This is a genomic window from Trueperella sp. LYQ141, assembly GCF_046599555.1.
Taxonomy (GTDB): Bacteria; Actinomycetota; Actinomycetes; order Actinomycetales; family Actinomycetaceae; genus Trueperella.
Genome location: NZ_JBKIWQ010000002.1, coordinates 57,672 through 115,342 on the forward strand (window position 1 = coordinate 57,672; position 57,671 = coordinate 115,342).

The following is a 57,671-nucleotide window of genomic DNA, read 5'->3' on the forward strand; positions in this document are numbered from 1 at the left end:
CCTGCCTCGTTGACAGCCAGCGCAACCGAGCATGCGATCAGCGCTTGAGCCGAACCGACAGATAGATCGATTCCTCGCATAGCAATGATAATCGTCATCCCAAAACCAACAAGAGCAAGAATTCCGGAATTCACAACTAAGTTGGTGAGATTAGCTTTAGAGGAGAAGTTGGGGACGGCAATAAAACACAAAGCGAATATCAACACAAACGGGATACCGATTCCGGCGTTTTGAAGAATACTGCGAGCACGCTCAGCCCGACGAAAACGACGGATGGAATCTCGCCTTTGAGATTGAGCCGCGTCGAGTATTACCTGTTCTTTAGTCTCATTCATCGTCAGTACTGCTTTCTAAACTCTGCCCCACGCATGCGGCGATAATTGCTTCTTCGTTCACTGATGTACCGCTCAATTCCGCCACGCAACGCCCCGCGAAAAAGACCAGACAGCGCTGTGCCACTGCCGCAAGCTCACTTGCATCCGAGCTTGAGATAAGAACGCAAACGCCACTGCGGGCAAGCGCCCAAATCAATTCATAAATCTCTGCTTTGGCTCCGACATCTACACCTCTAGTGGGCTCGTTCAAAATGAGAATCTGACACCCAGATAGCATCGCCCGACCTAGCAAGACTTTTTGTTGGTTACCTCCTGATAGCTGACCAATGAGCTGTTTTCCTGAACTGACGCGGATATTCATCCGCTCACGCAACTCGTTAAATCGAGTATTTTCTTCAGTTTTCGATGGCAGTATTCGGGATCCTCGTGGGAGATTTCGGCGCTTTCGAGATAACATCATGTTTTCTCGGACATCAAGATGCGTAATAATGCCCTGCGTTTTGCGCTCCTCGGGGAGCATAAAAATTCCGCTTGCAAGCGCATCATAATTTGACGATATGTTTTGCGTCTGCCCATCAATGCTGAGTTTTCCACTGAGAATGGGGCGTTCACCAAAGAGTGCGCGAACAAGCTCGCCTCGCCCTGATCCAACTAATCCGGCAATACCCAGTACCTCTCCGCGACGCACCTGCATATTTAATGCTTCGTATAGCCCCGGAACTTTTACCTGATCTAACTGCAATAAAACCGGATCATCCCCCGTTTTATCGGTGCTGCGAACATAATGCATCGGTTTCTTGCCAAGCATATGCTCCACTAATTTTTCTTCAGTTATTTGCGCAATCTCTTGTGTGACGATATGCCGCCCATCACGCAATACCGTCACGTTATCGCATAGGGAAAAGATTTCATCTAACCGATGCGATACATATACGATCGCTTTTCCACTATCGCGAAGCTTTCGTACCATCGCATGTAAGCGTTCTACTTCTGCATCATGTAACGCTGCCGTCGGCTCATCCATAATGAGTACGTCAAAGTCCATTGATAGCGCTCGAGCAATTTCAACAAGCTGTCTATCTGCCATCGTTAACGACGAAACTGACGCATACGGCGAAATATCCACGCCTAATTCCGCAAGAACTCTTTCAACAACGGCTTTCGTCCGTGTTTTCGACACAAAACCACAGCGACTTAGCTCGTGTCCGAGCAAGATATTGTCTGCCACAGTTAACTCTGGAACCAGACGGAATTCCTGACTGACGACAGCAACACCTGCATTTTGCGATTCCAAGGAGTTACGAAATCTCTTTTCCACACCACGAATTCGCACTCGTCCGGAGACTGGACGCTCAATCCCGGCGATGATTCGGATCAAGGTACTTTTACCGGCACCATTTTCTCCCACGAGAGCTCTAATTTCACCAGGTCGGATGGCAAGCGACACACCTTTGAGGGCTTTAACGCCAGGATATTCTTGAACGAGATCTTCAGTTTCGAGTAGATACTCCATTTTCAGCTCTTTCTTGGTGGGTAGAGGATATTAAAACCTCTACCCACCGCTCGTTTTAGAAGCTATTTTTGCTCTGCTCTAGAGACCTGGAACTGTGCAATATTCTTCGAATCAACAAGCTCAACGGGGAAATAAATTGTCCGTTGCGCTTCGTCGTCATAAGCCGGAGATTTACCAGCGAGGAAATCCAGGGCAATCTCAACAGCTTTACGACCTTGCCCATAGGGATCTTGTGCGATTGTGGCCGTCATGAGGCCTTTTTGGATGAGATCCAATGCCCCTTTCGAACCATCGAACCCAATTAACACAAATCCATTAGCCGTCGATTTCTTCGCAGTTTCTAACGCCCGTTGCGCACCTATCGCGGAATCGTCATTAGCCGCATAGATAGCCGCCAAATCCGGATTAGCTGACAACATATCTTGGGCTGCGCTAAAACCGCCATCAACCGTATCATTGCCATCTAAGGAAGCGACGACTTCAAAGGCGTCATTGCCCGCTAATGTTTCTTTAAAACCGGCGACGCGCTGCTCACCAACAACAGAGCCGGGGTGTAGTTCAATGACTCCAACTTTATGTTTGCCTTCTACCGAGGCAAGCTGCTCCATAAGGTACTTCGCAGCAACAACTCCGCCTTCGTAATTATTGGACAGTAAGTAAGCATCGTAGTCTCCAACTGCGCCAATATCGGCAACGATAACTGGAATTTTTGCCGCATGGGCCGCGTCAATAGAGGCCGGAAGCGCATCTGGTTGAACCGGCGTGATGACCAGGGCAGATACCCCCTGATTGACCAGATCTAGACTGCCAGAAACCTGGGCTGATTGATCTGACTTCTGATCGACGATAACCGCTTCAACGCCTTTTTCTTTCGCCGCGGCTTGAACGCCTGCAGAATATGACTGCCAATATGGATTTTGCAGGTCATAAACAGAGTATCCAATCCGCAGCGGTTCCTTTTTATCAAATTGGATCCGCTCATAGCTTGAGCTCGTTCCACCGTTAGAAGCGCCCTTAGCTCCAGGGCTATCATCAGCGCCACTTGCACACCCGACAAGCGCAAGGCAAGCTGCCCCGATCACAGCGCATAACCGAACAATTTTAAGATTTTTCATCGCTACCATCCATAAAATTAATGACGAATATTTGTTACTAAACGTCCTGAATGTGCCTCAGGATCGAGAAAATAGTTGTCATGAAGTTGACGCCATCCATCAAATGGCACTGGCTTATCTTTTGCCGCTTCAGTAGGCTCATGGCTGTATGTCGAGATCTCTCGAACAACAAGGGGCACCGAAGCATCCTGAGGGCAACGGAACGCATGCAGATGCTGGCGATGTAGCACGAACTTCGGATCTGCCGCCTCCAGGCGAACAAAATTCGTCAATCGTTCGTAGCTCGCTTCGCGCCCCTGCGGTAGCGCAACATCTGTTGGCCAGCGATCCCCTGGGGGCATGTGTTCAAAGGAAAGGGTCTGTTCTCCTGTATCTACCGGAGTATCACAGTAAAAGACGTCCATCTGCCCCATGACCACCTCATAACATTCGGTTTTATACAGGTGATAGTGCGGCGGGCAGAACTTTCCTGGATGTAGGATCATGAGTTTGTCGCACAGCCCAGAGTACGGCGCATACGCCTCGGCCGATGCAGGCAGTCCATCAACTGCTGCCTCATTGAGCGCTTCAAAAATAATCATTATTTCGTATGGGACACCAGACCATAATCCAGACTCGAAAGCAGCATATTGGCTGGGGCCATAGACGATTCCCGCGCTGTCATTCACCATCGAAGGATGTATCGGATACCGCAGTGCGCGGGCCAAGGCAGCAGCATCTCGAATCCAATCCTCATATTCACGACGCGTCACATAATCTCGCATTATTCCTCCACGAATCTTGCATGTGCACCTCTTATACGAATTCCCCCGCTCTTCATTGAACCGGTTCATTCTTGTGATGAATATTACCACGCCATATTTTTCGTGCAAGCGTTTTAACGCAATTAATGCAAAGCTATGGCAATAAAGTTTCTTAGCCCACCGCAGAAGTAGAAAGTCGATCAATCAATTCTGGTTCAAAAACCACGCTGGGAATATCTCCCTGTTCGCGCTCCTGCAGGAGAAGCTGCGCCGCTTCTACCCCCAGTTGAAACGAAGGCTGACGAATCGTTGTCAATGGCGGATCGACGAGAGCAGAAAATTCCGAATCATCGTAGCCAACAACCGATACTGACTCCGGTATCGCAATCCCCTTCTCTTTAGCGGCTTTAATAACACCTAAAGCCAACATGTCATTGGCACACATAATGGCCGTCGCTATGCCCTCGTCAAAAACCCTAGATGCCGCCTGTGCTCCCTCATCCATCGTGAGATCCTCGACAAGGACTTCAGAAAAACTAATCTCGTTTTCATAGCCACTATCAACAATCGCTTTATAGGCTCCCTGGTAACGTTCCAAACACCAGGGCACAAAATGCGGACCATTAATAAAAGCGATATGCCGATGCCCCATATCAAGCAGATGTTGAATACCGATCTGCGCACCTCGCAAATCATTCGTTCGCACAGAAGCGATGTCCTTATCTGCCATCGCCGAAACCAAAATCAGACCAAACTTTGTTTTACGTTGAAAGTAGCTCCACTCATCTTTCTGCTCTGCAATCGGAGCAACAATAAGACCGTCAACCCCCTGAGATTGCATGGAACGCAACTGCTCTCTTTGCCGAAATTTACTTTGACGCGTTGAGGCAACGATCATAGTAAGCCCCTGGGCGTCGATTGTGGCCTCAATTCCTCGTAAAACCGAAGCCCAATACATATTGCCTACGTCAGGAACGATAACCCCAATCAGCCCCGAGCTGCCTCCGCGTAACTGACCCGCAGCCCGCAACGGCACAAAACCCAACTCATTCATCGCGTTTTGCACTATGCGCCGCGTCATCTTCCCAACTTTTTCAGGGCGATTCAGCACATTCGATACCGTTCCAATGGAAACACCCGCATGGCGTGCAACTTCGCGAACACCAACTGCATCTCGTCGTTGCACCACAAGATTCTCCCTATCTCTATCGTCACACTCGAACTAGAACAGTACTTTACCGCCCATACTTCGTTAGTTGGCCAAGCGTCTGGTAAATCTGCGCGTAGCATTCCAGCTCTTCTCGCACCGGAACCGAGATGTGGCGGTAGACCTGTTCTCCAATTGCCGCCTCTAGCCGTCGGCGCACCCGATCAATGGTCCGTTTTCGCCCCCGAGCCGCAAGCACTCGACCTACCAGCGCCAGGCCCCACCCCAGAAGCAATCCCCCGATCAGCAGCACAGTGGGCAGCGGGAATATTCCCCATCCTGGCACCTGCCCCAAACGTAACTGCAACGTATCGGCAAACATGCGCAATATCAGCCATCCAGCTCCGATAAGTACACACAGCAAAGCCACGCATTGCATGAGATTAACTAGCGTCCACCAAACAGGCCGACGCCGATATTCCACATCGCTATGCACAATCACCGAATCCGTATCTGCAATAAAAGATTCTCTCCCCCGATCTGCTTTAGTATGCACCCACGCTCGCCACGTTTTCGGCAAACCTGCCACTGACTGAGCGATATACTCATGGAGTTGATTATCTGCATGCACCTGCTGAGCTGGAGAAACCCAGTGCCGCACCCCAGTCACCGGCGCGACCGCTTGCGAATCGTTCCCCACTATCCGCAAGCGACGTAACGGATTTATTTTGCGTCGTGCCAGCCAGCGCGTCACTGGCCAGCCAGTATTGCGGCATGCTCGCTGATAATAGGAATCGCCAGCCGCTTGGGCAACCACCTCAGCCCCACAGGCCTGCGCCCACGAGCGGGCAACTGGAGCAAGATCCACCGCGACATCGCGTGGATTAACTCCACCACTAGCTCGTATCTCCCCCAGGGCTGCCCGCGCCGCAGCTCTAATATCCGCATTTCGCCGTTCTCGAGCCGCCCATTGCCCAGCCGCTAGCTCATATATCTGGGCTCGCAGTTCACTAACGCCTTCTCCACTAATCGCCGAGGTCCCCAGGATATTAATATCCATTCCGTCAGCTTTCAATAGCCGACGTGCATCACCGAGCACTTGCTCGCGAGTCGACGCTGACAAACGATCAATATGGTTAAGCACAGCCAGGGTCACTTCTGCATGCTCACTGAGCTGAGAGAGATACTCCTCGTGGATCACCGCATCGGCATATTTTTGCGGATCAAGAACCCATACCACCACATCCACACATGCCGCCAAACGGGCCGCGATCTCGCGATTTGCTAACTCATGGGAATCTACATCTGGCAAATCAATAAGAACGAGCGGCGGCGCAGCCCGAAAGTCAGCGTTGAGTGCTGCGGAACGAAAATCCTCATGCGAAGCTGACGCCTCGGTTGCCGAATCTGTCTCGCCAATATGACGTGAATGGCGAGCAATTAGATGGCGCTCCGAAATGCCCAACCATTGCAGCAGCGGCCCTGCATCGACGTTACTGACCGCCAAAGCCCGAGATGTGGTGGGACGAAGTGGGCTCGTTCGAGCAATATCAGCTCCAAGGAGAGCATTAAAGAGCGAGGATTTCCCAGCGCCAGTTCCGCCGGCTAACGCGACGACGGTGACGTCATCACCAAACTGTTTACGCTTTTGCCCCTTGTGTAGCGTTGCGTGAAGCTGGCGTGAAACATCCGGTAACCGATCATCCACAAGCTCGATAAGCTGATCCAGCTTCTGTGGCTCAGTAAGCATTATCTCCTGCGCACTCATTGTTTTGCCTCTGTTTATACCCGTTGCTCCGCCCGTGCGCACGCCAAATCGCGCACTGCTTGTTCAAATTCCGCACTGATCTGCGTATTTACTGCCAGCTTTGCAATAGCCCGCAGGTAGGGTTCGGATTCCTGATCGAGGAACTGGGCAACACGCTCATCGAGATTCGCGCGAGCTGCCCGAGCCATCCGACGAACAGCGTCATCGCCAAAAACGGCTTCAAGTACCCGTTGCGCCACCACGGCCGTTCCGCCAGCAACTGCGATTTCTCCGCCCACAAGCCCGCCTGTGGAAGCAAAGACGACAATAATAAGTGCCACGCCGATTGCATTGACTGAAAAGGCAAGCGCTCTTGCCGTAAATTTCTTCCCTTGACCTTCCGCGCGGATCATCTGGATCAAGCTCTCTTGCCACTGACGAACTAACTGCTCGCTCCGCTCACGCCGTTGAGCTTCATCCGGCAAATCACGTGCTACATCTCGGGCAATCTCAGCCGGAACGCCATGATTCCAGCTCTGTGTAAGGCGGGTATGCGCTGCATGAGTATGACCCAGGATAAGGCTATGAAGATTATCCTCAATTGCCACTTCCAGCGGCGCAGTATCCACTTTGGCACGGAAAAATCCGGTCATCTTATCCCGTAGGCGCGATACCCCCTTTTCGAGTTTACGCGCCCATTCTCCCGTCCCGACGACATCCTGCCATCGCGAGAGCACCTCCCCACGCAACATTGACCCGTCAGATACTTCCGCGGATATCTGCTCCCGAGCTGCCCGAAAAGCCGAATCCACTTCGCCACGCATCGCCTCCATCCCAGCAATTTGTTCACGATATGCCGCGCTAAGGTGATGTGCAGAGGTGATAAGCGAATCCACCGTCCCATATAAGGTTTGCCGTGCGACCGTAGCCCGCTTTTGGGCATCTGCCGCCAATCCACCAAGCCATGAGCGAATCGGCTCCACCGCAGAGTCTGGCAACATCTGCTGCCCATCAAGGGGCTGCTCATAGACCATGAACAATGGCACCTCCCGCAATCCGCGCTCCGCTAACATTCGCTGCAGATCACTATGCACCTGTTCGGCAGATTCCGTCGGTACCCGATTAAGCACCACTGCGATAACAACATGACGATTAACCGCGTCATCAAGAACCGCCCACGGGATCGCGTCGGCATACCGCGCTGCCGTGGTAACGAATACCCACAGGTCAGCCGCTGCCAGCAACTGCCCAGCGAGTTGCCGATTCTCCACAACTACAGAATCAATATCCGGAGAATCAACTACTGCTAAGCCCTGCGGCATCGCAGGTGAGGGGCATACTTCCAGCTCCTCGTGTTCACTGGGATCGCGCTTAGCAGCATCATCAGGCTTGTGCCCGTAGCTCCCGTGCGCCGAGACCCGAGCCAGAGTCGGGAAAATTCGTTGTGAGGTGAACCAGGAGGCGTCCTGTGGATGGTGGACCAGGATGGGCCGACGAGTCGTTGGGCGAATCGCTGAAGCCTGCGCAACCGTCTGCCCAAGAATTGAATTCACTAACGTTGATTTTCCTGAGCCGGTGGACCCGCCAAATACTGCTAATAATGGCGCTTCCAAAGAGGCATATCTCGGAATGACGTAATCGTCGAGCTGATGAATCATCTCAGCTTGCCGCTGCTGCGAATCATCACTATTACCAAAGGGGAAACGCAGCATCTCTAATTTTTGCCGAAAGACGGGAAGCCTCGGCCCAATATCACTTTGCGCAATGCGAGGGCTATTCTCCATATTTGCCTCCATGTATCCCAAGCGTGGCGATGCGTATTCTTGCCGCACCACCCTCCTCAGATGATCGCCTTAGTTCCGAAAACTATTTGGCCACATCGGGTTGAACTGGGAGAATAGTGACTCTCAGATCGTCGCTCTGCGGCATCCAGGTGTGCGCATCGGCTGCCATTTGCTCACCAGAACGAATATCTTTGACGTGATCTCCCTCGTCAGTGCTGAACCATACGTATGGGATTCCGCGCCGGTCGGCGTAACGGATCTGTTTACCGAACTTTTGGCTATTCGGAGATACCTCTGTGGGGATTCCGCGAGCACGCAAGGCCTGGGCGGTGCGCTGTGCGTCGTGGCGTTGTTCTTCGCTGTTGACGGCGACCAGTACCGCAGTGGGAACGCACCGAGTTGGTGCCACCATTCCAGCCCCGATCACTCGAGCGAGCAACCGTGAAACCCCGATCGACAAGCCCACTCCGGGATAGGTCTTCTTGCCGTCGCTGACGAGCGAATCATATCGCCCACCCGAACATACCGATCCGAGATCCTCATGCCCAGAAAAGACGGATTCATACACGGAGCCGGTGTAGTAATCCAAGCCTCGCGCAATGCGCAGATTCGCCACCAGGCTGCCAGGGATTAAATCATTTGCCCCTTCCACCAGTGCCACCAGCTCATTTAGGCCGGTATCGAGTAGTTCGCTGCGATAGCCCAAGGCTAATACCTCATCGGCAAAAGAGGCATCCGAGGCGCAAATATTCGCCAGGCTCAGCGCCGCCTGGGCTTGCTCTTCCGTCGCCCCCACGCTTTCATTCAGCATCTCAACTACAGCTTTGGGCCCAACTTTGTCGAGCTTATCCATCACCCGCAGGGTTTGTTCAATATCGTTAATGCCCACAGCTTCGTAGAAGCCTTGTGCAACTTTCCGGTTCGACGCATGAATCTGAATACGCGGAATCGGCAATTTTGACATCGCATCTACCATGACAAGTGGCAGCTCAATTTCGTGATGGAACGCCAATTCCTCACTACCAACGACGTCAACATCTGCTTGGATAAATTCGCGGAAGCGACCATCTTGTGGGCGTTCGCCGCGCCACACCTTTTGAATTTGGTACCGACGAAAAGGGAACGAGAGTTTTCCAGCGTTTTCTAATACGTAACGCGCCAGTGGCACCGTCAAATCGAAGTGCAAGCCTAACTGTGAGTCAGCGCCAGAGACATCTTGCAAACGACGCAACAGATAGATCTCTTTGGACGTCTCGCCTTTGGAAAGTAGCTGCTCAACTGGTTCAACAGCACGGGTTTCAATGCTGCTAAAGCCGTGACATTCAAAGGTACGTCGCAAAACGTCGAGAAAGTGTTGCTCGATTATCCGATCGGCTGGAAGCCATTCCGGGAATCCAGAAAGAGGTGCGATTTTTGCCATGGTGTTATTGTTTCATGCCTTTGCTCGTGGTACTTAATCCTCAGCTCATCGCTTCATGCAGATATGGCGAGTATCGCACTTCATGGAACATCGTTGTTGACGGGCCATGCCCCGGCAAAATATAGGTTTCCGGCTTAATGACCTGCACCAAAAGTCGCAACGAGGCCATCATTTGTAACGGATCCGAGCCAGGCAAATCAGTACGGCCGATCCCATTGCGGAAGATGACGTCACCGCTGAGCATAATCGGCTCTGTGCGGCCCGTAATGTCAAGGGGGCATTCCGGATCCTCTGTGAGCTGACCATTAAACAGAAAGACGCTGGAGCCTTCCGTATGACCCGGCGCAGGGAGCGCTCGCATAGGAATACCCGGCACGAGTTCGTAAGATGATGTGAACATCTGAGCAGGGATTTCGTGCAAGTTGATCGGTTTGCGCCACGGCCCAGCCCCTATGCGCTGCAGCACTAAATCGCTGCTGGGATCCGGTGGCATACTGGCTGTAGGATCGTCCATCCGGTACATATCTGGTGCCGGTATATACACTGGCGCCTCACCTGCTACGGTTGCCACGTCATACACATGATCGGCATGCCCATGTGTTAGGAGGACCGCGCCGAGGTGTAGATCGTGCTCTGCCAGTGACTGGGCAACCCACAGGTGCGAGCCAGCACCTGGATCGACAACGAGTGCTTCGCGGCTTTTCTCGTCGGCGATGATATAGCAATTCGCTTGGTAGAACGTCCGGTCATAGCTAATAAGAATCATAAGTGTGACAATACCGCAGCTATGCGCTGCACGCAGTCCAGCAAGCTTACAGCGCATAGCTACATGGAGAGCGAAGGATAAATAGGAGACGTACTGGTTGTTCTGTAACGCGGCTGCGTGCGCTTCGCTTTGCTGCGCTTAACACTCTTATCGACGCGGCATGGTTGTGGCCTGCACACTGCCGGTACGCGCGGATCTTCTGGCTGTGTTACGAAAATTCTGGCTCTATCGCGAGGCGCTGGATAAAAGCCACAGTTCCGATGACAATGCGCACTAATTCGCGTGTAGCTCATCTATTCTGGCGATCCCTTTACCAGATCACGGTTAGGTTAGTAGCCGTCTATTTTCTCTGTGCTAGCAGTTTTCATCGCATTTTCATCGCGCCTCGGCTCGCATAAATATCAAATAACATACATTTAACATAAAAAGACGGATAGACGATGTGGAAAATAAGACACACGCGCAACAAGCAAGTAGACTACCCATTGGACGCACGCGAACGGTGTGGCATCCGCCAACCCCGTCTATCGAGGAGAATCTCATGACCGAATCACATAACGACATTACGACACCACCGATCCCGGAAGAACGGCCGGAATCCCAAACAACTGCCCCTGAATCGGTCGAGTCTCCGCAGGTAACCGCACAAGAAACACAATCCGCTCCTGTTCCAGCGGCACAACCACAGGCAACGACGCCATCTGATTCAGCCCCATCTGACACTGAATCAGCACCACATTCACCGGCAACTGTGCCAGGCAGTGACGAAACAACCGATTCCGCTCCGGAAACTGATTCCACGGCAGCGGCCGCAAAACCGGAAACCGCTGCTGCAACTCCACCAAAATCAAGCCGAGTTGCGGCACCAGTTCCAGAAGTTGATGACGCAGCTGCCGCAGCCGCCGCAAAATGGGGGCGCGTTGACGACGAAGGCAACGTCTGGTTGCGTTCCTCAGGATCGGACGGCGAACGTATCGTCGGGCAATACGCAGTCGATGGCACAGAAAAGGACGCCCTCGGTCTATACGTCCGTCGCTACCTTGATCTAGAAAACCATGTGACGCTTTTGGAATCTCGGGTCAATAACGTCTCCCCCGACGAGATCGCCTCCTCCATCAAGTCACTCAATAAGCAGCTCGTTGAACCCGCAGTGGTCGGCGATGTCGAAGCATTACGGTTACGTGTTAAGGCCCTAGAAGGTCGGCTCGCACAACGCCGTGAAGAAGTCAAAGCTGAACGCGCCGCCGCGAAGGCAGCAGCTATCGAAGAGCGAACGACGATTGTGGAAAACGCAGAGAAGATTGCGGCTCAAGATCCAGCGCGCACGCACTGGAAGAACTCACGGGCAGCGCTAAATGATCTCCTTGACGAATGGAAGTACGCTCAGCGTCACTCCGCCCGCATTGATCGCCCCACCGAAGAGGCCCTATGGAAGCGCTTCTCTAGCGCCCGCACGACCTTCGACCGCCACCGCCGTCAGTTCTTCTCACAGAAAGACGCCGAACGCAAAGATATTGTCGCTCGCAAAGAAGCAATCATTGCCCGCGCTGAAGCTATTCAGGATTCCACGGATTGGGGAGCAACCTCTGCCCAGTTCCGCGAGCTCATGGCTGAGTGGAAAGCTGCTGGTCGCACCCATAAGCGCGATGATGACGCATTGTGGAGCCGCTTCTCGGCAGCGCAGAACCATTTTTACGATACACGTAACGCCTACAACACTCAGCTTGATGAGGAATTCGAGGCGAACCGTAGCAAGAAACTTGAGTTGCTAGAAGAAGCCGAAAAGCTGCTTCCCGTTACCGATATTGCCTACGCTAAGGAACAAATCCGCGCTATTGGTGAGAAATGGGATGCAATCGGTCGCGTCCCCCGCGCCGACGTGGCACGCACCGAGGGGCGGTTGCGCGAGATCGAGACTATTATTCGTAACGCCGAAAACGAGCGATGGAATCAGTCTGATCCGCAAAAGGATGAGCGCTCTGCCGGTATGGCCGCCCAGTTGCAAAAGCTGATCGACGAGCTAGAGACGCAGATCAGCGAGGCAAAAGCCGCTGGCGACGACAAGAAGGTCAAGGAGTACGAAGAAGCGCTACAAGCTCGCAAGACCTGGCTGTCGGCTGTTCAGGAAGGCTAAGCGCCGTTTTGCCACCCGGCGTGGCGTAACAATACACCATAAGCCCTGCACTCGATCGAGTGCAGGGCTTATCCACAGTTGTGTATGCTCCATTCGACTATATTGCAAGCCATGCTGATATAGAGGCATGACATTACATGTACTTCGCCCGCAGGATATCTCCACACAGCACCTCGCCGGCACCCTGGTTAGTGAAGGGCTCATGATCGAAGTCGGTGACATCGGGTACGTCGGCGTCGATCTTTGCCGCACCCCAGCCGGCCGAGCACGACTCCTCGCATTACGATTACCCGGCGCCATCTTTATTCGCGATAGTGCGCTATGGATACATACCGGATGGCACACCTCGTCATTTGCCACCGGGCAACACGTTGCCCACACGGCAAGCACGTTGCGTGCTGATGAGATCATTACTGTTGGCGGTCAGCAAGTTACCTGTCTAGAACGAACCGCAATAGATCTGCTCATTCACGACGAAGAAAGCGGTCTGGGATACTTATGCCTGCTTATCCGCGCTGGCGCACGCCTCAGTGACGTTACCCAACACGCAGAACAGATCCATATTCACGGTATTCGTCGAGTCCGACGCCTCCTTAATCAGCTTCCACCCGATCTCGGCTTGTTGGGTGATTCGTCGAACCCGTGATCCGGTAAGCGTCATAGACTCCCTCGATCTTGCGCAGTTCGCGCAAAACCTGCTGAAGATGATGGGTATCTGCCATCTCGAATGTGAAATTAAGTCGAGCAACCCGCTCATTCGAGGTCTTCATCGAACCAGTCAGCATATTGATATCGTGCTCGGATAGGGCCCGAGTAACATCAGCCAACAGCCCCTTGCGATCCAAGGCATCAATTTGCACCTGAACGAGGAACACCCCGCCTTCAGCAGAATCAGCCCAGCCAATATCAATAAAACGATCTGGCTCCCGCTCTAAGGATTTAATATTCGTACAGTCTGAGCGATGTACCGATATGCCCTTGCCGCGGGTGATAAACCCACGAATATCGTCCGGCGGCAGCGGAGTACAACATTTAGCGAGTTTAACTAATACATCAGCGTCTTCTGCATTAGAAACAACCACTGCCGAAGAACTTGAACCAATCTGGCGATGCTGGATGCGCGTCGGCGTCACCGCCTCTGCCAGCGTCTCTTCTACCCCACGGCGCCCACCTTGTGTGGAGATAAGCCGACGAACGATCGTCTCCGCAGACAGCGCTCCCTCTCCGATTGCCGCATACAGATCGGTAATATCCGTTCGCGAGAAATCCTGAGCGACCGCTTTGAGCGTCTCGTGCGACATCAAACGGTGTACTGGCTCATTGCGCCGCCGGATAGCTTTCGCTAGCTTATCCTTGCCGTGTTCAACAGCTTCCTCTCGCCGCGATCGGGTGAACCACGACTTGATCTTCGCACGCGCACGCGGGGTGGCGACGAAATCCTGCCATCCCTGAGACGGGCCAGCATCTTCAGCCTTCGTCGTAATAATCTCAACCGTATCGCCCGATTGCAGGCGATGATCGAGCGTAACCAAGACGTCATTTACTTTTGCGCCCACCGTGCGATGCCCGACTTCGGTGTGCACCGCATAAGCAAAATCAACTGGAGTGGAGCCAGATGGTAGCTCCATCACCTCACCCTTGGGGGTAAAGACGTAGACCTGATTACCCGAGATCTCATAGCGCAAGGAATCCAAAAACTCTTTCGGATCTGCCGTCTCGCGTTGCCAATCTACCAATTGGCGCAACCACTGCAACTGCGTATCCGCTTGGGAGGTCTCGCTTGCTTTGACCGCATTGGGATTTTCCTTGTAACGCCAGTGCGCAGCCACCCCGAACTCAGCTCGACGGTGCATTTCATAGGTGCGGATCTGGATTTCTACCGTCTTTCCGCCTGGGCCCAACACCGTGGTATGAATGGACTGGTAGAGATTAAACTTTGGTGAGGCAATGTAATCCTTGATGCGCCCTTGAACCGGAACGTACAAGGAGTTCGCAATACCCAGCGCAGTGTAACAATCCTGGATCTCTTCAACGAGAACGCGCACGCCGATGAGATCATAGATATCCTCAAAATCGCGCCCTCGTAAAATCATTTTCTGATAAATCGAGTAATAATGCTTAGGGCGCCCAGAGATCGTGCACTTGAGCTTGGCATTTGCCAGCTCTCGCTCCAGCTCGGCTTTCATCTGCGCAATATACCGCTCCCGTTGCGGGGAACGCTCTTGCACCATGCGTTCAATCTCGGAATACACCGCAGGGTATAGCTGTTTGAAAGAGCGATCCTCCAGCTCCCATTTAATCGAGTTCATTCCCAGGCGATGAGCGAGTGGGGCATAGATTTCTAGCGTCTCGCGCGCCTTACGCTGGGCCGAACCAGATTCGACGTATTTCCACGTGCGTGCGTTATGCAGCCGATCCCCCAGCTTAATGAGAAGAACCCGAATATCTTTGGCCATCGCGATGACCATCTTGCGTACCGTCTCCGCTTGGGCGGCGTCGCCATACTCAACCTTATCGAGCTTCGTCACTCCATCGACAAGTAGCGCCACTGTCGGCCCAAAATCCTTAGTGAGCTGTTTCAGGGAATAGCTGGTATCTTCCACAGTATCGTGCAACAGGGCGGCCACAAGGGTATCTTCATCCATTCCCAACTCAGCCAAAATAGTTGCCACAGCAACCGGATGGGTAATGTAGGGCTCGCCTGACTTACGCTTTTGATGGGCGTGAGCGTGTTCGGCAACATCATACGCACGCAAAATCCGCTGAATATCGAGCTTTCGATTTCCTATGGCTGCCATAAGAGGCTCGACTAGCGTCGGATACTCATTCTTCCGACCAAGCCAAGAAAACCGCGAACGGATGCGCGGCTCTGAATCATGTACCGAACTGTTTTCCATGACGGGGATTATACGCCACTGTGGCCAGCACGGAACGTGCTGGCCACAGTGCGATAACTAATAGCGTCAGTATGCGATGACAGATTCAATCGGAACATCGCAGTGCTGTGCAAGATAATCGCGCCCACCGAGTTCCGTCAGCTCCAGTAACACACACAAGCCTGCCGGAATTCCGCCAGCTTGAGTGATGAGATCAAAAGCTGCTCCTGCCGTCCCGCCCGTGGCCAAGACGTCATCAATAACGAGCACCCGCATACCGTCTTCGAGGGTAAAGGGCTGAAGCTCCATACGGGCTGATCCGTACTCCAGTTCGTAGTTAATTCCCACGACTGGACCAGGCAGACGACCTGCCTTACGCACGGTAATCATGCCGATTCCCAAAGCATGTGCCAGCGGCGCGCCCAGAATAAATCCGCGCGATTCCAAACCAGCAATCGCGTCGCACTTACCGCGATAACGTTCCGCCAGGATCTCGACCAACGCGGCGAATGCCTTGCCGTCAGCAATCAGCGGCGTGATATCCCGAAACAGCACCCCACGAGCCGGAAAATCCTCTACTTCCCGCACATGAGACTTAACAAGTTCAACCGTATCTTGGGGAAAGATGGCTTCAGTGCTCATCGCTTATTCCTCTTCTTCTTTCGACGTTTCGGCTGTGCCGCCTGACCTTGATGCCCGCCGGAGACACGCACAGTGGCGATTTTACCGGAAGTCTCCTCCGCTTTCGTGCTTGTCTCGGAGCTCGACAGCTGTTGGCGAATCTCCAGCACTTCGGCGCGGTGCTGCTTGATCTTCGGATTGCGTTCGGCTAGTGCAACTGCCAGCGGAGCCGCCACGAAAATGGAGGAAATAGCCGAGAGCAACATACCCACAAACATGACCAGACCCAGGTCGCGCAGCGTCTGCGCACCCAACAGCCACACTCCGATAATCAGCACCGCCATAACCGGCAATAGACCAGTAATGGAGGTATTCAGAGAACGAATCAAGGTCTGGTTAATAGCCAGATTTGCCTTTTCGCCATACGTCATCTCGCGCTGCTGGGTCAAGCTCGCCGTATTCTCACGCACTTTATCGAAAACAACGACCGTATCGTACAGCGAATAGCCCATGATCGTCAGCAGACCAATCACCGTTGCCGGAGCGATCTCCATTCCGAGAATCCAATACACTCCCAAAGTGACGATAAAATCGTGCAGCAAAGCGCCAATCGCACCAATTGCAATCGTCCATGAGCGGAAGTAGATCATCAGGACCACTGAGATGAGGACCATGAAGATAATCATGGCTCGCACAGCCTGGGACATGATGTCCTGACCCCAGGACGGACCGATATACGTCGAAGTGACTTCCGTATCCGGCACCTGATAGGCCTGCGCTAATCCGGCTTTCACCTCTTGGGTCTTTTGATCATCAAGCTGTTCCGTTTGCACCCGAACACCCGTCGTTCCGACGGTGGAGACGCGCGGCACTGCATCGGTTGACTTCGCAACCACATCGTATGCCGGCTTATGATCGGTGATCTGCGTTCCAGAAACCGTAAACTGCGATCCTCCTCGGAACTCGATACCGAGATTCGGCTCGCGAACGACGAACGAAAGCAAGGAGATTGCTACCAGCAAGAAAGCAACCGCAAACCAGATCTTCCGCTTGCCAATAATGTCATAGGACTTGCGCCCGGAATATAGGTCATTACCAATGGAGTACACCGACATTAGTTATCAGCTCCTTCCGTGCGCGCATTCTTTGCTGCTCGGCGCAGACGTGCCCGACGCTGAGCTAAACTCTCCCCCGGACGAATGTCCTCGTCCGTTTCATTATCCGATTGTGAATCTATATGCTCAGTTTCCTCAGCACTGATTCTCTCTGCTAATTCATCGGAATCCGACGCAGTACGTACCGCAGTATCGACCTTCTCTGCTGAGGCATTTGCTGCGTTTTCGCTATCCGCACCAGTAGCAACCCGTGCTTTGGCACGCCGAGAGCGACGAGACGAGGATTCCTCACGCGATTCACCAGAAGAACTTAATCGGTAGCCACGACCACGGTAGATCGGAGTCGATTCAAGCGCCTTAGCGTCCATACCGGATCCGCGCTTGCCCTGACCAAAGTATTGAGTCTTAGCCAAGAACGTCATAACCGGATAGGTGAACATCATGACGACAACCAGATCCAAGACCGTTGTAATACCCAGCGTGAAAGCGAAACCGCGCACCGAGCCAACCGTCAGCAAATACAGGACCGCTGAGGCTACAAGATTGACGAAATCCGAAATGATAATCGTGCGCTTGGCCCGATCCCAGCCATGTTGAATAGCCGACGGAATGGAGCGGCGATCACGAATCTCATCACGGATACGCTCAAAGTAGACGATAAAGGAATCTGCTGTGACGCCGATCGAGATAATAATGCCCAGGACGCCTGCCATCGACAAACGGTATCCCATCTGCCAGGAAAGCAAACACAGCACCAGATACGACAGACCTGTGGAAAGCAAAATAGATCCGATAGCGACCACACCGAGAGCATGGTACTGCCAAATCATGTAAACAATAATGAGTGCCAGACCGACCAAACCAGCAATCAAACCAGAGTTCAATTGTTCTGAACCAAGGGTTGCCGAAATCTGTTCTTCTGACTGAACCTCAAAGTTCAACGGCAAGGAACCAAACTTGAGCTGGTTAGCCAGATTTGCGGCCTGTTCAGCAGTGAAAGATCCGGTGATCTGCGCGTTGCCGCCAGCAATCGTTGAGGAAACCCGAGCATAAGAGATCACTCGTCCATCAAGCACCATTGCGAAGGAGTTCTGCGGCTGCGTCAGCTTCGACAGGCGGGTCGTCACGTCGGAGAAAATCTTAGCGCCCTCATCATCGAAGGATAGATGCACTGCCCAGCCTCCGGTAGCCACACCTTGCTGGTTAACATCCGGCGCTGAGGTCGCCTGCGTCAAATTCGATCCCTGCAATTCTGCGGGACCCAAAATGAACTTCATATTGTTGTCGATGTTGCACCCGACGAAAGGCTGATCGGCAACGTCAAGTTCCGCGGTAGAACGCGCAGTGGGAACCGTACAATCCAGCTTATACGCCTGATAGAGGCTCTCCTCGGTCACCCAGTTCATATCGGAGGCATTTGCCGGAGTCTGAGCAGGCTTCTTATCAATCTGCCCATTACCGTTGGTATCCGCAAGCTGGCGAATGAGCTGATCTAGTTGCTCTGGGGTTACCGTCGCCGGATTAACTCCTGCGGCTTTCTCCCCGAGCTGTTTGACCGCTGCTTCCGCAGATAACGGGTGCGGATCCATGAGAGTCAGCACAGCGCGCATCCGCAATACGGCAGATGTGCGCACCAGGTCAAGAGTTTCTTGGGAAGGATGCCCCGGCAAGGAGACGATAATGTTCGAGCCGCCCTGCGCGGTAATCTCGGCTTCCGCGACACCCGTTGCATCGACTCGCTGCCGAATGACGTTGATCGCTTCGCGAATATCCTGATTCGTCACCTCTGATCCGTCAGTTGTTATCGGAGTCAAGATGATCTGTGTTCCGCCTTCCAGGTCCAATGCCAGATCCGGGGCGAAACGCGAAGTGTGCGTGGTTACTGTGCCGACAACCAAGGATGCGCCAAGCGCAATCATCAGCACAATAAGAACCACGAGCCGGCGCATAGGCTTAGGCTCACTCTGTGTTTCGTGTGAATGGGACAATACTTATTCCTTATGCCATGTCGATCGATTGCCGATTAGCGCGTGTTATTTCCAAGAGGACGTGCCATTATCATCGGAAAACGGCGAGACATTTGTTATACGACCAGAACCATGTTCCTGGGTGCTATCAGATCCGCTGTGCGTCGACGGGGCAGCAAGATCGCCTGGTTGATCCGTGCCTGCAGTATCAGATCCATTGCGAATATCGTCACGATCGGCCGCTTCTCCCTCATTGTCAGAGAAATCCGCATCCGCGACAACATCAGTATCTTCGTCGGCTACCAGCAGTTCATCCATCGTTGTTTGCGCAAGCGGGATATCCATTTGGGCCATGATAGCTGTCTTTAACCAGACAGTCTCATCACCTGATGGCGATTCCAACGTCACCGCATCACCGTCAATATCAACAATGCGCCCAAAAAATCCGGACTGGGTTACCACGTTATTGCCAATTACGAGAGCCTCACTCCGACGTTCCATCTGCTGCCGTTGTGCTTTGCGCACATTGCGCGACATGATGAAGAAAAGCACAATCATCATCGCAAGAATAATGAACATCTCAGGCACGATTAACACTCCTTGAGTTGAGGTTCGTAAATTCAGGTGTGAGCGCCGGCGCGTTCAACCCGTTAGATTCTACTCACTTTTTCGCGTATCGGAAAGAAAAGCACCGTGGAGCCAGTCACCTGCACTCTGGAGCACATCCCCTTGTATTTCGCATAACCCATGCCCGTCGGCACAAAAGCCGCAAAATCCACTCAGCAGACCACATATTTTCTCGCCGACAACCGCGATAGAAAAGCGCGCAACCTCGCAGCTGCTGATAGATTCCCCAGCAAATCTCAGTTATATTATTCGCGGCTAGCTGCCTGCCATATCAGCATCGCGATCTAGAACAGCGCATGACCTTCCGGAGGCGTCAATCCTAAATGGCGCCACGCAAGATTCGTCGCCACTCGGCCACGCGGAGATCGCACAATGAAACCCTCTCTGACCAGATAGGGTTCAGCAACGGTTTCTACCGTCTCAGCCTCTTCCCCTACCGAAACCGCCAGCGTTGTTAACCCCACCGGACCACCGTGAAAACGCCGACACAACGCTTCTAATACGGCCCGATCCAGCCGATCCAGACCCCGACTATCAACCTCAAAGACGTCAAGTGCCGCGCGGGCTGCAGCGAGATCCAACACCCCAGTTCCACGCACCTGCGCCCAATCTTGGACGCGGCGAAGCAAACGATTAGCGATTCGCGGGGTCCCGCGAGAACGGGAAGCAATTTCTATTGCCGCATCTGGATCAAGCTCCGCACTGAGTTTAATGGCATTGCGAGAGATGATGGTCGCTAAATCCGTCACGGAATAGAAATCCAAATGCGCGGTAAAGCCAAAGCGATCGCGCAGTGGAGCTGGGAGTAAACCAGCTCGGGTCGTCGCCCCAACCACGGTAAACGGAGGCAAAGGCAAGGGAATAGAGGTAGCCCCCGGGCCTTTACCAACCATCACATCAACTCGAAAATCCTCCATCGCCAGATAGAGCATCTCCTCGGCAGTGCGAGCAAGACGGTGAATTTCGTCGATAAAAAGGACATCGCCTTGCTGCAAAGACGATAGTACTGCCGCCAAATCACCCGCATGTTGAATTGCTGGACCCGAGGTTAACCGCAATGCTCCATTAACCTCGGCCGCGATAATCATGGCTAAGGTTGTCTTTCCTAACCCTGGCGGACCAGCAAGGAGCACATGATCAGCCGTTTTATCACGTTGAACTGCCGCAGCAAGAACTAACGAGAGCTGATCGCGAACTACCTCTTGACCAACAAATTCACTGAGCTGTTTTGGCCGTAACGCCGCCTCTTGGATGCGTTCGATATCGCCTGCATCGGCATCGGTAAATTCGCTCACCTATTCCTCCGCGTTCCAAGAACCTGTAATGCCGCGCGTAACATTTGCGGGGCGCTGGCGTTCGGTTGCTCCCCACGCGCCACCTCTACTGCTGCTACTGCGTCACGCTCATTCCATCCCATGCCAACTAATGCCTGCACAATATCGTCTGCCCCCGGCGCGATAGAAGCCGCGCTATCAGAACGTGGAGCGCCCAGTTTTCCACGTAATTCCAGGACCATTCGTTGTGCTGATTTCTTCCCTACGCCAGGGATACGAGTGAGAGTTGCCTCATCACCGCGCTCAATTGCACCGCGCAGCTCCTCTAACTCCAACGCGGCAAGAATTTGCAGAGCAGAACGCGGCCCAATACCAGATACCGAACGTAAAATATCGAAAGCCGTTCGCGATTCCATATCCGCAAAGCCAAAGAGCGTGATGTCATTCTCTCGGGAAATCACCATCGAGGTGTACACCAAAGATTCCTCACCGACGCGCAAAGCTGCCAGCGTGGCCGGAGCAGCAAGAAACATCATGCCCACCCCACCGGCTTCAATAACGGCGTGGGTCGTCGTCACCAAGAGGACCGGGCCGCGTAGTGAAGCAATCATAGGACTCCCTTTCGAACATCTGTTTGAATTCTAGCTAGTGATGTTCGCAAAGCACAATACGACAAGCCATCACTAACAATTGAGATATTCCTCAAGACCATGATCGCCCGCCTGCGCACTACCTTATCTGCCAGTTTTCCGATGCCCCTCAGCAGGTTTCTTCGGCTCGACAGCCCCATGACGACGCGACATGCGTTCAGCTCGCGCCCACATCTTCTGAGCCGGAGTTAAATCGCTGCCTTCAGAACGCGGCAACATCCCTGCTCCGCCATGTTGGGAACGATCCGTACTTTCCAAATGGTCAGCTCCCCCACGCCACGCATGGCAAATAGCGATTGCCAAAGCATCTGCTGCATCCTTTGGACGCGGCGGCTTATCTAGACCAAGGACTCGCTGAACCATGTGCTGCACTTGTGCTTTTTCCGCTCGCCCGCTCCCCGTCACAGCGGCTTTTACTTCCGAAGGGGTATGCATCCCTAATGGCAAACCAGCTCGCGCGGCAGCTAACATGACGATGCCTGCTACTTGGGCGGTACCCGTCACCGAGCGCACATTTTCCTGGGCAAAGACCCGCTCTACCGCAATAACATCCGGCTTGTGAGACGCAATGGCTGCCTCAATAGCCTCCGAAATCATCAATAGACGCTGATGTGGCGCGAGTTCTGGTTGACTGCGCGCCACATCGACACTCACCATGGTGACTCGACGCCCGCCGCTAGCATCCACGACACCGATACCGCAGCGGGTCAGCCCTGGGTCAACCCCCATGATGCGCATTTAGTTATCCTCTAACTAGTTATCCTCTGACTCCAATGCCTCCATCACATCGGCAGGAATATCGACATTAGAGTACACATTTTGGATGTCATCAATATCTTCTAATGCGTCAAGCAGCTTGAGAACTTTGCGTGCCGTTTCCAGATCCGCCGTCACTTTAACAGAGGGAACGAATTGGACTTCTGCGGAATTGTAATCAACTCCAGCATCTTGGAGCGCCGTCCGTACGCCAACAACGTCATTCGGCTCAGAAATAATCTCGAAGACCTCGCCTTCGTTGCTGATCTCTTCTGCTCCCGCATCCAAAACCGCCATCAGGAGATCGTCTTCATCGTTACCTTCGGCGCTAACTTCAACTACTCCCTTACGGGTAAACATGTAGGACACGGAACCAGGATCAGCCAGCGTCCCCCCATTGCGGGTCAATCCAACGCGCACATCCGACGCGGCGCGGTTGCGATTATCTGTCAGACATTCGAGCAGAATGGCAACACCGCCAGGGCCATACCCTTCATACATAATCGACTCGTAGTTGACGACCTCGCCACCTTCACCCGAACCACGCTTAACTGCGCGCTGGATATTTTCATTGGGCACAGAATTCTTCTTAGCCTTCTGAATAGCGTCAAACAACGTCGGATTACCAGCCGGATCACCGCCACCTGTACGCGCTGCGACTTCAATATTCTTAATCAAACGAGCGAACAGCTTGCCGCGTTTGGCATCGATTGCTGCCTTCTTGTGCTTCGTCGTTGCCCATTTAGAATGTCCTGACACGAAAACTCCCTTCGTTTCTACTGGAGTATTGTACAAGTTTTATGTCGTTGCCCTGGTACTACTTCCTTCTGTGGCGTAGCGCAAAATTCCATCCCAACCGGCAGACCAGTGACGAGCCATATCCGCTAATCCCACTGGATATACTAGCGTTCCTTGCCGTGCGATGACCGCCAGTTCTGCCACATCCCACCAGCGAAAATCATCGAGAACCTCTTGCTCTAGTGCAGTCCAATTCACATTTGCTTGCTCATCAATGATGCGTTGCTCGGCGGCGGTGATATGGCAGATGAAAAATAATTCATCTTGTTTACGGGTTATTCGTGCAAATTCGAATGTGGAACGTCGATCCAGCACCGGGCCGACAAGCCGCTGAGGATCAAGGACTAATCCGGTTTCTTCCGCCAGTTCACGGCACGCTGCACTGCGATGATCTTCCTGATCGAGTAATCCGCCTCCGGGGGTGAACCACCAGCGGTGCTCCACGTCGTCACCGTCATGCCCCCATATGAGGAAGATCTGCCCTTCGGGGTTAAAAAGCACACATCGTGCCGCCTGGCGATGCGGAAAACCGTCTGTATCCAACGGCCATTCTTCCTCGTAATCATCAGCAGGTGCAGCAACTGCGGGAGGATTGTGCGGCAATGAGCCTGAGGGCGCATGATTGAGCTGGATGCCGGAATCCGGGCTCTCATTCGTCATCGAGATTCACCGTCCGAGGTTCTGGCGCATTGCCGGCAAGGCGCAATACCCGAACCAATTTTGATTTGCGCACCCGTCGGGCTTGCGCCACGTGATTATTGTGGAATCGGCGCGTCATTTGGACTGCCACCCGACGTTGATTCAGCTCAGTAATCGCTGGATCATCTCGCTCGTTATCGGCCAATTCGTCAACGGTATAACGCAGTGCCCGACTCAGCTCAGATTCTAAAACTAAACGATCTGGCATATCTGCCGATTGCGTGGGCGGTGCATAGGTGTTACTCGATATGCCGTTCATCGACGGGGATTCGCAATACCGTCCATCTGATACCGAAACCGACGAATCCGACGCTGGGTTTCGTCGGCCACGCCGCTTCCCATAGCCATCCCCATTCGGAGCCAGTGACGACACAGCATCTACCGGGCGTACCGCCAGCGCTTCCAACCCATCGTCAACTATCGGATAGCCAGCCGCCAACAAGGCATTATTCGCCACGTCAGCTAACAACACAGAGCTAGCCATATCCAGTTGCCCCGAGGTCGCCACCCGCACCGCCGCCTGCGCACGGTCCACTAATGCCCGCTCCAAAGACACCCGCGATTTCGTCACATTCTTGTGAATAATATCGAGCGATCGGGCCCGCAAGGTTGCAACCAGCACAATGATGATGAGCGCTATCCCCAGGAGAATTACCGGCACATACCACCAGCTCATTCGTCAATCACCTGCACTTTATCCATCCGAATCGCGGTTTCATAGACGGAGAAGATGTGGGAGGCAACCGTCCCCCAATCGTAGCGCCAGGCAGCTTGCGCGGCTCGACGCGCGACCTCGTTACGCCGTTGCACATCCGCTAGCGACTCGCATACCACCCGAGCCAGATCATCGGGATTGTCATTGGCAAAATGTGCCCCGAATTCACCGTCATTTAACACGGCTCGGAACGCCGGAATATCCGAAGCAATCACAAATGCTCCGGCACTCATCGCCTCAACGAGGATAATGCCGAAAGATTCCCCGCCGGTATTCGGCGCTAAATAGGCATCGACAGAACCGAGCAGCAATGCCTTATCCGCATCCGATACCGGCCCCAGGAAAGTCACCGCCTGTGCATGTGGACCAAACATCTCCCGCGCGGCTTCTTCATCCCCTTTACCGGCAACAAAAAGCCGCACCCCAGGAAAACGCTGACGAATCTGAGCGAAAGCGCCAGCCACAACCGGCAAGCCTTTCCGCGGTTCATCTAAGCGCCCTAAAAAGGCCAAAGTAGGATGTTCTGCGCTGCCGGTAAAGCGGTCGTCACGATGGCCAATCGCAAGATCTGCGACAAAAACCCCGTTAGGGATCACCCATGCGTCCCCACCTAAATGCTGTACGGCGGTGCGTCGGGCTTCTTCAGATACTGCAATACGGGCCTGGATCTTATCGAGAATAGGAACGACGAACGGTGAGGCGATGGAGAGCATCCGAGAACGGTCCATTGCCGTGTGAAAGGTAGAAACAACCGGGCAATCAGCGCTCATCAACGCCAGCATCGATACTGACGGGGAGAACGGTTCGTGCACATGCAAGACGTCGAAGTCGTATTCGCGCAGCCATCGCCGCACTGAACGATTGACTTTCGGACCGAAAGCCAGCCGGGCCACCGAGCCATTATATCGGATTGGTAGTGCCGCCCCGACAGGATAAACAAAGGGCTCCTCTGGCTGGTTTTCGGCTGGCGCGATAACTGATACGTCATGACCGCGGGCTATGAGTTCTTTCGCAAGATCGCGACAGTGATACTGCACGCCACCGGCAACATCCCAGGAATATCCGCAGGCGATTCCGATTTTCATGCTAGCTCCTTGCGAGATGTCATCCGAGCTCGTGCTAAGCGCTGCGGATCGAGGTCATCAACAAATACCTTTTGAAGCATATGCCAATCTGTTACATGCGCAATAAGTAGCGGGGTGATCTGATCCATCCATTCTTGATTCATCCGAATCAGATCCGCTTCACGTTCCTGCTCACTGGCCTGCGGGCCAACACCCGGATAAATTGGTTCACCGATGATGGCACAGCCACCATAGTGCCCGCCGGCCTGAGCCACCCGCGAACGATCAGCACGGAAGTCTTCATTCACAATAGTAACTGGGAACATTGGCTGACCGCTGCGTTGCGCCAGCAGTGCGGCTCCCACGGCAATGCGCGCCTGATGCCCGCATATATTCACCTCTACACCGCTGGCTGATAAATCGCGATCACATAGTAAAGGTACGAAGGCTGTTCCGGCTGCCATATCCGATAGCAAGCCTCGCATAGCCCCACCCCCAGTAGGGTAAATCGTCATTCCTAAGGAGCGACGAAAATCCAAAAACATCCGCGCTAACTCTGCCACTGGAAGTTTTTCCGCAATGGAATGTACTGGTGCAAGATTGCGGTTCGCCCACGCTCCCGCTAAATCCCAATTTCCCAGGTGAAGTAGGGCTGCCGAGCAGGAACGTCCGGTTTCCAAATGAGCAATAAGTTTCGTGGCGTCTACCGCACGGAACCGCGCATCAATTTGCTCCGGGCGCAAATATGGCAAGGCAAAGACCTCGTAGTAATAGTCCAGGTATGAGCGCATGGCACGTGCCGAACGGACGTGCTCTGCCCACACTGATCCTAGCGGGACAATTCGTTGCAAATTAGCCCGCAGTTGACGCGCCCCTCGGATATGTGAAAATCCGAGCACTCGCCCGATCCCACGAAACACACCTCGGGCTATCGGCTCAGGAGTGACTTTAACGAACCGATCCGCGACTCGAAAGAGACGCACAATCACGCGTCGCCAGCTTCCTTCATCTGCCGATAGACGTATGCCATCCGCTGAATCACTGTAATGAGGGCGAATACTCCCAACAGCCACAATCCGACAGCCATCACAATATGTGGCAGCCCTACCCCAACGAGAACGACGATAACTAAGGCAGCAATGAGCCTATCTGCTCGTTCCGCTAAACCGACCGACGCGGAGTATCCCACTCCTTCTGCTCGCGCCCGAGCATAAGGCACTACCGATCCGGCAACCAGCGAAAGCAATGCGCCCGAAATAACCGCTGCTCGGACAGTATGATCGGCGTGGAAATATCCCCACATAGCTAAGGCCGCAAAGATTGCGCCATCTGAGATACGATCCATCGTCGAATCCAGGAAAGCGCCCCACTTCGACGACGTATTCGTCATCCGTGCCATTTGCCCGTCAAGGTTATCGAAGATGACGAGAATCGTCGTGATGATCGCTCCTGGAATCAGCCATCCCAGAGGAAAACACACCAAGGCCGCAATGGCCGAGGCCAGCCCGCCAACAACCGTCATCACGTTGGCGCTGACCCCCATCCGCACGAAAAACCGAGCGAATGGCCCGAATAGGATCTGAGCGAGCGGGCGTCCACTTCGCGATAGCATATCCCCTCCGTCTTGTGATTGGCGTGCGTTAGCTAGGATCTAATGTCGATCTACTGGTTGGCATGCGTTTCGATAGCCGTGACGATCCGCTCAATAGCTTCGTCAACTGGTACGCCGTTATCTTGCGAACCATCACGCATTCGGAAGCTCACTGCCCCGGCTGCTTCATCTTCCCCGCCAGCAATCAGCGTGAAAGGAATCTTTTCTTTCGACGCATTGCGAATCTTCTTCGGGAAGCGATCGTCGCTATCATCGACTTCAACGCGAACACCGCGTTCTCGTAGCCGCTGGGCGATCTGTTCAAGGTAGTCAACAAAAACGTCTGCCACCGGAATACAACGGACCTGCACAGGCGCCAGCCAGGCTGGGAAAGCACCTGCATAATGCTCGGTCATCACACCAAAGAACCGCTCAATCGAGCCAAACAGTGCCCGATGAATCATCACTGGGCGCTGCCGCGTTCCATCTGCTGCGGTATATTCCAGTTCGAAGCGCTCAGGCAAGTTGAAATCGAGTTGGATGGTGGACATCTGCCAGGTGCGCCCGAGGGCGTCGCGTGCCTGAACTGAAACTTTCGGACCATAGAAAGCCGCTCCCTCTGGATCGGGAACGAGCTCTAAGCCGGATTCGCGGCATACTTCATCGAGGATCCGCGTTGCTTCTTCCCAGGTGGCGTCATCCCCGACGTATTTCTTCGGATCTTTCGTTGACAGCTCGAGGTAAAAGTCATCTAACCCATAATCCGACAACAGGGATAGCACGAAGCCCAGCAAGCTGCGCAGTTCGTCTTTCATTTGCTCTCGGGTGCAATAAATATGGGCATCATCTTGGGTGAACCCACGGGTGCGCGTCAGACCGTGCACCACACCTGATTTTTCGTTGCGGTAACAGGTACCAAACTCGAACAGTCGCAGCGGCAACTCTCGATAGGAGCGCCCGCGCGAGCGGAAGATGAGATTGTGCATCGGGCAGTTCATCGGTTTGAGGTAATAATCCTGACCTTGTTTGGTGATATTGCCGTGCTCGTCTCGTTCCTCATCCATCTGCATGGGCGGGTACATGCCGTCAGCATAGAAATCCAGATGCCCGGAGATCTCGTACAAGTGCGCCTTGGTAATGTGGGGGGTGTAGACGAAAGAGTATCCACTAGCCAGATGGCGTTCCCGTGAATAGTTCTCCATCAACATACGAATTAAACCGCCGCGCGGATGGAAGATATTAAGACCGGAACCGATCTCGTCTGGGAAGGAGAATAGATCCAGCTCTGCTCCCAGCCTGCGATGATCTCGCCGCTGCGCTTCAGCAATGCGCTCCTGATAGGCCTGCAGTTCCTCTTTCGATGGCCATGCCGTTCCGTAGATTCGCTGCAGGGAATCTTTCGACTGATCCCCGCGCCAGTATGCTGCTGAGGAACGGGTCAATGCGAATCCGTTACCGATGTATTTGGTTGACGGCAGGTGCGGACCACGGCATAGATCAGTCCACACGACCTCACCGCGACGATTGACGTTGTCATACATCGTCAACTGCCCGCCGCCAACTTCCACTGAGGCGCCTTGGGCTGCTTGATCGTTATCTTTATCGCTTCCGCCTTTGAGATCAATCAGTTCGAGCTTGTAGGGCTGGTTGGCTAATTCGTGGCGGGCTTCCTCATCACTGATTGGACGGCGCACAAAACGCTGCCCTTCTTTAATAATGCGCTTCATATCCTTTTCGAGCTTCTTAAGTAGCTCTGGAGTAACCGCGTCGATATTGCCAAAGTCGTAGTAAAAACCGTCGGTGATAAAGGGACCAATCCCTAGGTTTACCTCCGGGAACATATTTTGAACAGCCTGAGCCAGGACGTGCGTGGCGGAATGACGCAAAATGTTTAATCCGTCTGGTTCGCTGATACTGACGCCTTCAACGTGCGCTCCCGGTGGAAGGGACGTCAGCTCTGTTGCTAAATCCCGCAGTTCGCCGTTAACGCGCAGGGCAATAATCTCCCGCGCTGAAGCGAAATACTCAATGCCGCTGATCGGCTCGCTAATTTCCGATTCAGCGCCATCAATGACGAGACGTGGCATGGATGCTCCCTTCACAATGACACGCGGACATCGCGCTCGGTTTCCATCATACCCGGCAAAGCACATTGACCTGCTCGGCGCTTATGTGAAGCGGGGCATAACCGCTCCGTGTAGGATTTCGGCTATGGCATTAAGTGTTTTCGATCTGTTCAAGATTGGTATTGGCCCCTCATCCTCGCACACCGTGGGGCCAATGCGTGCAGCACAACGTTTCGCTCGTGAGCTGCCTGGTTCAACGACCGCAGTCATCTGCACCCTCTACGGTTCGCTCGGTGCGACGGGAATCGGGCACGGCACAGATAAAGCCGTCATCCTTGGGCTAATGGGCAACGATCCCGCCCAGATTGATCCCGATGATGTGCAAGAACACATGGCGAAGGTCCAGCGCACACATCGCCTGGGATTAGCAACCCGTGAGGGAATGCGCGAGATCGCTTTTGAACCGGCACGCGATATTGTGCTCAATGGGCGAACTGAGCTACCAGGTCATCCCAACGGTCTGACCTTCCAGGCATATTCCGACGGTGCGCTTATCGCCGAGCAGACCTACTACTCCGTTGGCGGTGGATTTGTCGTCTGCGCCCAGGATGCCGATAAAAGTATCGAACCAACTGCGAATTTGCCGTATCCCTTTTCTAACGCGGCGGATCTCGTCACGATTTGCACTGAAACCGGGATGTCCATTGCCGATGTTGCGTATGCCAATGAGCGCGCCTTGCACAGCGACGCGGAAATATCGGCCGGTTTAGATGCCATTTGGGATGTTATGCAAGAGTGCGTGCGCAAAGGCTGTGAACGGCAGGGTCTTCTTCCGGGCGGTTTGCATGTGTTGCGCCGTGCTCCGCAGTTGTATCGCACACTCAGTACCGACGCAGACGCCGCCGATCCGTTGCGGGCGATGGATTGGATCACCCTCTACGCACTCGCTGTCAATGAGGAAAATGCGGGCGGAGGGCGCGTAGTAACGGCGCCAACTAATGGTGCTGCCGGTATTATCCCAGCGGTGTTGCACTACTGCCGAGATTTTGTTGCCGGTTTTGATATTGACGCTGTCCACACATTTTTGTTGACTGCTGGCGCAATTGGCATGATCTTCAAGACAACAGCGTCTATCTCTGGTGCCGAGGTGGGCTGCCAGGGTGAAGTTGGGTCGGCATGTTCGATGGCAGCGGCAGGGCTTGCAGCGGTTCGCGGTGGAACGGTCTTGCAGGTGGAAAATGCCGCTGAAATCGCCATGGAACATAATCTTGGCTTGACGTGTGATCCAGTGGGCGGGCTGGTGCAAGTTCCCTGTATTGAACGCAATGCTATTGCCGCAATTAAGGCGGTTGCGGCGGCTCGGACGGCTCTGCGCGGCAACGGATCTCATGTGGTTTCTCTGGATTCCGTCATCGCGACAATGCGGGAAACTGGTAAAGATATGCAAGCAAAATACAAGGAAACTGCTCTGGGCGGTCTTGCCGTGCATGTGGGCGTGGGGGTAAATATCGTCGAGTGTTAAAGCTATTTACCTGCAATACGCTCAACCGTTAGCGGGCAATAGCGCCGCAGCACCGACGGTGCTCAAAGACGAAAACCACCATCCAAAGGCAATGCCGCAAGGTTAAAGGGAATACTACTCGTATCACTGTTACATTCTCCGGTTGGGTGAGGCAGGTCAGACATTTTACCTGCCTCACCCAACCGCGATACCGTGCTGTACGAGTGCACGAACTGCTACAGTGCTTTCCGCGATGCTGGTCCTGCGCCCCTCCCCCGTAATAGACCCAGCAAAATTGAAGAGCTAATATCTTGGGCCGCAACACTCTCAATGTCTACCCTCGCCGCTTTCAATGCCCGCCCTCGCCTGCAATATCAATAAAACACAGAACACGGATCGGGGTATTTAACAATCCTCGCTCACAGAGTGTCAAATCCTCGCGGCACGCCGATTACAGCGCCTGTTTTTCTCCGCTATCACGCCGGAAAATCCAAAATAGCAACACGTTCTTTCTTGTATCCCTCCGACGAGTTCCCTTAACGGTTTCCAAAGAGCTCTTGACGCTTTGATCTTTAACCCAAAAATCACCTGTCGGAGCAACACATTCTGTCCGACTAGTTAGTTGACCACCACCAACTAACACACCGACTTTCCCGCACCAGGCCAACGAAAGCCGAAAATAGCAACACCTCGTGTCCTATAACTCAAAATAGCAACACCTCGTGCCCTATATCCCACAAACATTTGTCAGAGCAACACATTTCTGCCCTATAACCCCATTTTGTATGGGCAGAGGGCTACAGGGCATTTGGGGGGTTATAGAACATTGTGCGCGGGCGGGTTTTAGCCCCAGGGGTCTGGTAGGGTCTGGCTACCAGACCAGAACAAAAGGCAAACAAAAAATCCCCCGACATATCGAGGGATATCTAGTGGGCGATACTGGGATCGAACCAGTGACCTCTTCCGTGTCAAGGAAGCGCGCTACCGCTGCGCCAATCGCCCGGACTTTCGAGGTGGGTACGGGATTCGAACCCGTGTATACGGCTTTGCAGGCCGCTGCCTCTCCTCTCGGCCAACCCACCGCGGGTTAGTGCGGATCGCATGGACCACACTGTGGCCGTCGAGCGGATGACGGGGCTCGGACCCGCGACCTTCACCTTGGCAAGGTGACGCTCTACCAACTGAGCTACATCCGCATTCGTTCTTTCAGTTCGAACGCTTGACTAATATAGCCAGCCGGAGCGCCCGTTGTCTAATCGAAAAACATGACCTGCGCCACGTCTAGTTTTATTTGCGCTAGACGCGTCCTCTCAGCTATCCTCATTGGGCATACATGTGCAATATTTAGCGGGCGATTAGCGCAGCGGTAGCGCGCTTCCTTCACACGGAAGAGGTCACTGGTTCGATCCCAGTATCGCCCACCACATTTTTCATCTTTGCATTTTGCAATAACTTCTCACTCATTCACCGCTATTCATGAGAGCCTATCAGTATGGAAATTTGGCCTGGAAAACCGTATCCCCTCGGTGCGACCTTCGATGGCACCGGAACAAACTTTGCGATCTTCTCCTCCGTGGCAGACCGGATCGAGTTGTGCCTAGTTGATGACGACCTGCAAGAAACCCGCGTTGAGCTACGCGAAGTCGATGCCTACGTCTGGCACTGTTATCTGCCAGGAATCCGCCCCGGACAACGCTACGGGTTCCGCGTTTACGGCCCCTACGACCCGGCAAACGGGCACCGTTGCGATCCGTCTAAAATCCTCCTTGATCCCTACGCAAAAGCAATCGAAGGGCACGTAGAGAACCACCAAGCGAATTTCTCCTACAACTTCTTTGCCCCACAGGAGCGCGCCGAAGAAGATTCCCTCGGCCACACCATGCTCTCCGTCGTAGTCAATCCCTTCTTCGATTGGGGGCACGACCGCCCACCTCAGCACGAGTATCACAACTCCGTCATCTATGAAGCCCATCTGAAAGGGATGACGCAGTTACACCCCGATATTCCCGATGAGCTGCGCGGCACATACCTGGGGATGGCTCACCCGCAGATGGTCAACTACCTCAAAGATCTCGGGATCAGCGCATTAGAGCTCATGCCAATCCATCAATTCGTTAACGACACATCACTGCTTGAACGCGGGCTGTCCAATTATTGGGGTTATAACACCATCGGATTCTTTGCCCCACATAACAGCTATTCATCTTCTGGAGAGCGCGGATCTCAAGTAGAAGAATTCAAAGCGATGGTCAAGGCCTATCATGAAGCGGATATTGAGGTCATTCTCGACGTGGTTTACAACCACACCGCTGAAGGCAATCACATGGGGCCGACCCTATCGTTCCGAGGCATCGATAACGCCGCCTACTATCGGCTCGTTGACAACGATAAGGCTCACTATTTTGATACCACCGGCACGGGCAATTCGCTCAACATGTCCTCTCCCCATTCCTTGCAGCTCATTATGGATTCCCTACGTTATTGGGTCGTTGACATGCATGTGGATGGCTTCCGCTTCGACCTAGCTTCTACGCTGGCTCGGGAACTACATGCCGTCGATAAGCTGTCATCCTTCTTCGACATTATCCAGCAAGATCCAATCATCTCGCAGGTGAAGCTGATTGCTGAGCCCTGGGACGTCGGCGAAGGTGGCTATAACGTCGGTGAATTCCCGCCATTATGGTCAGAATGGAATGGTAGCTATCGCGATACTATGCGAGATTTCTGGCGGGGCGAGCCCTCGGTACTATCCGGATTCGCTAGCCGGTTAACCGGATCCTCAGATCTGTATGCACACTCTGGTCGGCGACCCTTTGCCTCCATCAACTTCATCACCGCACATGACGGTTTTACCCTGCGTGATCTAGTGTCTTACAACAATAAACACAACGACGCGAATGGCGAAGGCGGGGCAGACGGAGAATCGCACAACAGATCCTGGAATCATGGCGTTGAAGGCCCAACCGATGATCCCCGCATCACTGAACTCCGCCTGCGGCAAATAAAGAACTTCTTTACCACTTTGCTGACCTCGCAAGGTGTGCCCATGATTTCTCATGGTGACGAGCTCGGCCGCACCCAAGGGGGAAATAACAATACGTACTGCCAGGATAGTGAGATCTCGTGGGTGCATTGGGAGGCAAATAGCGAGGCGGCAGAACTACATCGCTTCGTTCAACGCCTCATTCAGCTTCGGCGCGAACATCCGGTATTCCGGCGTCGCCGATTCTTTAAGGGCGACGCCGGACGCGGTGGCGCCTCCGAGCAAGGCGACATCATGTGGTACATGAACAACGGCGAAGAAATGGCAGAGGAAAACTGGGACACCTGGTTCGCTCGCTCGGTCATGGTGTTCTTGAACGGTGCACGGATCGCTGAACCAGATCATCGTGGCAACCCCGTTGTTGACGATGATTTCTTCCTCGCCTACAACGCCTCGGAAGAGGATCTTGATTTTACGATCCCGCCAAGCTCCGAGGCTGCCACCTGGACTACAGTGCTCACCACCACGTCGGAGGAGCTAAGCGGTGACGAATACGCCAGTGGCGATATTTTTCCGGTCCGGGCACATTCCGTCACCATCTTGATGCGTTCGCGCGCCGAAGATCCCGTCCTAGCCGATAGTAATTCCCTCACGGCATGAATATGATCTGCGTCTTTGCCTCATACGTCCAGGAAAAATCGAGATAGGGATCCCGCCATTACCGGCACGATCCCACCGCAGATTCTCCATGCCCCAACCGGCCTACGCACCGCAGCAGCGATCTGATTTAAGCACGCATTACGTTGTTTTCTTCCACTCGCCCCGCTCTCGGTGCGTTCCCCGCTGCCGCCAAAAGCCGATAGAGTGGAGATACGCTGTCAAGGAGTGTTATCACTAATGGAATCACATACTGCTATACCTAACCATCCGCACGTCCCTCCAGCTAATCGACATCAGCCGGTAACGAGCTACCGTATTCAGCTTTCCCCGTCCTTCACTTTCCACGACGCCCAAGCGATTGTTCCCTACCTGCGCGCATTAGGGGTGACTGACGTCTTTTTCTCCCCGATCTTGCAGGCTGCTCCTGGTTCCACACACGGCTACGACGTGGTCGATCATGGGCGTATCTCTACCGAACTAGGTGGGCAAGAAGGATTTGAAGCAGCAGCCGACGCAATCCACCACGCCGGAATGCACCTCATCGTCGATATTGTGCCTAATCACATGGCCGTCCCTACCCCGCTGTACCATAATCGCGCGCTGTGGTCGCTCCTGCGTGATGGGCACGACTCCCTTTACTTCTCGTGGTTTGATATTGAGCTATCCGATGCAGGCGACGGGCTACTCATGCCGGTTCTCGCAGATCGTATCGGCAAAGTTTTAACGAATGGCGATATTTTCACGGATTCCATCGTCATCCCCGGAGAATCTGAACCGAGCCATGTTATCCGCTACGGCGACCACGTATTCCCCATCCGACGCGGCACAGAATCCTTACCCATCGCACAGATGCTGGATGCCCAGTTCTACCGGCTAGCTTATTGGCGAGTTGCCAACGAAGAGCTGAATTATCGACGATTTTTTGACGTCGATACGCTCGCGGCTATTAACGTCGAAAATCCGGAGGTTTTCGCGCAATCTCACGCGCTCATCATCGATCTGGTCAACCGCGGCTATATCGATGCGCTACGAATCGACCATCCTGATGGACTGGCAGATCCCCGCGAGTATCTGCGCAATCTAGCACAAGCAACCGGGCAGGTATGGACGGTGGCCGAAAAGATCCTCGGCACTGACGAAGTCCTCCCCTCTGATTGGCCCTGCGCCGGCACAACCGGATATGACGCACTCATGCGCCTGCAAGGATTATTCACCGATCCGGCAGGGCTAGCAGCATTAACACAGAGCTACGTTGAGCTATCACAATCTACAGAAACACTGACCAATATGGAGATCGCCGCGAAACGGCAGATCGTCGAAACCTCACTATTTGCCGAGGTCGATAGGCTGGCAACTCTCCTCGCTGAGATCTGCCATAGCGATGTCCGACTACGTGACCACACCTATCGTGCAATACATAATGTCGTCACCGAATTAGTCATCCACATGGATCGCTACCGCGCCTACGTCGTTCCCAAAGAACGCCCCCATCCCAACGAGGAACGAGTTGTGCGTTCCTGCGCCGAACGAGCCGCACAAGAACTAGAAGCCGATCATTTAGAAACCCTGGAAGTTGTCGTCGATATTCTTCTCGGTAATGAAATCGGATCGGCTGGGCGCACCCATGAAGCCGCCCGCAATGAAGCAATTATCCGCTTCCAGCAAGTATGCGGAGCCGTCATGGCAAAAGGCGTAGAAGATACGACTTTCTACCGTTACACCGCGCTAACCTCAGCGAACGAAGTCGGCGCCGGCCCTGATACCCCGACGATCTCACCAGATGATTTCCATGCATTCCAGCAACAACAACTGCGCACCTGGCCAGTATCCATGACGACACTCACCACGCATGACACCAAACGTTGCGAAGACGTCCGCGCATATATCGCACAGCTTTCTCATCATCACGACGAATGGCTGAGCCTCCTTGGGCGTATGCGTCGCCTACTCAATGACGAAGAGCGCAACGAGATTGATGGGCAAATTGAAATGCTCATGTGGCAAACCATCATCGGTACCTGGCGAGATAACGCGCCTATCCCCTTTGATCGACTATCAGCGTATCTGTTGAAGGCTGCTCGCGAACAAAAAACGTGGACCACCTGGACGCAACCGAATTCCAATGCCGAACAGACCCTGCTCACCTACGCACAAACTGCCGTGGAATCCCCTGAAATACGCGAGTTGCTAGCGGATTTTATGAATCGCATTGAACCAGGAGCACGGGCGATGATCGTGGCCCAAAAGGCTCTGCACATGACGATGGTTGGCGTTCCAGATATTTACCAGGGGGAAGAAATCACTCAGACTTCACTGGTCGATCCGGATAATCGCCGCCCAGTAGATTTCGCCTCCCTACAGCAGCTTCTCGCTCGCCTAGAGAGCGACGGCTTACCCGCTCACCCCAGTATTGACGAAGAAAAACTCTGGGTCACCTCCCGCCTTGCTCAGTTGCGCGCCCGCACACCGCAACTCCTACACGCCGGATATGAGCCGCTGCCGGTTTCCACTGGATATGCTCTCGCATTCGCTCGAATGTACGACCAAACACCGGGCCTGATTACCGTTGCGCTGCGTCAGAATGACCCAGCCTTAGCCACGCACAGCGTCGTTTTGCCCGAGGGTCAATGGCGCAATGTACTCACCGACGAGGAATTCTCCGGCGGCACTCATCCTATTGCCGATCTACTTGGTCGGTTCTCGGCAGCAGTATGCGAGCGCATTTCATGAAAGCTCTGCGAATTTGGGCACCGCACGCCCACGAAGTGACGGTAGAACTATGCGATACCGGCCAGCATCGCGCCTTACATAGCTGTGGTGCTGGGGTGTTCGAACTTGCCGAGGGATTGCCTCATGGGCAGCAATACTACGTCCATCTTGATGGCGGTATGCCCCTGCCGGATCCTCGCTCTATGTGCCAGCCATACGGGGCACATGGTCCGTCACAAGCTGTTGATCCAGATACGTTTCAATGGACAGACGCGCATTGGCATGGACGTGATCTGCACGGCGCAATCTACTACGAATTACATGTTGGAGCCTTCACCCCTGAGGGGACGCTTCGAGCTGCCATCAATCGTTTGGATTATCTGCGTGATCTTGGCGTGGATGTGGTGCAGCTTATGCCCATCCCCCCTATGCCAGGTAAGCGCGGCTGGGGGTATGACGGGGTATCCATCTTCGCTATCCATCATCCCTATGGCGCACCCGAAGATCTCGTCGCTTTCGTTAATGCCGCACATGAACGTCAGCTATCTGTATGCCTGGACGTGGTATACAACCATCTGGGGCCAGATGGGAATTATTTGGCTCAATTCGGCCCCTATTTCACTGACGCTCACCACACCCCGTGGGGGTTAGCCGTTAATCTGGATGGCCACAACAGCGAAGAAGTTCGTCGGTATTTCTTAGATAATGCTCGCCAGTGGGTGCGGGATTATCACATTGATTCTCTGCGTATTGACGCTGCACATTACCTTATTGACTCCTCCGAGCCGCATTTTCTCGCTCAGCTTTCCCAGGAAATGAATGAATTATCCGTTGAGTTAGACCGACGGATCACCTTGACTGCGGAAACTGAAGCGAATGATCCTGCGATGATTACGCCCACTACCCAGGGCGGTTTAGGCATGGATCTGCAGTGGACAGATGACATTCATCATGCACTGCACGTATGGCTCACCGGAGAGCACAACGCCTACTATCAGGACTACGTTGATCCGCAGGCAATGCGCGCCGCTTTTGAGAACGGTTTTGTGCGTATCGGGCAAGAGCTCGCTTTTCCCAGTGCCTCACGCGGTCGCCCCATCCCGGCTGAGATCAGTGGGCATTGCTTCATGGCCTTTGACGAAAATCATGACCAAGTTGGCAACCGCCTGTTGTGTGATCGTCCCACGCAGCGGCTAGCTCTTGGACAGGTTGCTGTTTCGCGAGCGCTGATCCTCCTTTCGCATTACACCCCGATGCTGTTCATGGGCGAGGAATGGGCGACGAAACGTCCTTTCCACTATTTCACTGACCACGGCCCTGAGCTGGGGGCAGGTATTAAAGATGGTCGTATGGCCGAATTTGCTCAGTGGGATTTGGCTGACGTCTATCCAGATATATCTTTAACCGATGTTCCTCTAGCCACCGCTGATCCACAAGACGAACAGACCTTTATCTCTTCCTTATTGGACTGGTCTGAGTTAGAGCTGACGGATCACCGCCGAATGTATGATTTCGTCCGTGATCTTATTCGGTTGCGCGCGTCCGTAGCAGATATTGCAAGCGGAGATCGCTCTCGTACCCGATGTGTCTTTGTTGAGCCGCCTGCGCACGAAGGCGATACTGAGCCAAAACCGCGCTATGGCGCTCCACCATCAGGATGGATGGAACGTGGATCGGTTGTTATCGTCTTTTCTCTTACTGGGCACACTGATATTACGCCGCCTATTGCCGGTAAGGAGCTCCTGCTTGCCTGGGACGAATCCGCCATGCATATCTCACATAACACTCTTGGGGATCCACAGGTTTCCATGTCGGCGCCGAATGTCGCCATCTGGGGATAACGCACTCTAGATAGCTATATTTCTTTCTTTGCGCATCTGGGCTGACGGATTCGTTCTTGCCGAATAGATCGTTGCGCCGAGCGCGTTGGCGAGTCTGTTTTCCGCACGGCACTGCCAGCAAAAATACGGTTTCTATCACGCTTGCCTCGCTATCGGCGCGCCATCTTCGGAAAGACGACATATCTCGATACAGTCAAAGGGTGAACCAGCAAGGACCTCCTGCGGATTTCGTCACCGCCCTAGAATCCCTCAAAGGGCAAACCTTCCGCCCCGAATTGCATATCGCCCAGATGCCTGGGCCAACGCGCATTGCTCCCTGGGCGGTAGCTTTACAAGCAGAAGTGAACGATTCGGCACAGCGCGACCCCGATCATTTCCGTGGTTCAGCCAAATTCGTTGTTTTACATGACCCCGACGGTCAGGAAGCCTGGAACGGAACATTCCGAATCGTTATCCACGCTCAGGCTCCTATGGACGCTGAAATGGGTGACGACCCGCTTTTAGGAGAAGTCGCATGGTCATGGTTAGTAGATGAATTAGACGCTCAAGTCTCTTACCATTCACTCAACGGCACAGTCACCCGCGTATTTAACGAAACCTTCGGCGGATTACATCTCAATAGCTCGCGAGTCGATCTGGAGCTGCGGGCATCGTGGACGCCAGGAACTATCTATCTCACCGAACATTTACACGCATGGGCGAACTTCGCTGCCACTTTAGCTGGGCTAGGGCCGTGGAGCGAATCCGTCGTCAGCCTACCTCGTCGGGTGGATAAGATTTGACCTCAGCACATGTACGCCCGCTTTTAGAGCCGCGCGATGGCCCCGTCGGATTAACCCACGATGATATTGACCAGGCAGTGCAGCGGCTGGCTGCCGGTACTGGACCGATTGCCGTTGATACCGAACGTGCTATGGGGATTCGCTATTCCGCTCGCGCATATCTCATCCAGTTACGCCGCCCAGGAGCTGGAACATTCCTCATTGATCCAGTGGGAATCGAAGATCGGCTCGTAGGCCTTGCCGAGGTTATGAAAACTGAGTGGATTTTACATGCCGCCGATCAAGATCTATCTTGCTTGCATGAATTGGGGTTATTCCCAGAAAAGGTATTCGATACGGCGATGGCAGCCAAACTCCTCGGCCGAGAACATATCTCGTTACAAGCCCTAGGAGTGGAGCTACTGCAGTTAAAACTAGCAAAAGAGCACGCCACCGCAGATTGGTCACAACGCCCCTTATCCGCCGAAGAATTGAATTATGCGGCCCTTGACGTTGAGCTCCTGCACGAATTGCGCGATATTCTCACCCAGCAGCTACATGAAGCCGGACGCTTCACCTGGTTTGAAGAAGAATGCGAGGAGATACGCACCCGCAAACCGACGCCCTCTGCCGCCCAGCCCTGGCGTAAGGCAGCCCGACGTACCCATCTGCGAGATCAACGTTCCCTAGCTATGCTTCGGGAGCTGTGGAATACCCGCGATCGTCTGGCGCAAAAACGCGATATTGCCCCCAGTAAAATCGTCCCCTCGGATGTGCTAGCCGAACTTGCTCGACGCAAACCTCGATCTCGACAAGACGTTACGACCTGCCCGTTATTACGCCCTCGTATGCGCCAACGTTATATCCCCCAATGGTGGGCTGCCATCGAAACTGCCTGGCGCTTGCCCACCCATGAGCTACCGGAACGCGATTATCACGATAAGGCAAAAGCCTATCCGCCGATCACGCGCTGGCCAAAGACGCATCCGCAGGCGGCAAAACGTTGGGAGATTTTACGCCCCGCAGTGATTGCCCATGCCGAAAAGCTCGGGATTGACCAAAGTGTCCTCCTTAAACCAGAGATTCAGCGGCTCACTGCCTGGGTTGGATGGCATTCCGAAGCAGAGTTACGTGATGTGCTGCAAGAATATGGCGCGCGTCCGTGGCAGATTAACGAAGTAGTCCAGCCAATTCTGCACGCAATGCACAGCGCATAATCCACCGGCAGCTCCGCTACACCTCCTCGTTTGGGGTGGAGCTAATATGCTGCCCATTCCCAGCCTTTGCCATTATCGACGCCGTTTGTATCCTTACCGCTAGAGCTATACCCAATAGCACCTATATCAGCTATGTACCTGCGCATACTGCCAGCCGCCCAGGATTCGACCCCACTGGCTTTTCTTACACCTGGGGCGATTTCTAGGCACAATAACAGCCCGCTAGAACGTTTTAGCGCCATATCATTTTGGGCCAGCTAAGAGGTATGCGATACCTGCCACCCGATCACGCCACTTACAGTGAATTAGGCAGGGCTTCCTGCCCGTAGACTGTGCACTGCGGCAATGACATCTGCCACAGCCATCCCCTCGTATTCCAAAATCGCGTCTCGTTTTGCATGGTTCAGGAAATGACGAGAAATACCACATATACGCATCGGCACATCACATTGGAACTGAATCAAAGCATTATGTAAGGCCGCGCCGACGCCTCCTTCGATCAGCCCATCTTCCAGCACCACCACACCAGCAGCCCGTCGAGCGAGATCACAAAGTTCAGCACTGATAGGTAACGGCCAGCATGGATCTACCACACAGAGAGTCTCATCTGGTAGCTGCTCAGCAGCTTCAACAACCGTATGAGCCATTGGCCCAATTCCCACCAGCAGGATCGGCCGACGCGCCGGATCGCCCTGTTCGCGCAGAATATCCACATCGCCAATTCGACGAGCTGCTGGCAAACTATCCGGCACCGATCCCTTCGGATAACGCACTAGCGTCGGGCCATTGGTTGCAAACGAACGACGCAGTTGCTCGCGCATTCGCTCTTCATCACGCGGGACGGCAACCTGCACATGTGGGATCATAGCCGCCAGCGACAGATCCCACATACCATTATGCGAGGCCCCGTCATCGCCAGTAATACCCGCCCTATCCAAACAGATCGTCACCGGCGCATTATGTAACGCAATATCCATAAGGAGCTGGTCAAATCCCCGATTCATAAAAGTGGCATACAAGGCCAGAACCGGATGATAACCGCCGTATGCGAGACCAGCAGCCATTGTGCATGCATGTTGCTCCGCGATACCGACGTCAATGACCCGCTGGGGAAATTCTTCCCGCATTGGAGCCAATCCGACGGGCTCCAACATCGCCGCAGTGATCCCAACAAGAGATTGATCCGCACGGGCTGCAGCGCAAACCTCTTCAGCGAAGATTGACGTCCACCCAAAACGAGATGGTTCAATCGGTAAACCGGTTTCCGGATGAATACGCCCTACCGCATGGAATCTATCGGGCACATGAGACTCTGCCGGCTTATACCCGCGACCTTTTTCCGTAATCGCGTGAACAACAACCGGACCACCAAATTTTTTCGCCATCTGGAAGGCCTCAATCAAGGAACCAATATGATGCCCATCAACCGGCCCGATATATTTCAATCCCAAAGAATCAAAGATTCCAGCGTCAAAGAAGACGTCTTTCAGCCCCTTTTTCAGACCGTGCAATGCATCGTAGGTCAACTGCCCAGGCAGTCCCGCACCATGTAGCGTGCGTTTACCCCAATTCAGGAACTGTTCATATTCTCGATTGACTCGTAGCGCGTCGAGACGGCGAACCGGATCTAGGCGGCGCACAATCCCACCAACCGTCGGCGCATACGAACGACCGTTATCGTTGAGCACAATAACCAGCGGCCGTTCCTTATCTTCAGCGATATTATTCAACGCTTCCCAGGCCATTCCGCCCGTCATTGCCCCATCCCCAATCACCGCGACAACCCGGGAAGGATCTGAGGTTAATTGCCGAGCACGCGATAGGCCGTCTGCCCAGGATAATGCGGTGGAGGCATGCGAATTCTCCACGACGTCGTATTCCGATTCAGCGCGTGAGGGGTATCCTGACAGCCCGCCTTCCTGACGCAATTTTGTGAAGTCGTGGCGCCCAGTGAGGATTTTGTGAACGTAGGATTGGTGGCCGGTATCCCAGATGATCGTATCTTGCGGAGAATCAAAAACCCGATGGAGTGCAATCGTCAGTTCGACAACTCCCAAATTCGGCCCCAGATGACCGCCAGTTTTGGCGACATTTTCGACCAAAAATTCACGGATTTCTCGGGCAAGCGTCGCCATCTGCCGCGGGCTAAGCGCCGATAAATCTTTTGGGCTGTGTATCTGCTCGAGGAACACGCACTCTCCTTTATTCTATCTGCCGATACACTACCACCTTGCCCATACCCGCGTTAGTTCAGCGCCCCAATCACAACGGAATATTTCTAACACTGGCGAGCTTCATATCAGTGGGACGAGGAATAAATGACGACGGGTGGGGCACTGCCCATACCGAGCACCCCACCCGCCTATCAATATGTGATAGCGATTCGCACTATCTGCCGTTAGCGTTACTCAGCGCGTCGGGCAAGATTACGCAATACGTACTGCAAGATACCCCCATTGCGGAAGTAATCCGCTTCTCCAGGCGTGTCAATGCGAACGACAGCGTCGAATTCCGTAACGCCTCCGTCTGCTGCCGTAGCCCGAACGTGAACCGTCTTTGGCGTGCGCCCCTCATTCAACTCCGTTATGCCGGTGATGTCGAAGGTTTCCGTACCGTCTAGACCAAGCGAATCGGCATTCTGACCGGCTGGGAACTGCAGAGGCAACACACCCATTCCAATGAGGTTAGAACGGTGAATCCGCTCGAAGGACTCCGTAATAACTGCCTTCACCCCGAGCAAAGCAGTGCCCTTTGCCGCCCAATCGCGCGAAGAACCAGATCCGTATTCCTTGCCAGCGAGGACGATAAGTGGCACTCCTGCCTGCTGATATTCCTGGGAGGCATCGTAGATGGCTTCCTGATTGCCTGTGAGGAAGTTCTTCGTGAATCCGCCTTCAACTCCGTCGAGAAGCTGGTTACGCAGTCGGATATTTGCAAAGGTTCCACGAATCATTACCTCGTGGTTGCCTCGACGTGATCCATAAGAGTTGAAATCCTTACGATCGATTCCATGCTCGGTTAGGTATCGGCCAGCCGGAGAATCTGGCTTGATAGCACCAGCCGGAGAGATATGGTCGGTGGTGACCGAATCCCCAAGTTTAGCAAGCACCCGCGCACCGGAAATATCACTGAGCGGGGTGAGCTCCATCGTCATGCCGTCAAAGTACGGTGGCTTACGCACATAGGTAGAGTTTCCGTCCCATTCGAAGGTAGACCCTTGCGGAGTTTCCAGTGCTCGCCAACGCTCATCACCAGCAAAGACGTTAGAATACGAGGATTCAAACATTTCGCGGGATACAGATTCATCGATCACGGCCTGAACCTGCTCAGCATCTGGCCAAATATCTGCTAGGTAAACATCGTTACCATCAGGATCCTGACCGAGCGGCTCGCGTTCAAAATCGAAATCCATCGTGCCGGCCAAAGCATAGGCGATCACCAGAGGCGGGGAGGCCAGATAGTTCATCTTGACGTCCGGGTTAATCCGACCTTCAAAGTTTCGATTTCCAGATAGGACGGAGACGACAGCCAGATCATTGGCGTTGACGGCATCTGAGACTTCTTGCGGCAGTGGGCCAGAGTTTCCAATACAGGTGGTACATCCGTAGCCGACGAGATTGAAGCCTAAGGCATTGAGATCTGGCCACAGACCCGCTTTCTCGTAGTAGTCCGTCACGACCTGTGATCCGGGGGCCATTGAGGTCTTGACCCACGGCTTCGGCTTCAACCCGCGAGCATTGGCATTGCGAGCTAGCAGGGCGGCGGCCATCATCACCGACGGATTCGAGGTGTTCGTACACGAGGTGATGGAGGCAATAGCTACCGCACCATGATCGAGTTCCGTCTGGGTACCGTCAGCCAGAGTGACCGGCGTGCGGCGATGTGCTCGGGAATCTGTGGTATCTCCCCCGCAGCCGCATGAGCTTTGCTCAGGTGCCGGAGCATACGTCGGTAAAACATCTCGGAAAGACTCTTTGGCCTTTGCCAGTTCAATACGATCTTGTGGGCGCTTCGGGCCTGCAATTGAGGGCACGACGGTAGATAGATCCAGCTCCAAATATTCAGAGTATTCGACTTCTACTGACGGATCATGCCACAAGCCTTGGGTCTTGCAGTATGCCTCTACTAAAGCAATATCCTCTTCAGAGCGTCCAGTCAGGCGCAGGTAATCCAAGGTGACGTCATCAATCGGGAAGATCGCCGCTGTGGAGCCAAATTCTGGGGACATATTGCCGATAGTGGCGCGATTAGCCAGTGGCACTGCTCCCACGCCGTCACCGTAGAATTCAACGAATTTGCCGACAACTCCGTGTTCGCGCAGCATCTGAGTGATCGTCAAAACCACGTCAGTTGCTGTGGAGCCAGGTGGGATTGATCCGGTGAGTTTGAAGCCGACAACCCGTGGAATCAGCATGGAAACCGGCTGGCCCAACATGGCCGCCTCGGCTTCGATGCCGCCCACTCCCCAGCCGAGAACGCCTAGGCCATTGACCATCGTCGTATGGGAATCGGTCCCCACACAGGTATCGGGATAAGCCTGGAGGACGCCATTATTTTCCTGCGCCATCGTCACTCGGGCGAGGTATTCGATGTTGACCTGGTGGACGATACCCGTCCCTGGGGGAACGACTTTGAAATTCTCAAAGGCCGTCTGCCCCCAGCGCAGGAACTGGTAGCGTTCCTGGTTGCGCTGGTATTCGATGTCCATGTTCTGCTCGTAGGCTCGTGGAGTGCCGAATACGTCAATCTGGACCGAATGATCTATGACGAGTTCTGCCGGATTAAGGGGGTTGATGGTATCTGGATCGCCACCAAGATCTGTCACAGCTTCGCGCATAGTGGCAAGATCAACTACGCAGGGAACGCCGGTGAAGTCTTGCATAACGACGCGAGCCGGAGTGAACTGAATCTCATGCTCAGGCTCTGCCGCTGGATCCCAGCTAGCTAAGGCGGTAATCTGCTGGGCTGTTACGTTTGCACCATCTTCGGTACGCAACAAATTCTCTGCCAAAATCTTGAGCGAGTATGGCAGCTTTTCGGTGCCTGATACGGCATCGAGCCGGAAGATTTCGTAGGTCCGACCCGCAACTTCGAGGGTCGATTTCGCCGCGAAACTATCGATGCTCATTTCTCTCCAATCACGCGATTATCTTGACATCAAGATACCAGTTGGCAGTGGTCATGTCTATCACTTATGGAAAGAAGCGTGTTTACCGTAACCGGCGAAGCACACTCACAATTTCCACATGATGGGTGTGCGGGAAAATATCGTAAGCGACAATGCTTTCGAGATATCTCCCACATGAGAGTAATTCTGCCACGTCTCGGGCCATTGACGCAGGATCACAGGAAACTAACACCACATGTTCAGCCGGACACCGTGCTAATTCACCCGCTATTCCCACGCCTAAACCGCTGCGGGACGGATCAGCAATCACCACCTCGGCATCAGCGACTAGATCAGATAAGCCCACCTCTAAGCGTTGGCAATGCGCCTGCGCCCAGGGGTAGGCGCGTAGATTCTCTCGAGCATCCGTAACGGCCTGCTCTGCTCCTTCATACGTGTGCAGCACCCCGCGCTCTCCAAGGCGCACAGCAATCGGCACAGAAAACAGCCCCGAACCGGAATACAGCTCCACCACATTCATCTCGGGCTCAATACCCGCTGGGGCGAGCACTGCCTCCATTAACGCCTCTGGCGCATGGTGATGGACCTGCCAGAAGTTACGTGCATGAACTCGATACGTCACATCCCCATAACGGGTATGTACCGCCTCAGTAATATGCGTATGAGCTCGCTTCCCCGGAGCGCTAAACACCTCATCCCCCACGCATAGCACGGGATCCCCCAGTGCCGGCTGAACCGCGCGAACTCGCATCTTCGTCGGAATATCCGTATCCCATGCCGCCCCAAACAGATCTAGTGAATCCAGGCGAGAATCCGCCATCGGCATATGCGCAATAGGAGTCACATCGTGCGAGCGCTCTAAGGTCATCCCCATCCCCGTCGGGCACTTCGTCAGATCAATACGAGTACGTGTATGCCAACCGTCACCATCGTCTACTGCTAACACTGGCACGCCCGAAGAACCAATCTGTTCGCGCAGCCGAGCGCCCCCAATACGATCAATGACGTGATCGATAACCTGAGATTTTAATTGCCGCTGATAGGAGATCTCGATGTGCGAAAAATCTGCCGCACCAGTTACTCCCACCGCACCCTGCGCCCAGAACGGAATACGACGATGCGGGCTAGGCGTATAGACGTCAACAACATTCGCTTCCCAATAGGCCCGCTTTTTCTTCGTGACCTGGACCTCGACGTCTTCGCCAGGAATCGCACCGCGCACAAACATCACGCGCCCCTGCGTTCCCATCGTCTCCTCGTCTGCCGCTAACCGAGCAACGCACACCCCGCCGTGGCCAATATCCCCTACTGTTACGCGCACGTCACTCCCCCTGACCACGCAGACGGTACGGAACCTCGCACACTGTCACACCTGGTTCAAACCGCAAATCGTTGATAATCCGCGGCGTGGAATGTCGAACAAAGAATTGCTCCCACGACCCTGTGGCAATCACACGCGGAATAAAAACCGTCACAACATCCCCCGGATGTAGCCGCAATCGCTCGCGGACGTAAGCAATAACCGGACGGCGCACCGCCCCTTTCGGCTCTCCCAAAATAGTCAGATCAACCGGCACTTGCGCCTGCTGCCAGGCCTGGCGAATTTGACGGGTCTGAGTGGGATCAACATCGACGCAGACTGCGGTGAGCGAAGAAAAGCGGAAAGAACGCGCCCACGTCACCGCACGCAACGAGGCTTGATCCACCCGATCAATGAGAACAACACCGTGAACTCGGGTCGGCAATGGGGTCAAACTCCCCCGATTTGCTAGCTCCAAACGAGTATTCACCTTGCGCTGCCCCCGCGAATAGACTAGTAAGAACAACACCGGAACACACAGGGAGACAATCCCGGAAGCCGCCCAGAACGGTTGGGCATAACACACGGCTGCCAGCACCACCAGGCTCAGCACAAAGAAACCGCGAAATACCCACGTCAGGGCAATTGCTCGATGCCGTTTGCTCGCATCCGTAGATTCGTTGAGGATCGCCTTTGACCGCGAAATCATTGCCACTGCAGTAAATGCCTGCATGATAAAGACGGTAAAGACGAATACCACCGCATGAGAGCGCGTCGAGTCCAAAACGAAAGTCACCGCTGCTGCCAGCAAGCCAATAAGTGCCACAATCATACGACGCGGACGCACCGCATCTTTTGCCGCCAAACGACGCGGCAGCAAACCGTCAATTGCTAATTCTCGCAACAGACGTGGCAACTGGCGATAGGCTGAATACGCCGCCAGCAAGCCTAAAACGATGTAGAGCACCACCAATACGATTTGACCAGCTCGCCCAAAGAAAGCAACCGCCATTGACAAAGAGGGAATCGCCACACGACGACCAGGCATACGCAATGCCGTAACGAAATACAGCGTCACCGCAATCAATATGACTGCCGGAACCATTGCCTTTAGTAAGGTGCGCGGAACAATGCGCCGATGATCGTGCGGGCTGAGGATACGTTCTGAGACGAAAATCGTCACCGCTCCAACCATCGCCCCACCGAGAGCTGCCTCCACGAAAGGATGGTAGCGCCCCATATTCACCTGCGTATTTAACGCATTTTCCCGAGCCGAGCGAATCTCTTCAAAGTTCACTCCCCCGACGAGTTCCTGGATCATGGCATATCCCAGAACAATACTCAGCCCCAGCAGCGCGAGAAAGCTCAAGATAATGATCGGTCGCGTATGCAAAGCCAACCGCCCGCTGAATACGATCACCGCAATCGCAATGATGATCGCTGGCTCAATAGCAATAGACCACGAGACGTTGACAACAGAGTTAAATGAGGTGACGGCGATTTCCACCCCCAGAATAATGATGAGGGCATAGCCGAGAATACGGGCTGCCGACACAATCAATCCGGCCCAATGGTCGATATGGCGCTCAGCAAGCTGATGTGAGGAACGACGCGGGACTTCTGTAAACAGCAAACGCACAGAGATCATGCTCATCGCGAGGGAAATCACGGCAGCAAAAAAACCGATAGCCATTGCTGGCCCAGCTACCGAATATGACACGGCGCGCAGGATAATTTGCGGCACCATGACGGTACATAATGCGATAACCACTACCGAGGTCGATCGGGATACAGAACGGACCTTATCGGCACCTAACACCACTGAACGGAATTTTGACACATGTTTTAGGTTACGCTTTATTGCCGATTGCGGTAGCGTCTGTAGCGTGCATTTTGTCATTATGGGCTGCGGCCGTGTCGGCTCAGCACTCGCAACGAATCTCGTCGATCGCGGACACTCCGTATCCGTCATCGACCAAAACCCTGTCGCTTTCAACCGTCTTCCCGACGATTTCCCCGGCCAACAGGTCACCGGCCTCGGATTTGACCGCGGTGCTCTGCGGCAAGCCGGAATAGAAGATGCCTTTGCTTTTGCCGCGGTATCGAACGGAGATAACTCAAATATCATTGCGGCGCGAGTAGTTCGCGAACTCTACGGTGTCGAACGTGTCGTCGCACGTATCTACGACTCCTCGCGCGCCAGCATCTATCAACGGATGGGAATTTCCGTCGTCGCTCCAGCAGCGTGGACTGCCGATCAGGTAATGCGCAATCTCATCCCGATTGGCCCGCACGTGGAGCACGTCGATTCGGCAACAGGCGCCGCCCTGTTCTATGTAGACGTCGATCCGTCCTGGTACGGCAAGAATATTGCCACTATTGAACGCCTCGCAGGTGCGCGCGTCGCATATCTGACTCGCAACGTCAAACTCGTGGTGCCACATGCCGATAGCGTGCTACAAGATGGGGATGAATTGCGTTTTATTGCCCCGCTGGCTAAAGCCACGGCAATCCAGCGAACTATGAACCACCCCTGTGAGAAGGAGACGCTGTGAAGCTCGTTATCGCTGGAGCCGGATCCGTCGGCCGCTCTATCGCCCGATCCATGATCGAACAAGGACACGACGTAGTACTCATTGACCACAAGCCAGAGGGCATGCGCGTTGCCTCCGTTCCTGAGGCTGATTGGATCATGGGCGACGCCTGTGAGCTATCAGTGCTCAATACGGCCGGAGTTGATGACGCCGACGTCGTTGTTGCCACCACTGGCGACGATAAAGCCAATCTCGTTATGTCTTTGCTGTGCAAAACTGAATTCGGCGTACCCCGAGTGATCGCTCGCGTCTCAAATCCGGCGAATACTTGGTTATTTGACGAGACATGGGGGGTCGATGTCGCAGTTTCCACTCCGCAGATCATGTCTGAGATCATTGAGGAATCCATTTCAACTGGTCGCATTGTGCGCCGGTTACGCCTTGACGCAAACGCCTACCTTTACCAGGGAACCGTCCACCCACGAGCCGTGATGGTGGGCAAGATGCTCAGCGAGATCGAGTTTCATCCAGATATTGTCATGTGTGCGATTATTCGTGACGAGATCCCTATTACCGCCACCCCAGATGTCACAATCGAGGGTGAGGATCACCTCATGTTTATTGTGCGCGGCTATCAGCTTAACGATCACGAGCAACGCGAAGCACGCCAGGAGGCCCTGCAGCAGATGCGGGAACTGCTAAATGCCGCCACACCGACTAATGTTGCTGCCCCTGAGGTACCGAACGAACCATCAGCCACGTAAACCAGGCAACCAAGGCAAATAACGGCATCCCCATGAAGAGACGGGCGATGCCGAGAGCTTGGGTGGCATGGGCGAGATATAACGGCCCTTGAACGGCAATACGCACCAGGAAAAGCAAGAGCCACATCCATGTGACCTGATAGTAGCGCCGACGCAAAACGCGTTGCGCCGGATCTGTGCGCCACGCCGTGCCTTCTGAGCGTAAAAACCCAATGAGGACGCCTAAGGCTGGCCAGCGAATCAGAAGTGAAAGGGCGAGGGCAATCCCGTAGCCGATATTCGTCAGCAAACCTGTAACGAAGAAATTAGCCGATTGACCGCTCTTCCATGCGATCACCGCAGAAACCGCAATCGCAATGAGCCCACCAATGGCAGGTAGCACCGTAATACGCTGGATAGCGCGCACCACGATTCCGGCTACTGCTGCCCCGACGGAAACCAGCAAGCATAGGGCCAGGGAGCAGCGGCACGCATACATGATGAGGAAGATAAGAGTCGGCACGGAGGATTCAATAATCCCCCGCCATCCACCAAGCGCATCGAGAACATGGAAATCTTCCGCTAAAGCCGCTCGTATGCCGGTGCTCTGCTCACTCATCGCGCTCCTCGACAACCCGAAATACTGGATTGAAAACCGTGGGTACCCCATGTACCCGTTGCAATGCCCCTCGCACCCGAACTTTGCTGCCAATATCGAGGCAATGTAGATCGCGACGAGACATGAAATACAGCACGACGATCTCGCTACCAATCTGAAGATGGACTAGCACCCGTGGCGTCTGCCCGATTCCCGGATAGGTAATCGAGCGAACCACGCCCGTCGCGCTGATCCGACGGGTCATGAGCGTTCGCGCTTAGCCGGTTGCGGAACGGATAGTGGAAGGAGCTCCCGTGGCGGATGTGGACTCTGCCCGCGCGCCACCACAACCTGACGAACGATCTCCAGCAGCTCGTGGGCTGCCTCATCGTCCCCACCGGCCTTGCCGTACAGGGTAGCGCGCAGTAGCCAACGTGGACCGTCAATACCGATGAATCTGTGTGGGGCGAGAGAGGTGCTATCCGGAACGGGCATCCGAGCGTGCAATTCTGGCCCGAACTCCCCCTCAACTACCTGCGAGGTTCCCCCTTGGCTCGCGATGGAGGTCATAATATCCCCGCGAACCGCATCCCATAACCCGCGCGAACGCGGTGCCGCAAAAGCCTGAATTTGCAGCGCAGATCCGTCGATGGCATAAACCAGACCTAGTAGCTGGCCGGTACGCCGATCCCCCGTGAACTGCACTTGAGCCTCAGGGATCAACGGGATCCACAGCGATCCAGCATCGAGGCGTTCGCCGATCCCATCCACCTCAGACTCATCGAATGGACCATTCGCCCGCACACCGAGATCATGTTCTGCGGATTGTGCCAACTGATCGCGCACCAGATCTGCTTGTGTCAAATCTTGCGCTGCCTGCCCGTTACGGGACGCGTCATCACCGGAATTCGTCTTACGCGAAAACCAACCCATACTCAGCACCTCTTAGCAAGGACGTCAGGATGCGCAATCGGCGCACACTGGCAATCCATTTTCTTCATAGGCAAGCTGGGAACGATGATGCACTAAAAAGCACTGCGAGCAGGTAAATTCATCATCTTGCGCCGGAATGACTGCCACGGAAAGTTCTTGATCCGATAAATCCGCACCCGGGAGCTCGAAACCTTCAGCAGCTTCAACCTCGTCTTCATCGACTGAGCTGGACTGATGATCCGTATTACGAGCCTTCAGTTGCGTGAGCGAATCTTCTTTCAGATCTTCGTCTTGCTTACGTGGCGCATCGTAGTCTGTAGCCATGAGTTAACTCCCAATAGACAATGTTCACCGTCTTTGTACCAAAGGTTGCCGATTTATACAAGGTGAGACGATGAATCTCGCGAGTCGGACGTCACAATGGCCGGCAGAAACTCAAACACGCCCGAAAGATCCGCTGACAAATTGTGCTATTAATGGCACTCTGGAGAGGAACGCCGAGGAGGACACATGGTGGAGTTAGAGCTGTTGGGTTTGCAAGACAATGGGATGCTTGCACTGAACGACTCCGAGGGTAATCGCTATCTTCTCCCTATCACCGATAAATTGCGTGCCGCTTTGCGCACAGATATTGAGGTAACAGACGCCGCGGAGCCTCACCCAATGAGTATTCGGGAGGTTCAGGCGCATATCCGCGCTGGCTTATCCGTCACCGAAGTGTCCGAAATCTCTTCCTATCCGGCTTCGCGTGTTGCATCCCTGGCGAACCCTATTATTCGGGAGCGAATGTACACTGCAGAAATGGCCAGAGGATTTCGCCAAGGGCGGGAATTGGGCGATATGACGTTAGAGGAGCTGGTGGTATCTCGACTGGTTGCCCGCGATGTCGCAGAATCCGATATTTCCTGGGATGCCTACCGCAAGGAAGAAGAACCGTGGATGCTTGTGGCCCGCTATATATGTGGCGATAAGGAGCACACCGCCTTGTGGCGAGTCAATCTTCGTTCCCGCACAGTCAACGCAGCAAATGACGAAGCTATCTGGCTGACCGAAACACAAATTCCTGCTCCCACTTCACCGTGGCGCCCCGTCAATACTCCGGCTATGAGTGCCGATTCCGGCGATGATGCCCGCGGTCGGCGTAAATTACACACCGCTATCGACGCCCATCCCGCAGCAGCCGGAACGCCGGTTGATATTGACCTCATGTTGGATGCGTTGAATTCTCGTCGTGGCACTGCCCAGCCCATGCCGTTTCTGACGGATCCCTCTGCGTCTTCTCCTGCGTCACACAATGAGACGAGCAGTTCTGCCGAATCCTCCGCAGGTGCCGATATTCTCAGTTTCCCGACGATGGGGAGCACAACTGGGGTGGGGCATGCCATTTCTGGATCGTCTGCGCTGCAGGATTCCTATGAGAATGATTCGCCAAGCGATACCCCGGATTCCGCGTTAGCTGCTGACGCCACCTCAGGAGCATCTATCTCAGGGGAAAATGATGATGCACATCGCGTTGGGCCGCGCGCCGTCACCGCAATCAGTGTGCCATCAGTATCTTCGCCAGAGGCCTCCCTGCATAACACCGAACCTGCAGTAAAAGCTGATTCTGCTTCCTCTGCGCCGGAATCAGCCGAGGAAGCCTTGCCTGGTTTAGATGTCGTCGCGCCAGAAAAGACGAAGAAGCCCGCAAAGAAACGCCGCTCCCGTCCAGCCCTGCCGACCTTTGATGAAATCGTCTATGGGCAAGCACGCTCAGATCGCGAGGATCGCTAGCATCGCTTCGTTTAGGGAACGCTAGGTTTTCTCCGCCATATTGATTGCGTTTTGTGCGTTCTCTTTCCAGGGGATTTTCTTTTCTGTTTCTTCCTTTTGCAGTTTTCCTCCGAGTGGTTACGTCTACTTCACTCGCGTATTCCGTTCGCCTGATGAGCCCTACCTAGTTAATATCCCTGCCTAGCTGCTGCCACGCGTATTTTCCCTCTCACCGTCTTCCCTCTCACCGTCTTCCCTCTCACCGTCTTCCCTCTCACCGTCTTCCCTCTCACCGTCTTCCCTCTCACCGTCTTCCCTCTCACCGTCTTCCCTCTCACCATCTTCCCTCTCACCATCTTCCTGGGCACTACCGCGAAAATATCTCGAAACAATATTCATTTTCTGTAATTTTTCGAGGCAGTTTCCGACATTAGATATGCCCCAAAACCGAACACATTTCAGGTGTGACTACACTCATTCTTTCACAGGATTCACAACCGCTTTGAACTGCGACTTTTCCGCAATATAAAGCGAATAATTCAACACTATCGCGGTTGTTGATTTCCGTGTTTTCTCGTATGATGAGATGAACAGTTTTCCACTTTATCCACGTTCGGTGAGTAAGGCTGACACACATGGTTGTTTTTTCTTCAGGTAGCGAGCAGAGTATGTCCACGTCATATTTCGTTCGCCGCGCTGGAATTTTCGGACTCGTTAGTGCATTAATGCTCAGCGGCTCGGTATTTGGCATGGGTCAAGCCCCTGCTCACGCTGCCGAGCCCACAGTCGAGCCGCTGACGGCGCAAAGCGCACAAAAGATTGTCGATGGCGAGGTGCATTGGTGCGGTAACGACCGCAACGGCCTCGTTGATCGTCTCCTCGTCAATCACGCTCCGCTCCAACCCGATGCAGATGATGATGGCGATGGTATTGCTAACAAAGACGAGTTAGGTACATTCACAAAAGACGGCGAGCTGTGTTACGCCTACACCTCACATCCGCTTCTTGCCGATACCGATGGTGATGGAATCACTGATAAAGCCGACGCTCATCCGCTTATGTGGGATGTGCAAACTCGCGACGCTATCATGTTCCAGCGAGTTGCTTATCGTGACGATATCTACCTGCGCAATCTCTTTGATCCCGCCTCCAATTACTCGGAAAAGGATTGGTACGAAGATAACTCCGAATATGGAGTCATGCGTCTGGAGCTCACTCCTTACTGGGATGTCGTCAAAACCTGGCACAACCAAAAGGATTCCTTCGACGCCCAGCTATATGCTTTCAGCAACAAGCTCTATCCCTTCTTACAGGGCAACTCCACACACATGGTTGCCATCCGCGGAACTGACGGGAATAAAGGCGATCTCGGTAGCGATGCCGCTTTGGCCTTGGGCGCATGGCCGAGACAAGGATACGACGCCCAAAACCTTGCCGATGAGATCTTCAGCAACCGCTACCCGAATGTCTACGTTACCGGCCACTCTCTCGGTGGTTTCTTAACGCAGATCTTTACCGTTCGATCCCTGGGCGAAAAATATGGCTCGCCTGTGTACCACAAGAATTTCAAAGACTATCGGATTGACGAACCAGGGCAAAAGTACAACTCCGAGTTCCGTCGGGCTTATACCTTCAACGCCCCGAAAATTCGATGCACCTCATCCGATTGGATGTGCGCCTATCAAGCGGTTGGCGACGTCATCACCCAAGAAATGGGATCATTGCACTATCGCACGGCTAACGATTCCGTTACGAATATTACCGGCGCATTTGAAGGTGCAAAGACCTTAGATAGCTCAGCTAACGGTCACGGTTCCAAATCTTTCTTTGAAGATAAATACATTGATATTGACGGATTTAGCGTTGGAAAGCGCCGCGGTTTTGATAAGGGTCAAGGATACCAAGATCCCAATATTGCACATGCTGGCATGATCGCTCTGACGACGGTCGAGCTGCGTACCCAAGACGGTAAAACCGTTTCGAAGAAGGCGCTCGCAAAAACGGCAGATGAACTCAAAGCGCTCTCCCCAAGCACCTATCTTGGCGATTACACGCCGGTAGGCGAGGTTGCTCCCCTGCAGGTTGGTGAGCACCGCGTTATCGTCGTCCAGGAACGAGCATATCCGGTGACGTACGTCTTCACTGATGGTAATCAAGAGGTAGCTCGCAATGAATACATGGTGAAAGTCGGTAGCCAATTCACCCCTCCGGAACTGCCTAAGAGCACCAACCCTGATTACTCCTACAGCTACAGTGGCAACTTGCCAACGCCAGACACCGCCACGCTGAATGCTCCGCAAACCTATACGATCCGACTCAATCGAGTTCCTATTTATTACACGACCTACGTCAAACTCGTTGAAGCCGGAACAACGGTCGCAGAGTACGCCATTCAATCAAAGCCTTCTGAGGGATCAACACCCATCGTTCTCGATGATTCCAAGCTCCCGCAGGGGTATCAATACGTCGGGACTCCCGGAAAGTTGACGGCAAATACCGTCAACACTATTGCCGTGGAGAAAAAGAAGTACCAGGTTACTTTCGTCTATCAAGATGAAAACGGCAAAGAGCTAAAGACTGATCAGATCACTGTAACGCACGGATCGGACGCCAAATACGATCTCGTTCTTCCCGATGGATATGGCGTCAGTAAAGACGCAACAGTTACCATGCCGAAGAACGTCACCAAGGATGAGCGCGTCATTATTCCGTGCTCCCCAACGGCAGCCGAAAAAGTAACTGTGACGATTCGATACGTCGATGCCCTCACAAAGACGCAAATCGGCGATATTATCACCTTCCAACAGGCCGCCGGATCTATTATCACTGTGCCAGCCGAACTGCCGGCACACCCACAAGCAAGCGAACACAGATATTACGTTGTCGATCCTGACTATCAGCTCCCAGATAAGCCAGTGTATGGCGATACCGCCGTGCAGATTCCGCTGCGCACAGGTATTGCTGCAAGCAACATCTCCGCCGAGACGAAACCGACTCGCCACCACGTGGCTGTGGTCTACCGAGATGGCGACCGCGATATCTCCACAGATCAATTCGACCTGCCGTATGGGGCACACATTCCGGTAGCTGCACCAGCCAGTAATAGCGGCAACTACAGCTACGAGGATAAATACAACCATCTCAGCGTTCGCAGTTCTGAGACAATCGTTGTTCCCCTCACGTTCACGCCTTATACCTACACCGTCACCGTGAAGTACATGTATGGGGCAACGGAAGTTCCCAGCACTAATAATGCTCCTCAGAGTGTGCGACACGGGGAAAAGGCTCTCATCACGGTTCCTGATCCGGATACCTACCAGGTAGATCCGCAATGGGTGAATCCAGAGATTACCGCTTCTCAAGTACTGAGTGTGCCACTAGTAAAGAAAGCTCAACCTGCACCGGATACCCCACAGCCGGTTGTGACGCAGTATCGAGTTGCCGTCACCTACGTCTATCACGGGCAAAAGGTGGGAACCGAGAACATT

General features: G+C 53.8%; 45 protein-coding genes and 4 tRNA genes (2 of these 49 cut by a window edge). 13 read left to right on the plus strand and 36 right to left on the minus strand.

Annotation, left to right across the window (positions count from 1 at the left end; translation table 11 throughout):
* From ACLHIJ_RS02455 to ACLHIJ_RS02495, 9 genes are all read right to left on the minus strand, one after another.
* Window positions 1-335, minus strand: the 5' portion of a protein-coding gene (locus tag ACLHIJ_RS02455; RefSeq protein ID WP_411296283.1) for an ABC transporter permease. The gene continues 703 nt to the left of window position 1, outside the view; the window shows 335 of its 1,038 coding nt (coding positions 1-335); its start codon is at window positions 333-335; its stop codon lies beyond the left edge, outside the window.
* Window positions 328-1,848 carry a sugar ABC transporter ATP-binding protein gene (locus tag ACLHIJ_RS02460; RefSeq protein ID WP_411298399.1) on the minus strand — a complete coding sequence of 507 codons (1,521 nt, stop codon included), beginning with the start codon at window positions 1,846-1,848 and terminating at the stop codon, window positions 328-330. The genes ACLHIJ_RS02455 and ACLHIJ_RS02460 overlap by 8 nt, the downstream gene beginning before the upstream one ends.
* Window positions 1,849-1,910: 62 nt before the next feature.
* Window positions 1,911-2,963, minus strand: coding sequence for a substrate-binding domain-containing protein (locus ACLHIJ_RS02465; RefSeq protein WP_411298400.1), 1,053 nt, complete (start codon window positions 2,961-2,963; stop codon window positions 1,911-1,913).
* A 17-nt stretch (window positions 2,964-2,980) separates the two neighbouring features.
* Window positions 2,981-3,727, minus strand: coding sequence for a hypothetical protein (locus tag ACLHIJ_RS02470; RefSeq protein ID WP_411298401.1), 747 nt, complete (start codon window positions 3,725-3,727; stop codon window positions 2,981-2,983).
* Window positions 3,728-3,878: 151 nt separating this feature from the next.
* Window positions 3,879-4,892 carry a LacI family DNA-binding transcriptional regulator gene (locus tag ACLHIJ_RS02475; RefSeq protein ID WP_411298402.1) on the minus strand — a complete coding sequence of 338 codons (1,014 nt, stop codon included), beginning with the start codon at window positions 4,890-4,892 and terminating at the stop codon, window positions 3,879-3,881.
* A gap of 49 nt (window positions 4,893-4,941) precedes the next feature.
* Window positions 4,942-6,603: a dynamin family protein gene (locus ACLHIJ_RS02480; RefSeq protein WP_411298403.1), complete on the minus strand. Its 1,662-nt coding sequence runs from the start codon at window positions 6,601-6,603 to the stop codon at window positions 4,942-4,944.
* A gap of 32 nt (window positions 6,604-6,635) precedes the next feature.
* A complete protein-coding gene (locus tag ACLHIJ_RS02485) occupies window positions 6,636-8,384 on the minus strand; it encodes a dynamin family protein (protein WP_411298404.1) in 1,749 nt (582 codons plus the stop codon).
* Between the two features lie 82 nt (window positions 8,385-8,466).
* The gene (gene hisS, locus ACLHIJ_RS02490) at window positions 8,467-9,804 is read right to left on the minus strand and encodes a histidine--tRNA ligase (protein ID WP_411296275.1); all 1,338 of its coding nucleotides are present in this window, start codon (window positions 9,802-9,804) and stop codon (window positions 8,467-8,469) included.
* Between the two features lie 40 nt (window positions 9,805-9,844).
* The gene (locus tag ACLHIJ_RS02495) at window positions 9,845-10,570 is read right to left on the minus strand and encodes an MBL fold metallo-hydrolase (RefSeq protein ID WP_411298405.1); all 726 of its coding nucleotides are present in this window, start codon (window positions 10,568-10,570) and stop codon (window positions 9,845-9,847) included.
* A gap of 541 nt (window positions 10,571-11,111) precedes the next feature.
* On the opposite strand from ACLHIJ_RS02495, the gene ACLHIJ_RS02500 reads away from it, so the two are divergent.
* Window positions 11,112-12,704, plus strand: a complete 1,593-nt coding sequence (locus ACLHIJ_RS02500) for a DUF349 domain-containing protein (RefSeq protein WP_411296271.1) — start codon at window positions 11,112-11,114, stop codon at window positions 12,702-12,704.
* A gap of 127 nt (window positions 12,705-12,831) precedes the next feature.
* Window positions 12,832-13,350, plus strand: coding sequence for a hypothetical protein (locus tag ACLHIJ_RS02505; RefSeq protein WP_411296270.1), 519 nt, complete (start codon window positions 12,832-12,834; stop codon window positions 13,348-13,350).
* Here the strand turns inward: ACLHIJ_RS02505 and ACLHIJ_RS02510 are convergent.
* The 15 genes from ACLHIJ_RS02510 to thrS form a co-directional block, all read right to left on the minus strand.
* Entirely contained in the window at window positions 13,298-15,601 is a 2,304-nt protein-coding gene (locus tag ACLHIJ_RS02510; protein WP_411296269.1) for a RelA/SpoT family protein, read from the minus strand. The genes ACLHIJ_RS02505 and ACLHIJ_RS02510 overlap by 53 nt on opposite strands.
* A 66-nt stretch (window positions 15,602-15,667) precedes the next feature.
* On the minus strand, window positions 15,668-16,222 hold the full coding sequence (locus ACLHIJ_RS02515) for an adenine phosphoribosyltransferase (RefSeq protein WP_411297537.1): 555 nt from the start codon (window positions 16,220-16,222) through the stop codon (window positions 15,668-15,670).
* A complete protein-coding gene (gene secF / locus ACLHIJ_RS02520) occupies window positions 16,219-17,316 on the minus strand; it encodes a protein translocase subunit SecF (RefSeq protein WP_411297538.1) in 1,098 nt (365 codons plus the stop codon). The genes ACLHIJ_RS02515 and secF overlap by 4 nt, the downstream gene beginning before the upstream one ends.
* A complete protein-coding gene (secD, locus tag ACLHIJ_RS02525; RefSeq protein WP_411298406.1) occupies window positions 17,316-19,265 on the minus strand; it encodes a protein translocase subunit SecD in 1,950 nt (649 codons plus the stop codon). The genes secF and secD overlap by 1 nt, the downstream gene beginning before the upstream one ends.
* An 84-nt stretch (window positions 19,266-19,349) precedes the next feature.
* Entirely contained in the window at window positions 19,350-19,862 is a 513-nt protein-coding gene (yajC, locus tag ACLHIJ_RS02530; protein ID WP_411298450.1) for a preprotein translocase subunit YajC, read from the minus strand.
* A gap of 332 nt (window positions 19,863-20,194) precedes the next feature.
* Complete coding sequence (ruvB, locus tag ACLHIJ_RS02535) at window positions 20,195-21,205, minus strand: Holliday junction branch migration DNA helicase RuvB (RefSeq protein ID WP_411297540.1); 1,011 nt, start codon at window positions 21,203-21,205, stop codon at window positions 20,195-20,197.
* Window positions 21,202-21,795 (minus strand): Holliday junction branch migration protein RuvA, encoded by a 594-nt coding sequence (ruvA, locus tag ACLHIJ_RS02540; RefSeq protein WP_411298407.1) that lies wholly within the window; start codon window positions 21,793-21,795, stop codon window positions 21,202-21,204. The genes ruvB and ruvA overlap by 4 nt, the downstream gene beginning before the upstream one ends.
* Window positions 21,796-21,918: 123 nt before the next feature.
* A complete protein-coding gene (gene ruvC, locus ACLHIJ_RS02545; RefSeq protein WP_411297542.1) occupies window positions 21,919-22,572 on the minus strand; it encodes a crossover junction endodeoxyribonuclease RuvC in 654 nt (217 codons plus the stop codon).
* Window positions 22,573-22,587: 15 nt separating this feature from the next.
* Complete coding sequence (locus ACLHIJ_RS02550) at window positions 22,588-23,349, minus strand: YebC/PmpR family DNA-binding transcriptional regulator (RefSeq protein ID WP_411297543.1); 762 nt, start codon at window positions 23,347-23,349, stop codon at window positions 22,588-22,590.
* 39 nt (window positions 23,350-23,388) lie between these two features.
* Window positions 23,389-24,048 carry an NUDIX hydrolase gene (locus tag ACLHIJ_RS02555; RefSeq protein WP_411298408.1) on the minus strand — a complete coding sequence of 220 codons (660 nt, stop codon included), beginning with the start codon at window positions 24,046-24,048 and terminating at the stop codon, window positions 23,389-23,391.
* Window positions 24,038-24,763, minus strand: coding sequence for a hypothetical protein (locus tag ACLHIJ_RS02560; RefSeq protein ID WP_411298409.1), 726 nt, complete (start codon window positions 24,761-24,763; stop codon window positions 24,038-24,040). Before ACLHIJ_RS02560 ends, ACLHIJ_RS02555 begins: the two co-directional genes overlap by 11 nt.
* Window positions 24,760-25,887, minus strand: a complete 1,128-nt coding sequence (locus ACLHIJ_RS02565; protein WP_411298410.1) for a glycosyltransferase family 4 protein — start codon at window positions 25,885-25,887, stop codon at window positions 24,760-24,762. Before ACLHIJ_RS02565 ends, ACLHIJ_RS02560 begins: the two co-directional genes overlap by 4 nt.
* The gene (locus tag ACLHIJ_RS02570; protein ID WP_411298411.1) at window positions 25,884-26,855 is read right to left on the minus strand and encodes a phosphatidylinositol mannoside acyltransferase; all 972 of its coding nucleotides are present in this window, start codon (window positions 26,853-26,855) and stop codon (window positions 25,884-25,886) included. The genes ACLHIJ_RS02565 and ACLHIJ_RS02570 overlap by 4 nt, the downstream gene beginning before the upstream one ends.
* Window positions 26,852-27,478, minus strand: a complete 627-nt coding sequence (gene pgsA, locus ACLHIJ_RS02575; protein WP_411297548.1) for a phosphatidylinositol phosphate synthase — start codon at window positions 27,476-27,478, stop codon at window positions 26,852-26,854. Before pgsA ends, ACLHIJ_RS02570 begins: the two co-directional genes overlap by 4 nt.
* Window positions 27,479-27,528: 50 nt before the next feature.
* Window positions 27,529-29,544 carry a threonine--tRNA ligase gene (thrS, locus tag ACLHIJ_RS02580; RefSeq protein ID WP_411298412.1) on the minus strand — a complete coding sequence of 672 codons (2,016 nt, stop codon included), beginning with the start codon at window positions 29,542-29,544 and terminating at the stop codon, window positions 27,529-27,531.
* Window positions 29,545-29,668: 124 nt separating this feature from the next.
* On the opposite strand from thrS, the gene ACLHIJ_RS02585 reads away from it, so the two are divergent.
* Entirely contained in the window at window positions 29,669-31,045 is a 1,377-nt protein-coding gene (locus tag ACLHIJ_RS02585; RefSeq protein ID WP_411298413.1) for an L-serine ammonia-lyase, read from the plus strand.
* A 909-nt stretch (window positions 31,046-31,954) separates the two neighbouring features.
* Here ACLHIJ_RS02585 and ACLHIJ_RS02590 read toward each other — a convergent pair.
* The 3 genes from ACLHIJ_RS02590 to ACLHIJ_RS02600 form a co-directional block, all read right to left on the minus strand.
* Window positions 31,955-32,026 (minus strand) — tRNA-Val (locus ACLHIJ_RS02590).
* 9 nt (window positions 32,027-32,035) lie between these two features.
* Window positions 32,036-32,106 (minus strand) — tRNA-Cys (locus tag ACLHIJ_RS02595).
* A 41-nt stretch (window positions 32,107-32,147) separates the two neighbouring features.
* Window positions 32,148-32,220, minus strand: a tRNA-Gly gene (locus tag ACLHIJ_RS02600).
* A 153-nt stretch (window positions 32,221-32,373) separates the two neighbouring features.
* Here ACLHIJ_RS02600 and ACLHIJ_RS02605 point away from each other — a divergent pair.
* From ACLHIJ_RS02605 to ACLHIJ_RS02630, 6 genes are all read left to right on the plus strand, one after another.
* Window positions 32,374-32,448: transfer RNA gene (locus ACLHIJ_RS02605), tRNA-Val, on the plus strand.
* A 68-nt stretch (window positions 32,449-32,516) separates the two neighbouring features.
* A complete protein-coding gene (glgX, locus tag ACLHIJ_RS02610; RefSeq protein ID WP_411297394.1) occupies window positions 32,517-34,667 on the plus strand; it encodes a glycogen debranching protein GlgX in 2,151 nt (716 codons plus the stop codon).
* Window positions 34,668-34,904: 237 nt separating this feature from the next.
* The gene (gene treY, locus ACLHIJ_RS02615) at window positions 34,905-37,397 is read left to right on the plus strand and encodes a malto-oligosyltrehalose synthase (RefSeq protein WP_411298414.1); all 2,493 of its coding nucleotides are present in this window, start codon (window positions 34,905-34,907) and stop codon (window positions 37,395-37,397) included.
* A complete protein-coding gene (treZ, locus tag ACLHIJ_RS02620; protein WP_411298415.1) occupies window positions 37,394-39,217 on the plus strand; it encodes a malto-oligosyltrehalose trehalohydrolase in 1,824 nt (607 codons plus the stop codon). The genes treY and treZ overlap by 4 nt, the downstream gene beginning before the upstream one ends.
* A gap of 200 nt (window positions 39,218-39,417) precedes the next feature.
* A complete protein-coding gene (locus ACLHIJ_RS02625) occupies window positions 39,418-39,999 on the plus strand; it encodes a DUF3000 domain-containing protein (RefSeq protein ID WP_411297391.1) in 582 nt (193 codons plus the stop codon).
* The gene (locus ACLHIJ_RS02630; RefSeq protein ID WP_411297390.1) at window positions 39,996-41,195 is read left to right on the plus strand and encodes a ribonuclease D; all 1,200 of its coding nucleotides are present in this window, start codon (window positions 39,996-39,998) and stop codon (window positions 41,193-41,195) included. Before ACLHIJ_RS02625 ends, ACLHIJ_RS02630 begins: the two co-directional genes overlap by 4 nt.
* 305 nt (window positions 41,196-41,500) lie before the next feature.
* Here the strand turns inward: ACLHIJ_RS02630 and dxs are convergent, their stop codons facing one another.
* The 4 genes from dxs to ACLHIJ_RS02650 all read right to left on the minus strand — a co-directional run bounded on the left by dxs (window position 41,501) and on the right by ACLHIJ_RS02650 (window position 49,463).
* Window positions 41,501-43,387, minus strand: a complete 1,887-nt coding sequence (dxs, locus tag ACLHIJ_RS02635; RefSeq protein WP_411298416.1) for a 1-deoxy-D-xylulose-5-phosphate synthase — start codon at window positions 43,385-43,387, stop codon at window positions 41,501-41,503.
* Window positions 43,388-43,599: 212 nt separating this feature from the next.
* On the minus strand, window positions 43,600-46,323 hold the full coding sequence (gene acnA / locus ACLHIJ_RS02640) for an aconitate hydratase AcnA (protein WP_411297388.1): 2,724 nt from the start codon (window positions 46,321-46,323) through the stop codon (window positions 43,600-43,602).
* Window positions 46,324-46,405: 82 nt separating this feature from the next.
* Window positions 46,406-47,644, minus strand: coding sequence for a class I SAM-dependent RNA methyltransferase (locus ACLHIJ_RS02645; RefSeq protein WP_411297386.1), 1,239 nt, complete (start codon window positions 47,642-47,644; stop codon window positions 46,406-46,408).
* A gap of 1 nt (window position 47,645) precedes the next feature.
* Window positions 47,646-49,463 (minus strand): hypothetical protein, encoded by a 1,818-nt coding sequence (locus tag ACLHIJ_RS02650; RefSeq protein WP_411298417.1) that lies wholly within the window; start codon window positions 49,461-49,463, stop codon window positions 47,646-47,648.
* Window positions 49,464-49,509: 46 nt separating this feature from the next.
* Between ACLHIJ_RS02650 and ACLHIJ_RS02655 the strand changes: the two genes are divergently transcribed.
* A complete protein-coding gene (locus ACLHIJ_RS02655) occupies window positions 49,510-50,178 on the plus strand; it encodes a potassium channel family protein (protein ID WP_411297383.1) in 669 nt (222 codons plus the stop codon).
* A complete protein-coding gene (locus ACLHIJ_RS02660) occupies window positions 50,175-50,921 on the plus strand; it encodes a potassium channel family protein (protein ID WP_411297382.1) in 747 nt (248 codons plus the stop codon). Before ACLHIJ_RS02655 ends, ACLHIJ_RS02660 begins: the two co-directional genes overlap by 4 nt.
* Here ACLHIJ_RS02660 and ACLHIJ_RS02665 read toward each other — a convergent pair.
* The 4 genes from ACLHIJ_RS02665 to ACLHIJ_RS02680 are packed head-to-tail and all read right to left on the minus strand — an operon-like array spanning window position 50,875 to window position 52,755.
* Window positions 50,875-51,519, minus strand: a complete 645-nt coding sequence (locus ACLHIJ_RS02665; protein ID WP_411297381.1) for a DUF3159 domain-containing protein — start codon at window positions 51,517-51,519, stop codon at window positions 50,875-50,877. The genes ACLHIJ_RS02660 and ACLHIJ_RS02665 overlap by 47 nt on opposite strands.
* Complete coding sequence (locus ACLHIJ_RS02670; RefSeq protein ID WP_411297380.1) at window positions 51,512-51,763, minus strand: hypothetical protein; 252 nt, start codon at window positions 51,761-51,763, stop codon at window positions 51,512-51,514. Before ACLHIJ_RS02670 ends, ACLHIJ_RS02665 begins: the two co-directional genes overlap by 8 nt.
* Window positions 51,760-52,431: a DUF3710 domain-containing protein gene (locus ACLHIJ_RS02675; RefSeq protein WP_411298418.1), complete on the minus strand. Its 672-nt coding sequence runs from the start codon at window positions 52,429-52,431 to the stop codon at window positions 51,760-51,762. The genes ACLHIJ_RS02670 and ACLHIJ_RS02675 overlap by 4 nt, the downstream gene beginning before the upstream one ends.
* A gap of 24 nt (window positions 52,432-52,455) precedes the next feature.
* Entirely contained in the window at window positions 52,456-52,755 is a 300-nt protein-coding gene (locus tag ACLHIJ_RS02680; protein WP_411297378.1) for a DUF4193 domain-containing protein, read from the minus strand.
* 186 nt (window positions 52,756-52,941) lie between these two features.
* On the opposite strand from ACLHIJ_RS02680, the gene sepH reads away from it, so the two are divergent.
* On the plus strand, window positions 52,942-54,204 hold the full coding sequence (gene sepH, locus ACLHIJ_RS02685; RefSeq protein WP_411298419.1) for a septation protein SepH: 1,263 nt from the start codon (window positions 52,942-52,944) through the stop codon (window positions 54,202-54,204).
* Window positions 54,205-54,384: 180 nt separating this feature from the next.
* Here sepH and ACLHIJ_RS02690 read toward each other — a convergent pair whose 3' ends face one another.
* Window positions 54,385-54,582 carry a hypothetical protein gene (locus ACLHIJ_RS02690; protein ID WP_411298420.1) on the minus strand — a complete coding sequence of 66 codons (198 nt, stop codon included), beginning with the start codon at window positions 54,580-54,582 and terminating at the stop codon, window positions 54,385-54,387.
* A gap of 236 nt (window positions 54,583-54,818) precedes the next feature.
* Between ACLHIJ_RS02690 and ACLHIJ_RS02695 the strand changes: the two genes are divergently transcribed.
* On the plus strand, window positions 54,819-57,671 hold the 5' portion of the coding sequence (locus ACLHIJ_RS02695) for a hypothetical protein (RefSeq protein WP_411298421.1). The gene runs 912 nt beyond the window's last position; 2,853 of the gene's 3,765 nt are visible here — the first part of the coding sequence; the start codon lies at window positions 54,819-54,821; its stop codon lies beyond the right edge, outside the window.

Coding starts and splice junctions, on each gene's coding strand:
- ACLHIJ_RS02460 (WP_411298399.1), bottom strand. CDS start 1,848: ATGGAGTATCTACTCGAAACTGAAGATCTCGTTCAAGAATATCCTGGC.
- ACLHIJ_RS02465 (WP_411298400.1), bottom strand. CDS start 2,963: ATGAAAAATCTTAAAATTGTTCGGTTATGCGCTGTGATCGGGGCAGCT.
- ACLHIJ_RS02470 (WP_411298401.1), bottom strand. CDS start 3,727: ATGCGAGATTATGTGACGCGTCGTGAATATGAGGATTGGATTCGAGAT.
- ACLHIJ_RS02480 (WP_411298403.1), bottom strand. CDS start 6,603: ATGCTTACTGAGCCACAGAAGCTGGATCAGCTTATCGAGCTTGTGGAT.
- ACLHIJ_RS02485 (WP_411298404.1), bottom strand. CDS start 8,384: ATGGAGAATAGCCCTCGCATTGCGCAAAGTGATATTGGGCCGAGGCTT.
- hisS (WP_411296275.1), bottom strand. CDS start 9,804: ATGGCAAAAATCGCACCTCTTTCTGGATTCCCGGAATGGCTTCCAGCC.
- ACLHIJ_RS02495 (WP_411298405.1), bottom strand. CDS start 10,570: ATGATTCTTATTAGCTATGACCGGACGTTCTACCAAGCGAATTGCTAT.
- ACLHIJ_RS02500 (WP_411296271.1), top strand. CDS start 11,112: ATGACCGAATCACATAACGACATTACGACACCACCGATCCCGGAAGAA.
- ACLHIJ_RS02505 (WP_411296270.1), top strand. CDS start 12,832: ATGACATTACATGTACTTCGCCCGCAGGATATCTCCACACAGCACCTC.
- ACLHIJ_RS02510 (WP_411296269.1), bottom strand. CDS start 15,601: ATGGAAAACAGTTCGGTACATGATTCAGAGCCGCGCATCCGTTCGCGG.
- ACLHIJ_RS02515 (WP_411297537.1), bottom strand. CDS start 16,222: ATGAGCACTGAAGCCATCTTTCCCCAAGATACGGTTGAACTTGTTAAG.
- secF (WP_411297538.1), bottom strand. CDS start 17,316: ATGTCGGTGTACTCCATTGGTAATGACCTATATTCCGGGCGCAAGTCC.
- secD (WP_411298406.1), bottom strand. CDS start 19,265: ATGCGCCGGCTCGTGGTTCTTATTGTGCTGATGATTGCGCTTGGCGCA.
- yajC (WP_411298450.1), bottom strand. CDS start 19,862: ATGTTCATTATTCTTGCGATGATGATTGTGCTTTTCTTCATCATGTCG.
- ruvA (WP_411298407.1), bottom strand. CDS start 21,795: ATGATTGCTTCACTACGCGGCCCGGTCCTCTTGGTGACGACGACCCAC.
- ruvC (WP_411297542.1), bottom strand. CDS start 22,572: ATGCGCATCATGGGGGTTGACCCAGGGCTGACCCGCTGCGGTATCGGT.
- ACLHIJ_RS02555 (WP_411298408.1), bottom strand. CDS start 24,048: ATGACGAATGAGAGCCCGGATTCCGGCATCCAGCTCAATCATGCGCCC.
- ACLHIJ_RS02560 (WP_411298409.1), bottom strand. CDS start 24,763: ATGAGCTGGTGGTATGTGCCGGTAATTCTCCTGGGGATAGCGCTCATC.
- ACLHIJ_RS02565 (WP_411298410.1), bottom strand. CDS start 25,887: ATGAAAATCGGAATCGCCTGCGGATATTCCTGGGATGTTGCCGGTGGC.
- pgsA (WP_411297548.1), bottom strand. CDS start 27,478: ATGCTATCGCGAAGTGGACGCCCGCTCGCTCAGATCCTATTCGGGCCA.
- thrS (WP_411298412.1), bottom strand. CDS start 29,544: ATGCCACGTCTCGTCATTGATGGCGCTGAATCGGAAATTAGCGAGCCG.
- ACLHIJ_RS02585 (WP_411298413.1), top strand. CDS start 29,669: ATGGCATTAAGTGTTTTCGATCTGTTCAAGATTGGTATTGGCCCCTCA.
- glgX (WP_411297394.1), top strand. CDS start 32,517: ATGGAAATTTGGCCTGGAAAACCGTATCCCCTCGGTGCGACCTTCGAT.
- treY (WP_411298414.1), top strand. CDS start 34,905: ATGGAATCACATACTGCTATACCTAACCATCCGCACGTCCCTCCAGCT.
- treZ (WP_411298415.1), top strand. CDS start 37,394: ATGAAAGCTCTGCGAATTTGGGCACCGCACGCCCACGAAGTGACGGTA.
- acnA (WP_411297388.1), bottom strand. CDS start 46,323: ATGAGCATCGATAGTTTCGCGGCGAAATCGACCCTCGAAGTTGCGGGT.
- ACLHIJ_RS02665 (WP_411297381.1), bottom strand. CDS start 51,519: ATGAGTGAGCAGAGCACCGGCATACGAGCGGCTTTAGCGGAAGATTTC.
- ACLHIJ_RS02670 (WP_411297380.1), bottom strand. CDS start 51,763: ATGACCCGTCGGATCAGCGCGACGGGCGTGGTTCGCTCGATTACCTAT.
- ACLHIJ_RS02675 (WP_411298418.1), bottom strand. CDS start 52,431: ATGGGTTGGTTTTCGCGTAAGACGAATTCCGGTGATGACGCGTCCCGT.
- ACLHIJ_RS02680 (WP_411297378.1), bottom strand. CDS start 52,755: ATGGCTACAGACTACGATGCGCCACGTAAGCAAGACGAAGATCTGAAA.
- sepH (WP_411298419.1), top strand. CDS start 52,942: ATGGTGGAGTTAGAGCTGTTGGGTTTGCAAGACAATGGGATGCTTGCA.
- ACLHIJ_RS02690 (WP_411298420.1), bottom strand. CDS start 54,582: ATGAATATTGTTTCGAGATATTTTCGCGGTAGTGCCCAGGAAGATGGT.